Source organism: Sphingobium chungbukense, from assembly GCF_001005725.1.
GTDB classification, from domain to species: Bacteria; Pseudomonadota; Alphaproteobacteria; order Sphingomonadales; family Sphingomonadaceae; genus Sphingobium; species Sphingobium chungbukense.
Window position 1 is genome coordinate 334,694 of record NZ_LBIC01000004.1, and the last position, 43,889, is coordinate 378,582.

Consider the following 43,889-nt stretch of genomic DNA (forward strand, 5'->3'; position numbering starts at 1 on the left):
GGCTGCGACGCATGCCACGGCGGGACGGGGACGTTTTCCTCTTGGGGACAGCCATGTCGGCACCTTATTCCATAAATTGATCTGTTAGTGCGACTGACCAGTTCCACATGGATGCTGACGCCAACGGCGCCGCAGACCCATGCGGCCCGGATGATCGCGAAGCCCTGCGCCTATAGCGTTTTTTGGACATGGCGCAAGTCCTTCTTGCCCCGGCATCCTGTCGCCTTATTGTGCCGGCGTCACGATAATGTGGGGGAAATCCGATGTTGCTGCCGATCACGCTGACTCTGGCCGCGGCCTGCGCGCTGCTCAACATGTGGCTGGGGATTCGCTGCGCGCGAATCCGGATGGCGGATAAGGTGCTGCATGGCGACGGCGGCAGCGCATTGCTGGCCAAGCGGATGCGGGCCCATGCCAATTTCATCGAATATGTGCCGGTGACGCTGATTCTCTTCGGGTTGGTGGAATTGGCGGTCGGCGCGTCGATCTGGCTCTGGGGGGCGGCGCTGGTGCTGGTGCTGGCGCGAATCGCCCATGCGTTCGGGATGGATGCGGAAAAGCCGACGGCCTGGCGCGGGGGCGGGGCGATGCTGACCTGGATCGTGATGGTCGGCATGGCGGTGGCGGCGCTCGTCCTCGCTTATGGGGCGACGCGGGAGGTTCCGGCGCCGCCGGCCATGGCGATGATTCGGTAGGATCAGGCCAGCGCGGCATCCCCGACGAAGGGATTGGTGCGGCGTTCATGGGCGAAGTTGCTCATCGGGCCGTGGCCGGGGACGAAGGCCGTGTCGCCGCCCAGCGGCCAGAGCTTGCCGGTGATCGCGTCGATCAGATGCTGATGATTGCCCCTGGGGAAGTCGGTGCGACCGATCGACCCCTGGAACAGCACGTCGCCGACGATGGCAAGCTTGCTGGGGGCGTGATGGAACACGACATGGCCCGGCGTATGGCCGGGGCAATGATAGACATCGAGCGTCAGATTGCCGACCGTCACCCGGTCGCCATCCTTGAGCCAGCGGTCGGGTTCGAAGCTCTCGCCATTGATGCCATATTTGGCGCCGTCTTCGCCCAGCCGGTCGATCCAGAAGCGATCGTCCTCATGCGGACCTTCGATGGGCACGCCAAGATCGCGGGCCAGGATGCCCGCCTGGCCGCAATGGTCGATATGGCCGTGGGTGACGAGGATCTTCTCGATGGTGACGCCATGCTGTTCCGCCGCCTTCTTCAGCACCGGCAGGTCGCCGCCCGGATCGACGAAAGCGCCGCGATTGGTCGCCGTGCACCAGAAGAGCGTGCAATTCTGCTGGAGCGGGGTGACGGGGATCAGGGCGGCTTTGAGAGGCGGAGTCGTCATGCCGTTGATGTGGCGAAGCTGTGGGCCGGGTGCAAGGCTTTGGGGGAGGCGCAGGCCGTTTTGCGATTGGGTTGAAGGGGGATCGGGTGGCGAGCGGACGTTCTGGTCGCGGTAGTTGCATCAGGCATACCATACTCCTGCGAAGGCGCTCGAACGAGACGAGTGGCTCGCGAGAGCCTAGAGCGATTTCCAGTCAGATGGCATCATCTGACGGTTAAGAAATAGCGGCAAATAAAAGACTTAGAGCGCGCTGCGTTAAATCGTACGCAAGTCGCGCGCTCTCAGCTTTTGTTGTCGCATCGCTTTAAGCGCAAAACCGGTTCCCACTTTTGCGCACGATGCTCTAGTTCAAACGGTGCGATGATCCGCCAAGGGCAGGACTGCGTTCCTGCCTTCGCAGGAACACGGCGCGCTCAGGGGCAATTGATGGCCAAAAGGCCGCCCCCTTACCCCAATTCCTCGGTCGCGAAGGGTTCGGCGAGGCTGATGCCGTCCAGAACCTTGGCCGTTTCGTCGCGCACGCGGAGCATCACCCTATGCAACCGGCATTCCGATTCGGGCAGGCAGTTGGTGCAGGTCTCATGCGCGAAACGGCTGGCGCAGGGCGTGAGCGCGAGCGAGCCGCGGGTCAGCCGGACGATGTCGCCATAGCTGATGTCGACCGGGGCCAGCGCCAGCCAATAGCCGCCGTCGCGTCCCCGCTGCGTCGCCACCAGCCCCTCCCGCGCCAGTTCCGACAGGATCACCGTCAGGAATTTGGACGGAATATTCTGGCGCGTGGCGATCTCGTTCAGGGGCACCGGGCCTTGCCGGTAGCGGTCTGCGAGATGCTGGAGGGCACGGATGGCGTAACGGGTCTTCTGCGAAAGCATAAGGCTGTTATTCGCTCCCGCCGAAGATTTGACAAGTCATCAGGGCGCGGGATTCAACGCCTGGCGCGCCTGTTTCGGAAAATCGCTGAACAGGGCGTCGACGCCCGTGCCGGCGACCGCCCGGACATAGCCGGCAAAGTCCCCCCTCCCCTGCGGATCGTCGGGGCGCTGGAAGGCGGTGGGCAGGAAGCTGTTTTCCATGCGCAGCGTCCAGACATGGACTTGCAGTCCCGCATCATGGGCGCGCCCGACCAGCCCCGTCGGGCCTTCGGGCGCGAGTACCATCGCGGTGGCGGGGCCGATGCCGTCGGCATAATCCGCGATCTGCTTCAGCCCCTGCGTCGTCATCATGTCGGCATAGGTGGTGCCCGGCGCGTCGGCGGGGCCGCCCTCGCCCTCGACAAGCTGGATCAGGCGCAGGCGGGACGCGGCGCGCAGGGCCTTCAGATTGCCGACCTCGAAGGACTGGATGAAGACCGGATCAGCCTCCGTCTGATAGCCATATCGGCTGAGCAGCGCGAGGAGCGGCGCCTGATGCGGCAAGCCGATGCCGGCGAAATAGCTCGGATGCTTGGTTTCGGGATAAAGGCCGATGCGGCGGCCGGTTTCCGCCTCCTTGGCGCGGACCAGCTTCAATATCTCCTCGAAGGTCGGGATCGGGTAGAGATCGTTGAAGCGGCTGTTGGCGGGGCGAAGTTCGGCCAGGCGCTCGCGGGCGCGCAGGGTGCGCAGCTCGGCCAGGGTGAAATCCTCCGTGAACCAGCCGGTGATGGACTGGCCGTCGATGGTCTTGGTCGTCCTGCGGGCGGCGAATTCGGGGTGATCCGCGACATCGGTGGTGCCGCTTATCTCATTTTCATGCCGGGCGACGAGCACGCCGTCCCGGGTCAGCACCAGATCGGGCTCGATATAGTCGGCGCCCTGGTCGATCGCCCGTTCATAGGCGGCGAGCGTCTGTTCGGGCCGCTCGCCGCTGGCGCCGCGATGGGCGATGATGAAGGGTTCGGCCATCAGGGGCGCCACCGTCACGAAGCTGAGGAGGAGGATGGCGAAGCTTCGGAACATCCTCCCCGGGGTCATGCCTTCACGCCCTCCAGAGCGTCCTCATAGGTGGTCGCCTTGAAGCCGACGATGGTGCGGCCGCCCAGGTCCAGGATCGGGCGCTTGATCATCGAGGGATTGCTCATCATCAGCAGCACCGCCTTGTCCGCGTCGATATGCGCCTTGTCCCCGGCATCCAGTGCCTTGAAGGTCGTGCCGGACCGGTTGAGGATGGTTTCCCACCCATGTTCCTCGACCCAGCCGCGCAGGGCGGTTTCATCGACGCCCGACACCTTGTAATCGTGGAAGCTGTAGGACTTGCCGCTATTGTCGAGGAAATTGCGCGCCTTCTTGATCGTGTCGCAATTCTTGATGCCGTACATGGTGAGCATGGCTGTCATCCCTTGAACGCGGTGACTTCGATCTCGATCTTCATCTCCGGCTTGATGAGGCCGGCGACGACGCAGGTGGCGGCAGGGCGGATTTCCCCGAAGACCGGCGCGGTCGCTTCGCCCAGAACGTCCCAATAGGCCGGGTCGCTGATATAATAGGTCACGCGGACCACGTCGGCGAAGGAGAAGCCGGCCTCCTCCAGCGCCTTGCCGATGACCTTCAGCGCATTCCTGCCCTGGTCGACCACGGATTCGGGCATCGCCTTGGTTTCAGGGTCGGTGCCGGTGGTGCCGGCGACGAAGCACCAGTCGCCCTGGACGACGGCGCGCGAATAGCCGACCTGCGCCTCGAAAGGCGAGCCGGAGGAAATAAGCTGGCGGGGCATGGAAGTTCCTTGAGCAGAAGGAGCGAAAAGGATCGAGGCGGCTCTTGCCCGGTCGGCAGGATGCTGTCCAGAGGCTTTTGCGCGCGCGGCACGGCCGGAGGAACAGGCGGACGGCTGGGCCGTTTCCAGGCAGAAGGAGACATGCCATGGATCAGCCCGACAAGAACCGCCTGCCCGATATGGACGAGGAGAATAGCGAACAGGCCGATGCCGGGTCACAGGCGCAGGATGTGGCCGAGGATGCCCGGCTGCGCTCGACCGACCGGGCGGAGGACAGCGAGCGGGGCGGCCGCCCCAATCCGGCGCAGATCATCCCCGACGACACGCCCGACCTGGTCGAGAAGATGGAGGAGATGAACCGTTCGGGGCGGATCGACACCGACGCCTTTGCCGGCGAGCCGCAGATGGACGATGAGGAGGACAGCCTCGGCCCGACCGAGGATGAGGATTAGGGCGATTTCCAGTCAGATGGCATCATCGGACGGTTAAGAAATCGCGTTAAACAAAAGACTTGGAGCAGCCGATCTAGGCGGCGTCCTGGTCCAGCGACAGGTTGATCATGGCATGGGCCATGTGATCGAGCGCCTTGGCCAGGGCCGATGCGAGGTCGGGATCGAGGCCGGGCTGGGCGTCGATGGCGCGGGTCATGGCGGCGGACCACTGATCCGCCAGAGCGGGCGTGATCGGGAAAGCGCGGTGCAGCGTCATGATGCACTGGCCGCGTTCGAACCAGTCGCGGGGGCCACCCGCCCAGCCGGTCAGGAAGCGGACAAGGCCATGGCGCACGGCACTCAAATCCGCGGCGTGGATGGCGCGCAGATCGGCATAGGCCGGGTCCCGCTCGATCAGATCGTAGAAGCGGTTGGCGATGGCGGCGATGGTCGGTTCGCCGCCGATGCGGGTGTAAGGGGTGGTCATGGCTGGCTCCTGCTGGCGGTTCCAGGGTGGCCGATGGGAGCGGACTGTCATTGATCCGGGTCAAAATGACGGCTTTGGCGCGAGACGGGGCGGGCAAGTTTCGTTAAGGCCGCGTCATGAAGCGGCGATCGGGGACAAATGGGGCGGACAGGAAGCGCAGCGAGACGGCATGGCGTCGTGAAGCGCGGCGGTCGGGGGTGGTGCGGCTGAAGCGGCGGCGGACGAACGCGCCTTCCTTTGCGGTGCTGGTGGTCGCCGGGGTGCTGATCGGGGCGGGAATGGGATGGTTCGGGCCCGATCTGATGCAGCGCCTCCAGAGCCGCCGGGAGGCGGTGATGCCGGTGTCCGGCGACAGCTTGTCGGCCCAGTTCGGATTTTGCCACACGGGCGGCGGAACCAACTGCGTGGTCGATGGCGACACTTTCTGGTTTCGCGGGGAGCGGGTGCGGGTGATGGACATAGACGCGCCGGAGACGCATCCGCCACGCTGTCCGGAGGAGGCCGCGCTGGGCGCGCGGGCGACGCAGCGTTTGCAGGAAATGTTGAACGCCGGGCCTTTTTCGCTGGAGAGCGGGGATCGGGATACGGATCGTTACGGGCGCGCTTTGCGGGTGGTGACGCGGGGCGGTCAATCGCTGGGCGAGGCGCTGGTCGCCGAGGGGCTGGCGCGGGAATGGGATGGGGCGCGGCGGCCCTGGTGTTAGGAAATGGGGAAGGGGTGCCCCCCTTCCCCGCTTTTCGTTCAACGGCAGTTGAGGCTGCCGCGGTCGATTTCGCGGCCGAGCAGCGCGCCTGCGCCGCCGCCGATCAATATGCCCGCGGTGTTGGAGCGGCCGCGATCGATCTGGCTGCCGATCAGGCCGCCCAGCGCCGCGCCGACGATGAGGCCGGTGGTGCCGTCCGAGCGGCGGCAATAATAGCGGTCGTCATAGCCGCGATAGATGCGCGTGCCACGGGTGACGCGGATCGGTTCATAGCCGCCGCGATAATAGCGGTCGGGGCGATAGTAACGGCCGTAGCGCGGATCGGGGCGGTTCCAGTCATAGCTGTAGATGACGCGGCCGGGACGGTTGTAGCCGCGGTCGTGCTTGCCGCCATGTTTCCAGTCGTCGCGGCCATGGCCGGGATTGCCATGATTGCCGTGCCCCGCCCAGGGCGGCGGATCGGCGGCGGCGGGGGCCGCGCTCAAGGCGACGGCGCCAAGCGACAGGGCGGCGATGGCGGCTTTCAGGGTGAACTTCATCTTTGGCTCCCTTGGCAATGTCTTCTCGAAGCACAACAACCCAAGGCGCCTAAACGTTGCATGAACGGAACAAAACGAGGCGTTCATGCGGCGGTCAGGCTGCGCTGTGGGATCGGGGTGACATAGGTGACACCATCGGCGGAGCGGCGGGGGGTCAGAGGACGCTGTTGATCGCGGCCTTCTGCTGATCGGTGAGGGTGTCGGTCGGGGCGCCCTGCCCTGCCTGCGCTGCGTTGTCGTCCGAGGCGCCGACGAACTGGATCGCCGTCAGGATCACCAGCACCGCCCAAAGCAGCGCCATCCAGCGGCTGGTGAAGAGGGAGGAGAGGCGGACGCCGAACATGGGTGTGAGGGTAAGGCGTTGGTGGTTAAGGAAACGTGCCGATCCATTCCGGCGGGAGATTGGTCCGAAACGGCGCGGTCGCCTTGCAATCGCCGGACGCAAGAGGCATTCTTCGGTTCATGAAAACGCGCAACGATCTGCGAGACAAATTGGCCGAGCATGGCGGTGCGATAGAGTGCGGCCATGAGGCGTGGAAACGCGCCAAGGTCGAGCGCGGGCTGGCGCAGGCGCAGGATCGGTCGAGCCTGATCCCGATGGACAAGATTTTACGCGACTTCGGGCTTGAACGTTAATTTTACGCCGCAAGCGCGGGATGATCTGGCAGCAATCCGGGATTGGATTGCGCAGGATGATGAGCGGGCGGCAGATCGCGTGGTCGCTCGGATCGTGCAGACGGCGATGATGTTTGGGCAGTTTCCGTTGCTGGGACGTGCCGGACTGGTGGAAGACACACGTGAGTTTTCGGTAGTTGGGCTGCCTTATTTGATCGTCTATCGGATCGCATCAGATACCGAGGTTGATGTGCTGACGATCATTCATGCGCGGCGGAAATATCCATCCTAGCTGCAACCCTCAGCTAGACTTGAATGCTGGAAGCACAATTTCACGAAAAATTGCCAATGGCTTTAAGCCATAGGAAGCAAGAGGCCTGCCGAACGATACCGAAGTACCCCAGATAAGTTGAGCCAAATGGGTAATCATATTAGGGATGTGCGGGCTTGCTCCAGCATCGTAAAGATGATCCAATGAAAATTGATCATTAGGCAAAGCATCAATGATCCCCAAAATCTGCCACTTCCCACTTATCGTTATCGGATATTTAAGCGGAATATCCGTTTCATGCAGATAAAGATAATCTCTATTTATATTGAACCAGAACCCCGTTTGCAATGTACATAATACAAACTGTATACTTAAGCCGAGAGTTTCTATATATTTCTGTATAACTTCGGCTTCTTTCATTTTATCCCGAATTTTCTTCTGAGCAGATTTTTTCTGATCATCATCTTCCTTGATACCAGATGCGATGAAATCTCGCATCGAGGTTGCCGCCATTAGCTTGGAAAGTACGGATTGGTCGAACGCGATTAGGTCACCTTCCATGACGCACATTTGGCCAATCAGCAGCTCTGGCTTCTGGCTAGTTCTCCCAATATATTCGATCAGTTTCCGTGAATTTCGCCACAGTGGATCGTAAGTTTGACGAACTTCATATTGATGGCCTCGATTCGTACCGATCTCACCCCCCAGACCACCTACCTTGGCTGAAAAGCCAGTCTTGTGATCCTTACCTTTTTGAGCACGGACGGCGGTTTCCTTAAGAGCGCCATCCTCCTCAATCTGTGACAGGATAGAAGCAACTTTCTCGTGATCGGCATATAGAAAGTCATATACTTTCGAGGCGGCCACTCATTTTTACTCCGCTGCGATGCCCGCTGCCTTGAACATGTCCGGGTCGGCGGTTTCGTCGGCGTTGGCGGCGGGGGTGCCCTTGAGCTTGGAGCGGCGGTCGAACGCATCCCACACATCGTTCCACTGGCCGCGGGTCGCCGCCTTCGAATATTCCGTGGCGCGGGTTTCGAAGAAGTTGGCGTGCTCCACGCCGTTCAGCAGCGGGGTCAGCCAGGGCAGCGGATGCTCGTCGATCATGTAGATCGGCTTCAGGCCCAACTGTCCCAGGCGCCAGTCGGCGATGTAACGGACATATTTCTTGATGTCCTTGGGCGTCATGCCGGGCACGGGCCCCATTTCGAAGACGAGATCGACGAAGGCGTCCTCGATCCGGACCGTCTTCTGACACATGTCCATGATGTCGTCCTTGACGGACGGGGTCAGGCAGTCGCGTTCCTTCACGAAGGCGTGGAACAGGCGGATGATGCCTTCGCAATGCAGCGTCTCGTCGCGGACCGACCAGCTCACGATCTGGCCCATGCCCTTCATCTTGTTGAAGCGCGGGAAGTTCATCAGCATGGCGAAGGAGGCGAAAAGCTGTAGCCCTTCGGTGAAGCCGCCGAACATGGCCAGCGTCTTGGCGATGTCCTCGTCCGTGTCGACGCCGAACTGCTGGAGATAGTCGTGTTTGTCCTTCATCTCCTTATATTGCATGAAGGCGCTATATTCGCTCTCGGGCATGCCGATGGTGTCGAGCAGGTGCGAGTAGGCGGCGATATGGACCGTTTCCATGTTGCTGAAGGCGGTCAGCATCATCTTGATTTCGGTCGGCTTGAACACGCGGCCATATTTTTCGTGGTAGCAGTCCTGCACCTCCACGTCCGCCTGGGTGAAGAAGCGGAAAATCTGGGTCAGGAGGTTGCGTTCATGGTCGCTGAGCTTCTGCGCCCAGTCGCGGCAATCCTCGCCCAGCGGCACTTCCTCCGGCAGCCAGTGGAGCTGCTGCTGGCGCTTCCAGAATTCATAGGCCCAGGGATATTCGAAGGGCTTGTAGACCTTGCTGGCTTGAAGAAGAGGCATGGTGGTTACTCCGCGAACATTTTACCAGACCCTCTCCCCTTGTGGGAGAGGGAAGGGCCCATCGCGCCAGCGATGGGAGGGTGAGGGGTGAAGGCAGCGATGGAGGCCAGTACGCCTTCAGGATTTTCTACCAGTTCATGGTTCCAGAAGCGGATCACGCGATAGCCTTCGCTTTCGAGGAAGGCGGTGCGGGGCGCGTCTGTCGCTTCTTCATGCTGGCCGCCGTCCAGTTCGATGATCAGGCGGGCGGCATGAGAGGCTAAATCTGCGAAATAGGGGCCGATGGGAACCTGGCGGCGGAACTTCGCTGCGGGCAGTTTTTCGCGAAGGAGAGCCCATAGGCATTTCTCGGCGTCGGTTGCGTTGCGGCGGAGTTCTCTTGCGCGGATGATCGTCGGGTTTGGGGCCTTACCCCTCACCTTCCCACGCGGCTTTGCCGCGCGGGCCCCTTCCTCTCCCACAAGGGGAGAGGAGATTATCGGATCACTGGCAGGCGAGGCACTCGTCATAGTCGGTGGTCTCGCCGATTTCGAATTTCGGGGCGTCGATCGTGTTGTCGGCCTCCACGCCGCCTGCGAAGCCAGCGCGCTGGACCGATTTCGAGCGGAGATAATAGAGCGACTTGATGCCCAGTTCCCACGCCCGATAGTGGAGCATGAGCAGATCCCATTTTTCCACGTCGGCCGGGATGAACAGGTTCAGCGACTGGGCCTGGTCGATATAGGGCGTGCGGTCGGCGGCCAGTTCGAGCAGCCAGCGCTGGTCGATCTCGAAGCTGGTCTTGAACGTGTCCTTTTCTTCCTGGCTGAGGAAGTCGAGATGCTGGACCGAGCCGCCCTTTTCGAGGATCGAGTTCCAGACGGCGGTGCTGTCCTTGGCTTTCTCGACCAGCAGTTTTTCCAGATAGGGGTTCTTGACCGCGAAGCTGCCGGACAGCGTCTTGTGGGTGTAGATGTTCGCCGGGATCGGTTCGATGCACGCCGAGGCGCCGCCGCAGATGATGCTGATCGACGCGGTGGGCGCGATCGCCATCTTGCAGGAGAAGCGCTCCATCACGCCCATATCCTCGGCATCGGGGCAGGCACCGCGTTCATTGGCGAGCAGCATCGAGGCCTCGTCCACCTTGGCGCGGATATGCTTGAAGATGCGCAGGTTCCATGACTTGGCCATCGCGCCTTCGAAGGGGAGTCCGCGGGCCTGGAGGAAGGAGTGGAACCCCATGACCCCCAGGCCCACCGACCGTTCACGGCTCGCACTATATTTCGCCCGCGCCATTTCCGGCGGCGCGCGGTCGATATAGTCCTGCAGCACATTGTCGAGGAAACGCATGACATCCTCGACAAACTGCTTGTCGTCCTTCCACTCATCCCATGTTTCGAGATTGAGCGACGAGAGACAGCAGACGGCCGTGCGGTCATTGCCGAGATGGTCGCGACCCGTCGGCAAAGTGATTTCGGAACAGAGGTTGGAGGTCGACACCTTGAGCCCGAGATCGCGGTGATGCTTGGGCATCGTGCGGTTCACGGTGTCGTTGAAGACGATGTAAGGCTCGCCGGTGGCGAGGCGGACTTCCACCAGCTTCTGGAACAGGGCGCGGGCGTTGACGCTGCCGCGTACCGAGCCGTCCTTGGGGCTGCGCAGGGCAAATTCCTTGCCGTCGCGCATCGCCTCCATGAACTCGTCGGTGAGGAGGACGCCATGGTGCAGGTTCAGCGCCTTGCGGTTGAAGTCGCCCGACGTCTTGCGGATTTCCAGGAACTCCTCGATCTCCGGGTGGGAGATGTCGAGATAGCAGGCGGCCGAGCCGCGGCGCAGGCTGCCCTGGCTGATCGCGAGGGTGAGCGAGTCCATCACGCGGACGAAGGGGATGATGCCGCTGGTCTTGCCGTTCAAACCGACCGGCTCGCCAATGCCGCGCACATTGCCCCAATAGGTGCCGATGCCGCCGCCGCGCGAGGCGAGCCAGACATTCTCGTTCCAGGTATTGACGATGCCTTCCAGGCTGTCGTCGACGCTGTTGAGATAGCAACTGATGGGAAGGCCCCGACCGGTGCCACCGTTCGACAGGACCGGCGTGGCGGGCATGAACCAGAGGCGCGAAATATAGTCATAGACGCGCTGGGCATGATCGGCATCGTCGGCATAGGCGGCGGCGACGCGGGCGAACAGGTCCTGATAGCTTTCGCCGGGCAGCAGATAGCGGTCCTGGAGCGTGTCCTTGCCGAAATCGGTCAGCAGCGCGTCGCGGCTGGCATCGGTCGTGACATGGAAGCGGCGGTCCAGCACGCTGGACGAGGAAATCGGCGCAACACCGGACACGGCATCCGCCTGGGGTGCCTTCTCGACCTGGGTCGGGGCCTTCTTCTTTTCCGCCACGGTTTCGACCACTTCGTCAATCACGGTTGCCACGTCGCTTGCACTCACCTGTTCGCTGTCTCGAAAATCCATGACCAGCTCCCCGAATGTTCTCGTTCCGTTCGATTCGGTCAAGCCGCTGCCGGCCGGGCCGAAAGAAACTCGCATTTTCGTCCCGGTCAGGCACGGAGATGGGGCTGGCAGACGGGATCACAAGGGCAAAAACACCCCCCTCCCGGGAATCAGCCCGGTCGGCGCGATCACAATCTGTAGGGTAACCCCCGTTAACCTGATACAAGGGATAGTGCCACAGCTTCATTTGCTTGCAAGGGGGTAAATGACAGTTCCGGGACTCGGTTCGTCGACGCTGCGACTCATTTCATCGACAGCTCGGCACGTCGCATCGCAGCGACGCACGGACTTTCCTGAGGTGCGGAAAAGGCAAGGGGAACAATTTGGATCAGAAAATAAATTTGGCTTGCCACCTATTTATGGGGAACAACCGATTCATCCCAGGCCGGATGTGACCGGACAATGACGCCATGTGGGTGGTGGAACAAGAGCGGGTGCCGAAACGCCACCCAAAGGACCGACGATATGATTCTCTATTATCATCCGCTTTCATCCTATTGCTGGAAGGTGCTGATCGCCCTGTATGAAAACGGCACCGCCTTCGTGCCGAAGATGCTGGAGGCGCCCGAGGTCGCGGAGGAATGGCTGGCGCTCTGGCCGCTGGGCAAATTCCCGGTGCTGCGCGATGGCGACAGGGTGGTGGCGGAAACCAGCGTGATCGTCGAATATCTGGGCCAGCATTGTCCGGGGCCATTCCGCGCGATCCCGGCGGATGCCGATGTCGCGCTGGAGGTGCGGCTTATGGACCGGCTGTTCGACAATTATGTGATGACGCCGGTGCAGACCTGCGTCGGGGACCGCATCCGGCCCGAAGGCGTGGCGGGCGATCCCCACGCGGTCGAACAGGCGAAGTTGCTGCTGGGCAGGGCCTATGCGCTGCTGGAGGCGCGGATGGCCGGGCGACGCTGGGCGGCGGGGGACGACTTCACGCTGGCGGACTGTTCGGCGGCGCCTGCGCTCTTCTACGCGGACCGGATCGTGCCGCTGCGCGAGGATTTTCCGGGGCTGGGCGCCTATCTCGACCGGCTGGAGGCGCGGGAGAGCTTTGCGCGGGTGCTCAAGGAGAAGGAGCCGTGGTGGCATCTCTTCCCCTACGCCCATGGTTGAGCCGACCATCTGGACTCAGGCGGCCAAAGGCCTATAGCCGCGCCTGCATGGACCCGCCGTGCAGGGCGGGCCTTAGACTAGACTAGGGACCAGGGTAGATGACCGTCATCAAGACCGCCGATCTGATCGAGAGCGTCGCCGACGCGCTCCAGTTCATCAGTTACTATCATCCGATGGATTATATCCGCGCGCTGGGCAAAGCCTATGACGCCGAAGCCAATCCGGCGGCCAAGGACGCCATCGCCCAGATCCTGACCAACAGCCGCATGTGCGCCGAAGGGCATCGCCCGATCTGCCAGGACACCGGCATCGTCAACGTCTTCATCAAATGGGGCATGGATTGCCGGCTGGACGACAACAGCCGCTCCATGCAGGAGGTCGTCGACGAGGGCGTGCGCAAGGCCTATCTGAACCCGGAAAACCGCCTGCGCGCGTCGATCCTGAAGGACCCGGCGTTCAGCCGCGTCAATACGAAGGACAACACGCCCTGCGTGCTGAATGTCGAGCTGGTGCCGGGCGACAAGGTGATCGTGGACGTCGCGGCCAAGGGTGGCGGGTCGGAGAACAAGACCAAGTTCAAGATGATGAATCCGAGCGACTCCATCGTCGACTGGGTGCTGGAGATGATCCCGCAAATGGGCGCGGGCTGGTGCCCGCCCGGCATGCTGGGCATCGGCATTGGCGGCACGGCGGAAAAGGCCGTGGCGCTGGCCAAGGAATCGCTGATGGAGCCCATCGACATGGGCGAGCTGAAGGCGCGCGGACCGCAGAACGATATTGAACGCCTGCGGATCGAGATTTTCGACAAGGTCAATGCGCTCGGCATCGGCGCGCAGGGTCTGGGCGGGCTTTCGACCATCCTCGACGTCAAGATCTACGACTATCCCTGCCATGCGGCGGGCAAGCCGGTGGCGATGATTCCGAACTGCGCGGCCACCCGCCATGCGCATTTCACGCTGGACGGATCGGGCCCGGCCTATCTGGAGGCGCCGAAGATTTCCGAATGGCCGCAGGTCGACTGGAAGCCGAGCAAGGAAGCTATCCGCGTCGATCTCGACACGCTGACGCCCGAAGTCGTGCAGAGCTGGAAGCATGGCGACCGCCTGCTGCTCAATGGCAAGATGCTGACCGGCCGCGACGCGGCGCACAAGCGCATCCAGGACATGCTGGCCAAGGGCGAGGAGCTGCCGGTCGATTTCAAGGGCCGCGTCATCTATTATGTCGGCCCGGTCGATCCGGTGCGCGACGAGGTGGTCGGCCCGGCCGGTCCGACGACCGCGACCCGCATGGACAAGTTCATGGACATGATGCTGGAACAGGGCCTGGCCGCCTGCGTCGGCAAGGCCGAGCGCGGTCCGGCGGCGACGGATTCGATCGCCAGGCACAAGAGCGCTTACCTTATGGCAGTCGGCGGCGCGGCCTATCTGGTGGCGCGCGCGATCAAGGAAGCCAAGGTCGTGGGCTTCGAGGATCTGGGCATGGAAGCGATCTACGAATTCACGGTGCAGGACATGCCCGTGACCGTCGCGGTCGACAGCGAAGGCCAGAATGTCCACCGCCTCGCCCCGCTGGTGTGGCAGGAGAAGATCAGGAAGGAGCATCTGCTCGAAGGCGCATGAGCCGGGGCTCTGCCGGCTGACCTGGCAATTCCGGTCAAGGCGGCGCGCGAGCGGGAACTCCCGTTCACGCGCCGCATTTCTTTTCGGCACCTTCTTTGTCGGAGCCGCCATGTCCTTCACCCAGCTCGAACCGCCCCTGCCCGTCCATGTCGAGGGCAAGGGCAAGGGATTTGCCTTTGCCGTCATCGATTATGGTCAGGAGCATAATCTGATCTGGGTGACGGGGCTGTCGGATTCGGGGGAAATCTGGTGCGCGCCCAACCCGCTGGTGCGGTTGCAGGCCAACTGGACCATGGGGCGCGATGGGCGCCAGCAGCCGGAATGGCAGGATGTGGCGCTGGCGGCGGTGAAGCCGAGTTGAGCATGGCATCCCGTTCCTTCCCATGCGGACCATGGGAAGGAACGGGATCTGGTTTTGGAGCGCGCTTCAGAGCTTTCCGCTCAGCGACACGCCGATGATGCGGGGTTCGTTGAAGACCGCCGCCATATAATTTTCGATCACGCCCTTGAGGTTCTTCTCGTTCGTGATGTTGCGGGCGAAGGCCGCTATCTCATATCGGCCGCCCGGCGCGGTGTAGCCGATCTTCAGCCCGCCTTCGAAATCGCCCTTCGAGTAGAACTCCTTCGTCTTGTAGAGGACGAAATTGGTGTAACCCTGGATGTTCCAGTCGGTCGCGATGAAGGCCTTGCCGCCATTGCCGAGCGGAAGGTCGTAGCGGGCCGCGATATTGGCCGTGTATTTCGGTGCGTTGGGCAGCGGGTTGCCGTCGATCTTCGCCAGATAGACCGGACCGAAGGCCGTCGACACGGTGCGCAGCGAATTCTCGACCGTGCAGACCACCGCGCCGTTGAGGGCGCAGACCTGCGCTTCGGCATTGGCGTCGTCGATTTCCGTGTGCAGCAGGCTGAGGCCCGCCGACAGGGTCAGGTTCTCGAACGGACGCGCTTCCAGATCGGCTTCCAGGCCATAGGCCTTCGCCGCCTTCGCGTTGAACAGGACGCCGTTGCCGTTGATGTCATTGCCGTTGAGCTGGATGTCCTTCACCTTCCAGGCGAAGCCGGTCAGGTTGAAGCGGACCCGGTTGTCCAGCAGGCTGGTCTTGATGCCGCCTTCATAGGACATGATCGTTTCCGAATCCGCCGTGGTGAAGTCGCTGTTGAACACCGCCGAGCGGCCCTGGATGGTCGGGCCGCGGAAACCGCGCGCGACACGGGCATAGAGGCTGACCTCGGGGCTGAGCGCGTAGAGCAGGCTGACGTCCCAGCTCGGCTCGTCGCCCTTCAGCTTCACGTAGCGGCGGCCCCCATAGGTGGAGAGGCCCGCAGCATTGGCGGTGGCGCGGACGAGACGGGTGGACTTCTTGTCTTCCGTATAGCGTCCGCCCGCCGTCAGCGTCAGGCCGGGCACGATCTCATAGCTTGCCTGGCCGAAGAATGCCCAGCTCGTGTTGACGTTGCGCAGGCGCACCCAGTTGTTGGGATTATGCGCAGCGGTGGTCAGGAAATAGGCGCGCTGGTAGAAATCGGTCACGTCGCGGCTGTCGAAAACCATGCCGCCGACCTGCCATTTGAAGGCGCTGTTGCCGTTGCTGGCCAGGCGGACCTCCTGCGTCAACTGGTCGAGGTCGCGGACATTGCCCTGGCTCTGGCCGAAGCCGTTGGGAACGCCGCCGACCGGGAAATTGGCCGCCGCGCCGCCATCGGTGTCGCCCCGGCTGTAACCCTTCGTCGTCTCATAGGCGGTGATCGAGGTCAGCGTGACCGGGCCGAAGTCCAGCGCGATGTTTTCCGACGCGCCATAGGTCTTGTAAGCCTGCGGATTGTTGTGCGCCTCGTCGAGGGCGATCCTGGTGCGCGGCTCGGCGGAAACGCTGTTCGACCCCTTCACCAGCGCACCGCGATGGAAGATGGTCGAGGTGCCGTCATAGTCGCGATAGTGGAAGCTGGTGAGCATCGACAGCGTGTCGTTGGGCGTCATCAGCAACTGGACGCGGACGTCCTTTTCGTTGAAGCCGCCCATGGCGTCCTTCTTGGGCGAGACGGTGCCGTCGGCGCTGGCGCCGCTATAGACATTGTCGACCCAGTCGTCGCGATGCTGGTAGAGTGCCGAGACGCGGAAGGCGAGCTTGTCGGCGACGATCGGACCGCCGATGCCGCCGTCGAAGGTCACGGTGTTGTAGCTGCCGTAGCTGGCCGATGCCCGGCCCTGCCAGTCCATCGTCGGGCGGATCGTGTCGAACTTGATGATGCCGGCCGTGGTGTTGCGGCCGAACAGCGAACCCTGCGGGCCGCGCAGCACCTCCACCTGGTTGACGTCGAAGACCGGGTTCGACTTCAGCACGACATGTTCAAGGACGACATCGTCCTGGATGATCGACACCGGCTGCGAGGCGCCGAGATAGAAGTCGATATTGCCGAGCCCGCGAATGTAGAAGCGCGGGAAGATGCGGCCAGTGGTGGTTTCGGCATAGAGGCCGGGCACGCGGGCGGCGAGTTCGAGAATGTCGCCGCCGCCGGAGGTCAGGTTGCGCAGCGCATCCCCCTGCACCACACCCACCGATACCGGGACATTCTGGAGATTTTCCGAGCGGCGTTCCGCGGTGACGACGATCTCGTCCAGCGCGCCGCCGGCGGCGGCATCCTGTGCATGGGCTGCGCCGGTCGACGCGAGCGCGCCCAGAGCCGTGGACAGCAGCAGGGCGGACCGCCCGAAATGGAATTTGGCCAAGATGACTTCCCCCAAATATCTGGTGCGTCTTCCACCGAGACGGCCGCAATCGGCCTGCTGGCGGAACCGGATCGGCCGCTAGAGCCGGATTGTGGCGGCTTGGTGACGAGGAGCAGCCTTCGCCGGACGAGTGTATAATTATGTCCGACTGTTGCAGCACAGCAACATTGAGGGCGGGATTCCATCCTTTTGTTTTCTGCGAAATGCTCTAGTGACCCGAATCTGAAGTTCGTCACATTGTTGGGCAGGCGTTGAACGAACTTCAGATTCATCAGGGTCACTAGCAAATATATGTTTTTAGTGTGGTTTATGGATTTGAAATACGCTCCCCACCTGGCCGCTATGATGAGGCGTATTTCAAATCCACCACACTAGCGCGCTCGCATGATGAGCTTTCCGATCTGGTTGCCCGCGACATTGATGGCTGGCGCGTTGCAGGCCTGGCGGACCGCCATCCAGCGACGGGTGAGCAAGGAGCTGTCGGTCAATGCCGCGGGCCTGGTGCGCTATCTTTACGGCCTGCCCTTCACCATGTTGCTGCTGGGCGGATACCGGATGCTGTTCGCCACGCCCCTGCCCTCTCCCGATCCTTTGTTCCTGCTCTTCTGTCTGGGCGGGGGGCTGGCGCAGATCATTGCCACCAATTTGCTGATCATGGCCTTTGCCTATCGCAATTTCGTGGTCGGCACCGCCTATGCCAAGACCGAGGCGGTGCAAGGCGCGATCCTGTCCTTCCTGCTGATGGGGGAGCGGTTGCATCCGCTCGCCTGGGCAGGCATCGGTTGCGGCGTCATGGGGGTCATGCTGCTGTCCACGGGCGGCAAGCGCATGGGACCGATGGATTTTGCCAGGGCCCTTGGCCAGCCGGCGGCGCTGACCGGCATCGCGTCGGGCTTTTTCTTCGCTCTGACCGCGATCGGCATCCGCCGTGCGACGCAGGAGGTCGGTGGGAACGACCCGGTCCTCGCCGCGCTGATCGTACTCGCCGTGACGGTGGCGATGCAGACGGCGATGCAGGGCGGTTTCCTGCTGCTGCGCGAACCGGGGCAGATGGGGAGGGTGTTTCGCAACTGGCGGGTGTCGGGGCAGGTCGGGCTGCTCTCCTCCCTGGGATCGGCCTGCTGGTTCACTGGCTTTGCCACGGCGCCGGTCGCGCTGGTGCGGATCGTCGGGCAGATCGAGGTCGCCTTCACCCTGGGTTTCGGCCATTTCTACCTGGGCGAACGGATGCGGCGCAGCGAGGTCGTGGGACTGATATTGGTGGCGGGCGGCGTGGTGCTGGCACTGATGGGCTCATTATAGCGGGCGAGCAACGGCCCGCCGCATCGCTAACGGATATTTTACCATCGTCCGATAGCCCCTGAAACCGTGGAAAATCAGGCAAGAAACCGGAACGTCGAACAGGCGGTGATGAAGGTGGCCAAGCTGTCTGGCGACCTGGGCATCCGCACGCTCGACCTGCAGGCGGACATCAGCGAACTGGCGGACCGCGTCACCCATCAGGCCCGCACCATCGAGACCATCGGCGGCGCGGCGGCGCAACTGTCGCGCGACGGGGAAAGCGTGTCGCTGGCCGGGCAGGACGCGCGGGAAAAGGCGATCGCGGCGCGGGGCATCATCGATGATTCCGGACGGCAGCTATCGGACGCCAACGCCAATTTCGTCGACCTGATCGAGCGGGTGAGCAGCCTGCATGAACGGCTGGACGGTTTCCGCAATGCGCTCAAGACCGTGGCCCATGTGACCAGCGTGATCAGCGGCATTGCCAGCCAGACCAATTTGCTGGCCCTCAACGCCACTATCGAAGCGGCACGGGCCGGCGATGCCGGACGCGGCTTTGCCGTGGTGGCGGCGGAGGTCAAGAAGCTGGCGCAGGAAACAGCGACGGCAACCCAGACCATCGACCAGTCGATCGGCGCGTTGACCGGCGAGGCGGGCAAGATGCTGGAAGGGATCGTCCATGGCGCCGAAACCGCGCGCACGGCCCTGTCCGACACCAAGAATATCGAGCAACTGGTCGAACGGCTGGGCAATCTGATGGAGGATCTGTCCAGCAACAGCGACGCGGTGGCGCAGCGCATCGCCTCCATGGTCGGATCGGCGGGCGAAATCCGCAGCGGGCTGGAGGCGCTGGCCAGCACCTCGACCGACAATGCGGGCGGGCTGCACCGGCTGTCCGGGCGGATCACCATCGCCAGCGACGACACCAACCAGTTGCTGCAATTGGTGGCGGAGAGCGGCGTCGAGATTCCCGATTCCCCCTATATCGACTTCTGCCTGAACGCGGCGAAGGCGGTGAGCGGGGAATTGGAGCAGGCGCTCGCCGATGGGCGGCTGACCGAAAGCGTGCTGTTCAGCGAATATTATGCGCCCATTCCCGGCACCCATCCGACGCAATATAGCCATCCCGTCCAGCCGGTGCTGATCCCCGCGGCCAGGGTGCAGCAGGATAGGGCGCGCGCGTTCAGGGGCCTGTTCGGCATGACCTTCACCGATCGCAACAGTTTCGGCGCGGTCGCCATGCCGGAGCGGTCGTTGCCCCAGCGGCCTGGCGACGATAATTGGAACATGGAATATTCGCGCGAAGGCGTGATCTTCGATTTTCCCGATACGCGCGAGCAGAGCAAGATCACCCAGCCCTTCTACCTCAAGGCCTATCGTCGCCTGACCGCGGAGGGAAATGTCATCCTGCTCAAGCAGGTGATCGCCTCCATCCATGTGCGGGGCAGGCATTGGGGGATTTTGCAAATGGCCTATCAGGATCAGGGGTGAGGCCGGTGGCCATGGATGGCCTGTTGCCGACATCGCCACCCTCGTTACGCTTGTTACCCTGGTGGGCTTGACCCAAAGGCTCCCCGCATTGTCAGGGTGGGCGCTCAAAAGAAAAGCGGGACCCCAGGTCAAGTCCGGGGTGACGTGCCATGAAAGTGTCCGCTCTTGCCCGCGCTCCGATCCGCGCTATGTCGCTTCCGGTCATCATTGCGGGAGACGGCATGGGCCGCATCGTCGGGCAAATCGCCAAGGGTCTGGGCATCACGCTGCTGTTTGCGGTCATCGCGCTGTGTCTGGCGGTGACCATCGTTCCGCTCTTTCTCGACCAGATCTATTATCGGGGGCCGGTCAGCCGCCATTATGATGGTGCCCGTTTCTTCAATCCCGATGGGGAGATCGGATTGCCGGTGCCGCCGGGGAGCAACCCCCGCGGCTTCGTCGCGCGCTGGCTGACGGGGCAGGACGACCGACCCGCATGGCCCGACGCTGTCGCGGTCAAGCCCTCGCGCCCGCCCGCCTTCGCCGCGCCCAGGGGCATGGTGGCGACATGGGTGGGCCATGCGACGGTGCTGGTACAGGCGGCGGGCCTCAATATCCTGACCGATCCGATCTGGTCGGACCATGCCGGCCCCTTCCCGCCGCTGGGGCCGAAGCGGGTGGCACAGCCGGGGGTGCGCTTTGACGATCTGCCGAAGATCGACCTCATCCTCGTCAGCCACAATCATTATGACCATATGGACATTCCCACGCTGAAAAGGCTGTGGGAGCGGGACCGGCCGAAGATCGTCACCAGCCTGGGCAATGACGCGATCCTGAAGGCCAACGGCATCCCGTCGACCGCGCTGGACTGGGGCCAGTCGGTGAGCGGCGCGGCGCTTCGCGGCCTGGGCGACGACACGGTGATCCAGTGCGAAAATTACGAACATTGTCCCGATTATCGCGTCCATGTGCTGCGCAGCCATCATTGGAGCAGCCGCTGGAACACGGACCGCAGCCGGGCTTTATGGTCCAGTTTCGTCATCGAGACGCGGGCGGGCAACATCTTCTTCGCGGGCGATACCGGGGCTGGCGACATGGCTTGGCCGGAAGAAGCGGCGCGGTTGGGGCCGATCAGGCTGGCGATGATCCCGATCGGCGCCTTCCGCTTCTATCCCGGGCAGATGCAGTCGGACGCGCATATCGGGCCGGAACAGGCTGTGCAGGTGTTCGAGAAACTCAGGGCCTCGACCGCGATCCCCATCCATTGGGGAACGTTCCGCCTGTCCTACGAGAAATGGGGGACGCCGCCCAGGATGCTGGAGCTTGCCCTGCGCTGCGAAGGGATAGAGCGGAAACGCTTCGCACCGCTCAGGGCCGGGCAGTCGATCCTGGTGCCGGGCTATGCGCCAGTCCCGCGTGGCACCAAGCATTGCGACCGGCGGGCGATCGCGGCGCTGGAATAAGCGTCAGCAGTCGCCGATGCGCGTGATTTCGCGGCGGCCGGAAACGACGACGACATAATTGCCGCCGGTCTTTTCGGTTAGGCGTGCGATCCCATCCACATCGAGCAACAAATGTTCCGCACCAGTACGGCCATCCACGCGGACGGTCATCTGAATATCCTGTCCCGTGTCGTGCGGCCTGCATCTGGCAAGCGCTGAAAGGGTGGATCCATCGGTATCGAACGTCTCCATGGCGCAGTCGTCGAATTTTTCATCGAGCATGGCCTGAATCTCCGACTTCTCCCGCAGGCGCGGTTCGCCGCAGACACTCTTTTCCTTGTTGAAGCCATCGATCACCCCGCGCAGTTCAGACGGGATTTCCTCATCCTTGAGCGCGCGGTCGTTGAGACGCACGCCGGTCAGGATTGTACGGTCATGCCATTGGCCCAGCCGTGGCGGATTGGACGGATCATCCTGCCGGGGCGCACAGCCGACCAGCATCAGCATGCCCCATGCCGCCGAACCTGCCATCGCAAATCGCATATATGCCCCCAGCCCCGTCGGCTCAGGCAGATAGGCGTTCCAAGACCTTAAAACAGGGGAAGCCATCCATTTCGGACATGATAATCTTCCGTCGCGCGCCAATGGGAAAGATTTGGGGGCTTTATCCGTCGCCGCTCATCCCCCTCATCATGGCGCGGAAATTGTCGATCGTCGCGGAGGCCAGATATTCGGCCTGCATCTCCTGCGTCAGCAGTTCGACCATCTGCCGGCCCTCGATCCAAAGTTCGATGACGCCGAAGGTGCCGCCCCGCTTGCGATATTTGGCGGGCCAGCCTTCGCGCGACGCGATCGCCATCACCTCCGCCTGGCTGAGCGTGGTGGCAAGGGCGGCATGGGTGGCGGTATAGCCGTTCTGCTGCGTAGCCTCGCCGAAGCTGTCGGCGTCGCCCTCCGCCTCGCGCAGCACTGTGCCCAGTGGATAGACTTCTATCGCCGTGCCGCGCTCGTCCCCCGCCACGGCGATCCAGCTTCCCTGTGCGACCGGCGGAAAGGGAAAGGCCTCCCCCCGCCAGAATTCGGCCAGGACCTGCGCGACATGGCGGGGATTGCGGGCTGCGATCGACAGATGGAACAGCATGGAACGACTCCCCTTCCCAAGAGATGGATGCCGTTCGGGACCATCGCATGAATCGCAGCCCAGCGCATTTTCGATCTTCCGTCGCGAATCCGCGGCTTAGGCCTTCGAACATTCCCCCGTGCGCTTGCCGGTGACGTCATGGGTCGTACGCAGCACGGGGCTGCCGCCCTCCGTCCGGGTCATGGTGCTGCCCAGGGTCAGCGTATCGGCGGTGAAATTGCCCTCCAGCACGATTTCCGACGTGCCCTTGCCCGACGTGCAGGCGAGCGTCGCGATCAACCGGCCCTTGCGGACCAGCTTGTCCTTGTAGGTGCAGGCCTTGCCCTCCGCTCCCGCAAGCGCATTGGCGTCGGGCACGCCAGCGGCATCGACGGCGATGCAGGCCTTGTCCTCGCTCGTCTGCTTCAGGGCGGCCTGATATTCGGCCGGGGTGACGGTGGGCGTATTGTAGCCCGTGGTCTTGCGCGTCAGCGTCCATTCGCCGGCCTTCATCAGGACCGGTGCTTCGGTGGTTTCAGGTGCGGGTTCCGGCTTGCTACCGCAGCCGGCCAAGCCAAGAGCGAGCAAAAGCGGCCATGCCGCCAGTGCAACTTTCTGCATATCCTCTCCCCTGTTCTCGCTGGTTCACGCATTTTGCGAGCCATCGGCCGTACCTGCCGACTTCAAAATGCTTGGGCGGAACGGCGTGAGGCTCGCGCCAAGTCGCGCAAAGCGCAAGAGGAATTTGCTGGAGCCTGTTTCCCGCATTTTGCGAGCCGTCGGCCATGCTGGCCGACTGCAAAATGCTCTATCGCTTCTTATAAGTGGGTGCGTGGAAGTCGGGTGGCTTGGTCGCGATCCAGGCGAGAAAGCGGGCGAGTCCGGGATGGGCGCGCAAAGCGTCGGCATCGCCATAGGCACGGGCGAGTTCCGCATTGCCGAAATGGGCGTGGATGGCGCGATGGCAGATCGGGTGGACGGGCACCCTGTCCCGCCCGCCTTTGCTTTTGGGCATCGGATGATGCCATTCGACGCGATGCCCCAGCGCGCGGCCGCAAAGCCAGCACGCCGGGGCCTGGTTCATTTCGCTGCGCAGGTTGTGCCGATCCACTTGCCGCTGGTCTTGGCCTTCATGCTCATGTTCATGCCGTTGGGCGCGCCGGTCATCTTCATGTCCATGCGCATCGCATAGCTTTCGGGCGCGTAATCGCCGGACATGACGGCGTTCATCGTGCCGCCCTGCGACTTGCAGCTTATCTCGCCCTTCACGGAGCCGCCGCTGGCGTCGAAGCCCTTGTACGTACAATCCTTATTCTCCTGGCCGGAGAACATCTTGCCGCTGGGGTTGGCCGCTTCTTCGGGCGAGACGCAATATTTGATCGAGGTGCGGCTCATCATCTTCTTCATCTGCTCTTTCATCTGGGCGCCGCCGCCGGGCATGTTCGGCATGTCGATGTCTTCCAGCTCATAAGTGCCCTCCCACTGGCCCGGCTTGAGCTGGACCTTCTGGACCTCCTGTTTCACCTCTTCCTTGGTCTGGGGCTCGCCGGACGGTTTTTCGCCGCAGGCCGCCAGCAGGGCCGTCGCCCCCATCAGGCCCAGTACAGTTTTGCGCATGGATCATCCTCCCTGTTGCACCCCGCTTGGGCCGGGACCATATCAAGGCGCGATGACAATTCAAATCCGCACCACGCTGGACGAGCCGGAGACCGGCGAAGGCTTCGTCCCCCACCGCCCCGCGCGCCCCGAAAAGAGCGAGGGCGGGCGGGCGTTCAAGCTGGTTTCCGATTATGAGCCGTCGGGCGACCAGCCGACCGCCATTGCCGAACTGGTGGAAACCGCGCTGACGGGCGAGAAGGATCAGGTGCTGCTGGGCGTGACCGGCTCCGGCAAGACCTTCACCATGGCGAAGGTGATCGAGGCGTTGCAGCGACCCGCGCTGGTGCTGGCGCCGAACAAGATTTTGGCGGCGCAGCTTTATGGGGAGTTCAAGAGCTTCTTTCCGGAAAATGCCGTCGAATATTTCGTCAGTTACTATGATTATTATCAGCCCGAAGCCTATGTGGCGCGGTCGGACACCTATATCGAGAAGGAGTCCAGCGTAAACGAGGCGATCGACCGGATGCGCCATTCGGCCACCCGCGCCCTGATGGAGCGGGACGATGTGCTGATCGTGGCGTCGGTGTCCTGTCTTTACGGCATCGGGTCGGTCGAGACCTATTCGGCCATGACCTTCGCGATGAAGAAGGGGCAGATCGAGGACCAGCGCGAGATCATCCGCAAGCTGGTGGCGCTCCAGTACAAGCGCAACGATGCGGCCTTTGCGCGCGGCAATTTCCGGGTGAAGGGGGATAATCTGGAGATTTTCCCCTCCCACTATGAGGATACGGCGTGGCGGGTCAGCTTCTTCGGCAATGAAATTGAGGAGATTGTCGAGTTCGATCCGCTGACGGGGAAGAAGATCGCGAGCCTCGATTATGTGAAGGTCTTTCCCAATTCGCACCATGTCACGCCGGGGCCGACGCTCAAGCAGGCGATGGAGGCGATCCGCTTCGAGCTGGCGGAGCGGCTGAAGGAACTGACCGGCGAGGGCAAGCTGCTGGAGGCGCAGCGGCTGGAGCAACGGACGAACTTCGATCTGGAGATGATCGCGGCGACCGGCTCCTGCGCGGGGATCGAGAATTATTCGCGCTTCCTGACCGGACGCCTGCCGGGCGAGCCGCCGCCGACCTTGTTCGAATATCTGCCCGAAAATGCCCTGCTGTTCGTGGACGAGAGCCACCAGACCGTGCCGCAGATCGGGGCGATGGCGCGGGGCGACCATCGGCGCAAGATCACGCTGGCCGAATATGGCTTCCGCCTGCCGAGCTGCATCGACAACCGGCCGCTGCGCTTCAACGAGTGGGACGCGATGCGGCCGCAGACGGTGAGCGTGTCCGCGACGCCGGGGCCGTGGGAGATGGAGCAGACTGGCGGCACCTTCTCCGAACAGGTCATTCGGCCGACCGGCCTCATCGACCCGCCGGTCGAGATCAAGCCGGTCGAGGATCAGGTCGACGACCTGATCAACGAATGCCGCAAGGTCGCCGCGCAGGGCTATCGCACGCTCGTCACCACGCTGACCAAGCGGATGGCGGAGGACCTGACCGAGTTCATGCATGAGGCGGGGATCAAGGTCCGCTACATGCACTCGGACGTCGAGACGCTGGAGCGGATCGAACTGATCCGGGATTTGCGGCTGGGCGTCTATGACGTGCTGATCGGCATCAACCTGCTGCGCGAGGGTCTGGATATTCCCGAATGCGGGCTGGTGGCGATTTTGGATGCCGACAAGGAAGGGTTCCTGCGCTCCGAAACCTCGCTGATCCAGACGATCGGGCGCGCGGCGCGCAATGTCGAGGGGCGGGTGATCCTCTATGCCGACCGGATCACCGGGTCGATGGAGCGGGCGCTCAATGAGACGTCCCGTCGGCGCGAGAAGCAGATGGAATATAATGCCGAACATGGCATCACGCCGCAGACGGTGAAGAAGAATATCAGCGACATCATCGCCCATGTCGCGTCGAAGGATCAGGTGACGGTCGAGACGGGGCTGGAGGACCGGCCGCATCTCGTGGGCCACAATCTGCGCGCCTATATCGAGGATCTGGAAAAGAAGATGCGCGCGGCGGCGGCGGACCTGGAGTTCGAGGAAGCCGGACGCATCCGCGACGAAATCCGCAAGCTGGAGGCGGAGGAACTGGGCCTGCCCGCCGATCAGCAGGTGGCCGCGCCGCGCGGACGTGCGACGGAGGGGAAGCCGGGGACGCGGAAGCTGCGCTACGGCAAGGTGCAGAAGAAGTTCGGGCGGTAGAGCTTTTTCGAAGCAGGTGGTATCACCCGCTGGCTCCGTCCCCCCCTCAGGACGCCAGCGACCGGGGTGCCGCGCGCAAGGCGGACAGGTTGATCGAATGGGTGAATTCCACACCCATCCGGTCTTCCTTCGACCAGCGCGCAACGGCGTTGACGATCTGGTTTTCGCTCAGTTCGATCGCGAACAGCGTGCCTTCTGGAACAGCCCACACCCCCTCCAACTGCGCGCCGGTGGCGGAAATGTTGCGGATGCGCCCGGTATGGACATGCCCGTCATGATGCACGGTCACGGTGCGGAACATGGTCTTGCGTTCGGGCCGGCTCGACTGGAAACCCTGCGGCGCGATGTGCCCGCCATGGCGATGCTGCTGGACCAGCACCTCCTGCGCGGGAACCGGCCGACCATAGACATAGCCCTGGATGTGGCTGCACCCGAGCTGGCGGATCAGGGCGAGCTCGTCCTGCGTTTCCGCCCCCTCCGCCGTGGTGTCCATACCCAGCGCTTCGGCCAGGCTGACGATCGCCTTGATGATGGCGCTGTTGCGGCTGCCCTTGATCGCGGCGCCGCGCACGAAGCTCTGGTCGATCTTGATCTTGTCGAACGGCGCCTTCTTCAGATAGCCGAGCGAGGAATAGCCGGTGCCGAAATCGTCCAGCGCCAGCCGGACGCCCAGGCCCTTCAGGCGGCTGAACATCGAATCCGTGCCGTCGCCGTCGGTCAGGAACACGCTTTCGGTGATTTCCAGTTCCAGCCGCTGGGGCGCCAGGCCCGATCCGGCCAGTGCATTCATGACGACGGAGGGCAGGCCCGGATTGGCGAACTGGATCGGCGAGACATTGATCGCCACCCGCACATCGTCGGCCCATTGCGCCGCATCGCGGCAGGCGGTGCGCAGCACCCATTCGCCGATCGGGCCGATCAGGCCGCTATCCTCCGCAATCGGCACGAACTGGGTGGGCGAGATCGCGCCACGTACCGGATGCTGCCAGCGCAGCAGCGCTTCATAGCCGGTGATCCGTTCCGTCTTGGACGACACCACGGGTTGATAGACGAGGTGCAGTCCGTCCTCGACCAGGGCCCGGCGCAGATCCTCCTCCAGCTGGCGGCGGTCTTCCGCCTCGGCATGCATTTCGGGCGAGTAGAAGCGGTAGACGCCGCGTCCATCGCCTTTCGCCGCATAGAGCGCGAGGTCGGCATTGCGGATCAGTTCCTCCGCGGTGACGCCATCCTGCGGGCAGAAGGAAATGCCGACCGATACACCGATGACGACCGCCGTCCCCTCCACCGTATAGGGTTGGGAGACATCGGTGATGATCGCCCGCGCCAGATGATCGAGCGTGACCTTGTCCGGGCGGCCGGGCAGCAGGATCTTGAATTCGTCGCCGCCCTGGCGGCCGACCAGCCCCTTGTCCCCGACGACGCGCTGGATGCGCTGGCTGACCTGCCGCAGCAGCGCGTCGCCGGCGGGGTGGCCGAGCGTGTCGTTGACCGTCTTGAACCGGTCGAGGTCGAGCATCATCAACGTGCAGTCGCGGGGCCGGCCGCCCTTGCCCGCCACCGCCTGCTCCAGCGAACGCATCATCTGCACGCGGTTGGCGAGGCCGGTCAGCGAATCAAATTGGGCCAGCCGGTTCACCTCGGCCTGGCTGCGGCGCATTTCGGTCAGGTCCGTGCCGCTGCCGCGGAAGCCGTGAAACTGGCCATATTCGTTGAACACAGGCTGGCCGGAAATCGACCACCATCGCTCGTCCTTCGCCATGGCGGCACGGACCGGAATTTCGGCAAAGCCGGTGCGGGCGGAAAGGTGAAAGCCCAGCGTGCGCTCGCCATCGCCGTCCTGCCGGTCGCCGGGCCGGATGATCTCCGTGATCGGGCGGCCGATCAGCGCCTCGCTGGTCCTGTCCAGCGTGCGCGCCAGCGTGTCGGAAATATAGGCGATGCAGCCGTGGCGATCGGTTTCCCAGAACCAGCCGCGACCTGACTGCTCATATTCATGCAGCAACCGGTCGGATCGCTGCGCCCGCAGATCGCGCTGATGGAAGAGGATGGCGCGGTTCATGTCGGCATTCGCCTGGCGCAGGGCGGCGACCATCATCACCGCGATGCAACTGATCAACAGGCCTATCTGGGTGAAATCCGCCCGATGGACGATCGCCGCGACCAGCAGTCCGGTGAAATAGCCCACCCCCAGCAGCCGCCGGTCGCCGAAGATCGACACCGCCATCAGCGCGACCGCCATTTCCGCCACCAGATTGCGCGACGGCGCATCCGTAAGGAGCGACGAACCCAGCATCACACTGAAGGTCAGGCCCGACAGCATCACCATCGGCAGCATCAGCCATTTCTGGTGATGCGGGCGCAACCGCTGGAACGCGGCGCCGCGCGGCGCGACGATCGCGACACCGTCCACCAGCAGCATGGCCGACAGCGCCAGCGCATGACCGATATTGTCCGCTTCGTAAAAGGGCACGTGCAGCAAGGCGGTGATGCAGAGTTTCCCCAGCAATATCAGCGGCCACAGCCGGGCGATATGGACGAAGGTCCCGGAAATCCAGGAGACGTCGACCTCCACCCCGCCCTCGGCCAGACCGAGCGCAGCGACAAGGTCGCCGCGCCGCGCATGCCATTCGGTCAGGTTGGTCCGCAGGGATGCCATGATCCCTGCGTAACAAGGAGTTATTGAAAGAAGCTTACCTGTCCGACGGCGGAATGGCGTTGCGGAAAAAGGTCAGGTGGCAAGGCGGATTTGGCGGGATTCCAGCCGTTCCCCCCTCCCTCGTTCCCCCGATCAAGTCCAAGGTGACGAAGGGCTCATGCCCGCACGACCAAAACCGCCATCCCTTCAGATGCTCCAATGCCAGAGGGCCTGTAAGCCGGGTTCTGTCCCCTCCTTGCGAAGGGTGGCGACCATTCCTCTAGGGGACGGATCGCTCCGTCCCTCAAGCAACCAACCCGGGCGGTCTCAGCCGAAACTGGCCTAGCGGTCAAGCCGCGCGCCGCCCCTATTCGGTCTTGCTCCCGGTGGGGTTTACCGTGCCGCCTTCCGTTGCCGGAGACGCGGTGCGCTCTTACCGCACCCTTTCAATTTCGCTGAGCCGAAGCTGTAGCGACCTGCTTTCTGTTGCACTGTCCCTTGGATCACTCCAGCCGGCCGTTAGCCGGCACCGTCATTTCGTGGAGCCCGGACTTTCCTCGCCGTGGAAGTACCCCTCCACGCCGCGGCCGCCCGGCCCTCTGGCAAGGGCGCCTATACACGGGTCGGGCGCGCTCGTCATCCCCGTTCCATCATCGCGCCGCTTAGTCCTCACCCTGGGGCTTGGGCAGCAGCAACGCCAGCAGGATCGCCCGGCACTCGCCGTCGATGATCCCGTCGATCAGTTCGGGCCGGAAGCGCCGCTGGAACGCCACCACCGCCGCCTGCGGCTCGGCAATGTCATAACCGAAACGCTCCAGCGCCAGCATGAAGCCGCCATCGCTCCAATGCGGGTCCATGAGGTTCTTGGTGGGGCGCGGCAGGGCCAGCCGCAGCCGCGCCAACTGTCCCCAGGGGAAAAGCTCGCCAGGGTCCTGCTTGCGGGCCGGGGCGACGTCGCTATGCCCGACGATATTGCCGCGGGTGATCTTGTGACGCTGGACGATCTGGTGGATGAGCGGGATCAGCGAGCCCATCTGCGTGTCCGGGAAGGGCCGATAGCCCCATTCATGCCCCGGATTGACGATCTCTATGCCGATACTGGCGGAATTGACGTCGTCGATGCCCCGCCAATGCGCCCGCCCGGCATGCCAGGCGCGCTTGTCCTCGTCCACCATGCGGATGACCTGCCCGTCCTCGGTCACGACATAATGGGCGGACACCTTGGATTCCGGGCTGACCAGCCAGTTGATCGCGGTCGCCGCGTCGACCATCCCGGTATAGTGCAACACCAGCATCGATACGGGCAGGCTGCGCTCGTCGAAATTGGGCGACGGCGTGTCGATCATCGGAAAGTCGGTCATCGCGAAGGGCCCGTCACTTGTCCATCATCCGCCGCCATTACCATGGACCGACCATGGCCGACAGCGGCCAGCCAATCAAGCGGGCGGCCCCGCAAAAATCATGATGGGCAAATGACGAGGCGGATCAGAGCGCCCGATGAACCGAGGCCTGCGCCAGCGAAGACGCCTCGATCCGGCGCCCATAGCCACCGCGAAATTCGGGATGGGGTACGAAATCCTCGCTATGGCCGATCACCGTTTCGCCCGCGCCCAGCAACAGGACAGATCGCGCATGGCTGTGCCGCGCCAGCAGACGGAACACGTCCTGGCGGCGCTCCGGCGTGAAATAGAGCAGCACGTTGCGGCAGAGCAGCAGATCATATTCGCCCATCGGTGCCCGGGCATCGAACAGATTGTCGGTGCGGAAATCGATCATCTGCCGCAGCGCGGGATTGGCGCACCAATCGTCGCCCGACGGTTCGAACCATTTGATGAGGTCGCCCACCGCCAGCCCGCGCTGCACGTCCATCTGGGTGAAGATGCCCGCCTTTGCCTGGTCGATCGCGGCGGTGGAAATGTCGGTGGCCAAAATCTCTATGCGCCAGCCGCGCCAGCGCGCCATGGCGTTGGAGATCTGGATCGCGATCGAATAGGCTTCCTGCCCGGTCGAACAGCCCGCGCTCCAGATGCGCAGGGTCCGGTCCGACCGCTGCGCATGGATCTGCGGCAGGATCTGGCGATGGATCATGTCGAAAATCTGGAGATCGCGGAAAAAGCTGCTCTCATTGTTCAGCAGCGCATTGACCACGGCATTTTCCAGCGCCGGGTCCTTGCGGGTCAGCAGCCGGGCGGCCAGGGCATCCATATCCGCCAGCCCATGGGCGCGCAGCACCGGCTTCAGCGCCGTTTCCATCCGCCAGGCACGGTTTTCCGACAATATCTGGCCGGTACGCGCCTCCAGCAGGCCGGACAGGATTCGCGCGGCGCTGCGCGAAGAGGCGCCCGAAGCGGATGCACCGGAGCCGGACGAGGGAGTGCCGGACGAGGGAGTCATTGCCATCAGTTTCTGTTCTTTCCTCGCCGTGCCACGAAATCCATGATCGCATGCGGTTCCAACAGCGCGCAGTTCAGGCCCTCGCCCGCGATCGATCCGGGCATTCCCCAGACCACGCTGCTCGCCTCATCCTGCGCGACGATCCAGCCGCCCGCCGCGACGATGTCGCGCGCGCCGATCGTGCCGTCGCGGCCCATTCCGGTCAGCACGATCCCCGCCGCCCCCGCGCCATAGGCCTGCGCCATGCTGGAGAACATCGGGTCGACGCCGGGCAGATTGCCCGTCGGGGTGCGCTGTGGATCGAGCATGACGGACACCCGTCCGTGCAAGCCCCGCCGCAACTGGAGATTGGCATCGCCCGGCGCGACATAGACGATGTCGGGGGACAGCAATTCCCCCTGCTCGGGCACCTTGACCTTCAGGCTGGTCATACGCCCCAATTGCTGGGCGAAATAATAGGTGAAGCTTGCGGGCAGATGCTGGGTCAGCAGGATCGGCACGCCCAGCGGTTCCGCCAGCCCGGCGAACAGTTGCCCCAGCGCATGGATGCCACCGGTCGACGCGCCGATACCTAGACAGGCGAGCGGCTGCGCCACCTGCCCCGCCTCGACCGGCGCGGCAGGACGGGCGAGAACCGGCGGCTGCCCACCGCTGAACAGGCGTGACAGGCGCTCGATCAGCGACTGGGGGAAATGTTCGCCGAAACTGCCGCTGCCCGGCTTGGCGAAAATGTCGCTCGCCCCCAGCGCCAGCGCCTCGATGGCGGCGGCGCTGCCCTCCTCGCAATTGCCCGACAGGATCACGACCTTGGCGTGGGGCTGCGTCCGCAGGATCGCGGGCAGCGCCGTCAGGCCGCTCTGACCCGGCAACTCTATGTCGAGCAGCACCAGGTCGACTTCATGCTCGTTCAGATAATATAGGGCCTGTTCGGCGCTATTGGTCTTGTGCGTCACGCAAAAGCCCCGGTCCGCATTCAATATCCGCTCGATCACTGTCCGGACCACGACCGAATCGTCGACGATCAGGGTGCGTACCACCCTGTCGTCGCTCCGGTTTCTGGCCATGATCGGCACGTGGACGGTCATTGAAGGGACAACTTTCCTGAAGGAAAAGAAAAGGAGGAAAAGGAGCGGTCAGTTCATCGGCAGACGAGGCATTTCCCGGCGGCCGGCTTGCCCGCGACCGGCCGGGAAAGGCGGTGTCGGAAACTTCAGATCACTCCCACGATGGCCAACTTGCTTTCCAGCGTTTCACGATCGAACGGCTTCATCACATATTCGTCCGCGCCCGCCTCGACGGCGGCCTTGATATGGCTGATGCCGTTTTCGGTGGTGCAGAAGATGATCTTGGGCCGCGCCGCCAGTCCGGCGCCGGGCAGGGCCTGGAGGAATTCCATGCCGCTCATCACCGGCATGTTCCAGTCGAGCAGCACGACGTCGGGCGCGGATGCTTCGCACTGGGTCAGGGCATCGCGGCCGTCGACCGCTTCGCTGACCGACAGGTCCAACGATTCCAATATGTGGCGCGCCACCTTTCTTATGACTTTCGAATCATCGACGACCAGGCAGTTTTTCATAAAGCGTCCCTTGTTTTGCTTCCCGTTTGGACGAGACTTAAATGGCAAAGCCAAGCAATTGGTAAACGTCCGAAAAATTGATCATGCTACGTGCGCCAACGCGCCAGCCTCGATGAAGCCGGCCAGCGACACGAGCAGATGGGGTTGCCCCTCATGCTCGACCAGTCCGCGCGCATGGGGCAGCCAGGCCGGATCGAGCTGGCCGCGCAGCGGCAATTCCCCCTCCGAGACCTGACAGATGTCGTAGACCGCATCGACCATCAGACCATAGCTGTGGCCCGCAATGTCGGCGATGACGGCAAAGCCCCGCCGATCGGGGGGCGTCGGCTCTCCCCGGATCAGTGCGGCGACATCGATCACCGTCAGCACCCGGCTGCGCAGCGCGGACAGGCCCGCGACATGCGCGCCCATCCCCGGCACCGGGGAAATGTCGGTGAGCTTCACCACCGCCTCGACCTCGCTGGTTTCGATGGCGACCCGCGTGCCGGCCAGCAGGGCGAGCAGATAGAGCTTGTTCATGCGCCTTCCCCCTTTTACCCGCGCGATCCGGCCAGGGCCGCCATCAGCGCATCCTGGTCATAGCGGTAGATGCTGCCGTCCTGCGGGCTGCTGGGCCGCGGCGAGGCGCGCAGATGCACCACGCGGCACCCCAGCAATTCGCTTGCCTGCGACAGATCGGCGCCACTGAACAGCACCACATCCTGCGGATCGACCGGCGCATCGGCGGGCAGGCCCAGCACCACCTCATGCCCCGCCTGCCGCAGCAGCGGCGCCAAGATCTCGCGTGTCCAGCCATCCTCGCTGTCCGCCAGCAGGCAGCGGCCACGCCCCTTTTCCCGGATCGGTTCATCGGGCAATGCGGCGAACAGGGCGAAGGGATTGACGACCTCCAGATGCTCGCCGTCGATCACCACCACGCCGCTCAGCGTGCCATGCATCGCGATCATGTCCGGCACGGCGGGCATGTCCACGATGTCGAGCACCGCCGCGACCGGATAGCAGACATCCCGCGTGCCGTCGCGCAGGCGCAGCGCGGCGACCTTCTCGCCAACAAAGCTGTGATGCCCGTTCGCCACCGGCACCAGCCGGTCGTCCAGCCGCACATAGGCACGGCCGCCGGAGCGCCCGAACAGGTGCGCATCGACATCCTCCACCCGCTCGATCAGCGACAGCTTGAGCAGGCGCCGTTCGCCCGAATATTCCTCGAATCGCAGCGCCGGCACCATCTCCACGCCCTGCACGTCCACCGCCTCTTCGGCCTCGCGCGCGGCACGGTCGTCGAGGATGTTGGGCAGGCGCGCCGCATTGGCGAGGCCCGCCGCGTCCAGCAGCAGCATCGGCTTGCCATTGTCGGGCAGCGTCATGCCCGCATAAACCCCCGTCGCCATCACCAGCGGCGAGGCCGGGCGGATCACCAGTTCCTCATGATTGTCGACCGCGGACACGCCCATCGCAAAGGGAACGCCGGTCGCCGATCGCACCACCATGACGGCGCGCGGCCCGGTCTGCGCCGGCTTTTCCATGCCCAGCACATCTTCCAGGTCGATCATCGAATGGCGGATCGACCGGATGGTGGCGATCTTGGCACCGCCCACTTCCGCGATGTGCAACGTCTCATTATTGTCGTGCAGGATTTCGACCACAGCGGCCCGCGGAATGGCGAAATGCAGCCCGCCCGCCCGCACGATCAACCCCGGAATGATGGTCAGCGTCAGCGGCACGCGCAGCATGATGGTGAGGCCGCGCCCCGGCCGGTTGTCGAGCGATATGACCCCGCCGATCCGCTCCACATTGGCGCGGACCACGTCCATGCCGACGCCGCGCCCGGAAATGGCCGTGACCTGATCGGCCGTCGACAGGCCGGGATGGAAGATCAGGTCCAGCTTTTCCGCCTCGCTCATGCGCGCGGCCGATTCCGGCGTCAGCCTCCCCGCCGCGATCGCCTTGCCGACCAGCCGTCCGGTATCGATGCCCTGCCCGTCGTCGGAAATCTCGATGACGATCTGGTTGCCCGACTGGCGCGCCTCCAGCTTCAGCCGGCCGGCCTCGGACTTACCCAGCGCGCGGCGCTTTTCCGGCGTCTCGATACCATGATCGATGCTGTTGCGGACGATATGGGTCAACGGATCGACCACCATCTCGACCATCTCGCGGTCCATCTCGACATCGCCGCCCTCCAGGAGCAGGTCGATGCGCTTCCCCAGTTCCCGGCCCAGATCGCGGACCATGCGCGGGATCGCCGTGAACAGCCGGTCGACGCGCTGCATCCGCGTCTTGGAAATGGCGTCGCGCATGTCCGCGACGCAGGTCGACAGCCGCTCGAAGGCGCTTTCCAGTTCCGGATCGCCGGTCCGCTCGCGCAGCTTGCGGGACAGTTCGTTGCGGGCCAGCACCATGTCCGACACGCCGTTCATCAACTGGTCGATCAGCGACAGCGGCAGGCGGATGGTGCGCGGCGCGGCTTGTCCATTGCCCTGCTGGCGGGCGACGGCGACGGGCGCGCTTTCCGCTTCCGGCAGGACGGCCTCATCCTCTTCCTTCTCGCTCAGCGCGGCGATCAGATAATCGTCATTCTCGTGCGGCAGCGCGGTGCCCAGGGAGACCGCCTCCGCCAGTTCGGCGATGCGGTCCATGATGCCCAGCACGGCACTGACGGTGGCGGGATCGGCGCTACGCCTGTCGGCACGAATCTCGGCCAGCACATCCTCGGCAGCATGGCTCAGCCGCTCGAAACGCGGAAGATTGAGAAAACCGCAGCTTCCCTTCACCGTATGGAAGAAGCGGAAAATGGCATCCAGCCGGTCGCGGTCCGCCGGGTCCGCTTCCCAGGCGACGACCTCTCCGGCCAGCGCCTCCAGCGTTTCCTGCGTTTCGGATATGAATTCCTGAAGTAACTCGTCCATTCCCGCGCCTCGTGGATAGGGTGCGGACCATGGAGCAAGCGTGGTTAAATCCCCGTTAAAGAGGTGGAATGCCGACAAAAAAGGGCGCCGCGACCACTTGTCGCGACACCCTCTTGCGGCTCAGGTGAAAGCCTTCGAATTTTAGCGCTTTTCAGTCTTCTCGACCGCCTCGCCTGCCTTTTCGCCTGCCTCGCGGGTGGCGTCGGCCTTGTTCTCCAGCGCATCGGCGGCATTTTCTGCCGCATTTTCGGCATTGCCGCTCAGATTGTCAGCCAGCGCTTCCATATTGTCCGCCTGGTTGTCGATGGCGTCCGCCTGATTCTCATATGCGTTCTCGACCTTGTTCTCCTGCTTGGAATCGCATGCGGCAAGCGCGATCAGGCTGGCAAGGCCAAGGACTGATACGAAGGTTTTCACGGCGTTTTCTCCTGTTGCACCCCTTTGGGCTGACGTCGTTCGGCGCGGGACCGGCTGTCCGGAACCCTGACGGCGATCAACCGGTCGCGCGCAGGATGGTTCCCGCCGCAAGCTCCTTCCGTCGCAGAAACGACTTATTTTTTCAGGCTGTCCCGGATTTCGCGGAGCAGGACGACCTCTTCCGGCGTGACGGCCGGGCCGTCTTCGGGCTTGGGCATCAGCTTGTTCACCGCCTTGACCAGCAGGAAGATGACGAAGGCGAGAATCAGGAAATTGACGAACACGGTCAGGAATTCGCCCCAGCCGAACATGGCGACGCCGGCCGCCTTCAGGTCCGCATAGCTTTCCGGATTGCCCTTGAACCCGGCGGGCAGGTCCCCCAGCCGGATGAAATAACCGGAAAAATCCGCACCGCCGAACAGATAGCCGACGACCGGCATGATCAGGTCGTCGGTCAGCGACTTGGTGATGGTGGCGAAGGCGCCGCCGATGATCACGCCGACGGCCAGGTCCATGACGTTGCCGCGGTTGATGAACGTCTTGAATTCGGTGATCAGTCCCATGGTAAACCCCTTGTTGGACTTTGATAAACAGAGCATGGGCCGTTGCGAAGGGTTCGACAACCGCCTATTTCCACACACGAAACAATGTCGAGGATGTTCCATGACGATCCTGCGCCACCTGCGTCTTTTCCTGCTGCCGTTGCTGGGCGCCTTCGCGCTCACCGCCTGCGGCATCAACAGCGTCCCCGCCGCCGAGGAGGTCGCGAAGGCCAAATGGGCCGACGTCCAGGCCCAATATCAGCGCCGTTCCAACCTGATCGGTAATCTCGTCGCCACGGTGAAGGCCGCCGGCAAGCAGGAGCAGGACACGCTGGTCAAGGTGACGGAGGCCCGCGCCAAGGCGACCTCGATACAGGTCAGCGCCAATGACCTCTCCGATCCCGCCAAGGTGCAGCAGTTCCAGCAGGCCCAGGCGCAACTGTCGCAGGGCCTCGGCCGCCTGCTCGCCTCGGTGGAGGCCTATCCGGACCTCAAGACCAACCAGAATTTCCTCGACCTGCAATCGCAGCTCGAGGGGACGGAAAACCGCATCGCCGTCGCCATCCGCGACTATAATGAGGCGGTGCGCGCCTATAATACCCGCATCCGCACCTTCCCCGATGCGATCGGCGCCAAGATCATCCATGGCGCCAAGCCGATGACCCCGTTCCAGGCCACCACGCCCGGCGCGGAAGAAGCGCCGAAGGTCGACTTCGGCAACTGAGCGGGACATGCTTCGCCGCCTGTTCCTGATCCTCGCGCTGCTGCTGTCCATTCCGGCAGCAGGGGCCCAGACCTTTCCCAAGCTGACCGGGCGGGTGGTGGATGACGCCGCCCTGCTCTCCCCGCAACAGGAACAGGCGCTGACCGACAAGCTCGCCGCGCTGGAACGACAGAGCGGCCGGCAACTGGTGGTCGCCACGCTGCCCGACCTCCAGGGCTATGATATTTCCGATTACGGCTATCAGCTCGGCCGCGCCTGGGGGATCGGTGACAAGGAAAAGAACAACGGCGCGCTGCTGATCGTCGCGCCCAACGAACGCAAGGTGCGGATCGAGGCCGGCTACGGCCTGGAAGGCATCATGACCGATGCGCTGTCGTCCCAGATCATCCGCAACGACATCACCCCGCATTTCAAGGCCGGCGACATGCCCGGCGGGATCGATGCGGGCGTGGACGCGATCGGCAAGCTGCTGACCCTCCCGCCCGAAGAGGCGAAGGCCCTGGCGGCGCAGGCGGCGGCCAATGCGCGCAACGCATCCGACGATGGCGGCGGCTTCATGGTCGTCTTCTGGTTGATCGTCGTCGCGATCATCGTCATCTCCATGTTTTCCAGCCGCGGCAGGGGACGGCGTTACCGGGGCGGATCGGGCCCGGTGATCCTCTGGGGACCGGGCGATTCCGGCTGGGGCGGCAGCGGGGGCGGATCGGGCTGGGGCGGCGGTGGCTGGGGTGGCGGCGATGGCGGTGGCTTTTCGGGCGGCGGCGGCAGCTTCGGCGGCGGCGGCGCTTCGGGGGATTGGTGATGCACCTGCATTTGAACGAAGCCGACCACGACCGCGTGACCGCCGCGGTCGCGCAAGCGGAAAAGGCCACGGATGGCGAGATCGTCACCATCGTCGCCCGCCGATCGGACTCCTATCATGACGCCGGGCTGCATTGGGCGATCGGCGTGGTGTTCCTCGCCCTCTCGGTGGCTGCCGCCTTCCCGCAACAGTTCCGCGCGCTCTGCTCCTGGCTGCTGCAAAGCTGGGAACATGAGATCGAGGACTGGAAGCTGCTGACGGTCCTGCTGGGCCTGCTGATCGTCAAATTCCTGATCGTCCGCTATGCGCTGGCGTGGATGCCGCTGCGCCTGGCCTTGACCCCCAAGGCCACCAAGGCCCGCCGCGTGCGCCGCCGCGCCATCACCCTGTTCCGCGCCGTTGCCCAGGGCCGCACGCGCGGGCGGACCGGCGTTCTCATCTACCTGTCGCTGGACGAACATCGCGCGGAACTGGTCGCGGATGCCGCCATCAATGAAAGGGTCGCGCCGGAAATCTGGGGCGATGCCATGGCCGCGCTGATCGACGGCGTGCGAGACGGCGACGCCGCCCACGGCATGGCGGAAGCGGTGCGGCAGGTCGGTTTGGTGCTGGCCCGCCATTTCCCGGCAACCGGTGACAATCCCAATGAACTGCCCGACAGGTTGATCGAGTTATGAGTGAACAGGATATGGCCTCCCCCGAAGAGATCATGTGGGAGGGCCGCTTCATCACCGCCAAGCGGCGGGGCAAATGGGAATATGTCGGCCGGGCGAGGGGCATCAAGGCCGCTGTCATCCTGGCCGTGGAAGAGGCCGCGGACGGGCGCCATGTGCTGCTGGTCGACCAATATCGCGTGCCGCTCGGCCGCCGCTGCATCGAATTGCCGGCGGGACTGGTCGGTGACCATGACGAGGGCGAGGAAGCCATGCTCGCTGCGACCCGCGAGCTGGAGGAGGAAACCGGCTATCGCCCCGGACGGATGGAGGTGCTGGGCGAATTTTTCAGTTCGCCGGGCATGGTATCGGAAAGCTTCACGCTCTTTCGCGCCCATGATCTGGTCAAGACCGGCGAAGGCGGCGGCGTCGACGGCGAAGATATCCGGGTCCACCGCGTAGCGCTTGCCGGCATTGCGGAACAGATCGCCGCCTGGCGCGCCGAGGGCTTTGCCATCGACGTGAAACTGCTGTTGCTGCTGGGAGCCGGAATCGTCGGCTGAGGGTGGTTTCCAGTCATTCCCCCTCCCGCCTGCGGGAGGGGAATATCTCCTATTGGCCAACATCACCTCACCCGATACCACCCGGCCACCCGATCCAGCGCCAGCGTCAGCACCAGCTTGCCAGCCCTGCTTGGCCAACCGAGCGCCTTTTCCGCCGCCCCCAGGCCCTCGCCCGCGCAAGCCACCCGCCAGAGCACATCCGCCAGCCCCGGCCCCGCCGCCCGGATCGCGCCGTCGAACCGCTCCCGCGCGGACAGTTGCGCCACTGTCGGCTCGACCCTGCGCCCGGTACGCCCCTGCGGTGGCGCCGCATCCCAGCGCATCGTGACACGCGGCCCCAGCCCGGCCTTTTCCCAATCCGCGCGCAGCATGTCGCCTGCGACATAATGGCGCGCGCTCAAATGCCCCCGCGCATGCAGCCAGGCGAGCGGCGATTCCCCGATATTAACGGCCACCTTGCGCGCCTGGCCAAACGGGTCTTCGATGATCTGCTCGACATGATGCGCCGCCACGGCCTGTCTCCTCGCTGGAATCGGATGCAAGGGGGCTTGCCATGCAGACGCCTTTGTAGGAAAGAATAAAAACCAAATAGGTAAAATAGGACCCATTATGATCACCCGCATCCGGGAAGTGCGCAAGGCAAAGGGATTGACGCTGGAGCAAGTCGGTGCGCTGTGCGATCCTCCGACCACCGCCCAGACCATCGGCCGATTGGAAACCGGCACCCGAACCGTATCGGTCAACTGGCTGAACCGCATAGCCACGGCGCTGGGTGTGTCCTCCTCCGAACTGGTCGCCCTGCCGGGGCAAAGCGTGGTGCCAGTCGCCGCCCTGCTCGGCCCGGACGGCGCCCGCGCGCCGACCCGTCCGCTCTCGCTTCCCCCGCCGGCGCCCGCCGATGCGATGATCGGCGTGCAAGTGTCCGGCAGCATCGGCGATTACCGGAGCGGTGATGAAATCTGGTGCCGCCGCATCCTGCCGGACGAATTCGCCAGCGTCCTCAACCGCGACCTGCTGTTGCCGCGCCATGCCGGGCGATTCCTGTTCGGACGGCTGATCGGGCGGGAGGACGACCGGCTCCAGATATTGCCGCTCGGCAGCGGTTCCCGCCAGCAGGTGATCACTGACCCACCTTGGGGCGCCGTCGCGGTTCAACTGGTAAGACGGCTGTAGCCAAGGCGGCACTTCGTCCTTAACCCGGTCTCAACCATGGTAATGGTAGGAAGGATGCCATGACGCTGAACGTCCTGACGCTCTCGACCCTGTTTCCGGACATGAGCCGTCCCAATTTCGGCGTCTTCGTCGAACGCCAGGCGCGGGAACTGGCGAGCCGAGACGGCGTCAAGGTCACGGTCGTCGCGCCGCTCGGCCTCCCGCCCTGGCCCCTCTCCCGATCGAAACGCTATGCCGCGCTCGCCGCGCTGCCCGCCAAGGAACGGTGGAAGGACCTGACGGTCTATCGCCCCACTTTCCGGATCATCCCCAAATTCGGCGGACGGCTGAACGTCCACGGCATGACCCGCGCGATCCTGCCGCTGGTCAGGCATCTGCACGCCCAGCAGCCCTTCGACGTGATCGACGCCAGCTTCTTCTTCCCCGACGGCCCGGTGGCGCAGCGCCTGTCCCGCGCGCTCGGCATACCCTATTCGGTCAAGGCGCGCGGCGCGGACATCCATTATTGGGGCACGCGCAAGGGCACCCGCAAGATGGTGAAACGCGCCGCCGAGGATGCCGCCGGGCTGCTCGCCGTCTCGGACGCGATGCGCCGGTCGATGACGCGCATGGGCATCGATGCCGACAAGATCCGCGTCCATTATACCGGCGTCGACCTCGACCGCTTCGAGATCATCGACCGCGCCGCCGCGAAGGAAGCGCTGGGTTTCGAAGGACCGGTGGTGCTGTGCGTCGGCGCGCTGATCCCGCGCAAGGGGCAGGAACTGCTGGTGCAAGCGCTGCCGCAACTGCATGGCGTGACGCTGCTGTTCGCGGGGCAAGGGCAATATCGCCGGTCCCTGGAAAATCTGGCGCAGGAACTGGGCGTCGACCGGCGCATCGGCTTTCTCGGCTCCGTGCCGCACGACCGGCTGCCGCGCATCTACGCCGCCGCCGACGTCATGGCACTGCCCTCCTCCTCTGAAGGCCTTGCCAATGCCTGGGTCGAGGCGCTGGCCTGCGGCACGCCGATCGTCATCAGCGATGTCGGCGGCGCGCGCGAACTGCTCGACCGCCCCGAAGCGGGCCAGATCGTCGCGCGGGAACCCGACGCGATCGCCGCCGCCATCAACGCGATTCTCTACAACCCTCCCGAGCGCGAAGCCGTGCGCGAAACCGCGTTGCGCTTCACCTGGGCCGCCAATGGCGACGCGCTGCTGGAACATCTCCGCACGATCGCGGGTCAGCCTGACTGATCCCAAGCCGGCACCAGCCGCGCCTTCCCGTCGGACGCCGGGAAACGCCCCTCGTCGAACGGCACCTCTCCCCAGCGCCATGGCGTCAGCTCGTCATAGGCCGGGTTGGAGATCGGCGCATGCCGCTTGAGGTTCAGCAGCCGCTCGCCCTCATTGCGATAGGCGGTCAGCCGCGCATGCTCGCGATAGATTTCGGCCGGACGCTCATAATGAAAGGCATCGTGCCAACCCATGGCGCGGGCGATCTGGGTAACGATCCACCAATCGGGCTTCGCCTCGCCGGGCAAGGGAAAGAGCCGCCGCTGCCGGCTGATCAGCCGGTCCGCTCCGGTCAGCGTCCCGTCCTTCTCCACCCATACAGGCGAGGGCAGCGCGATCATGCGCAGCCCCGCCAATTCCGGATCGACCCAGGGCGTCATCAGCACAAGCAACGGCACCCGGTCCAGCAGCCTCCGGATCGGATGCCCCGCCGCAGGCAAGCCGCCCAGCATCAGCAGCGCCTTGATCCCCCCTTCCTCGACCGCGCCGGCCAGTTCGGCGCCGCACAGCCCCGCCCGTTCCGCCATGGCCGTCGCGCCCCAGAAACGCCCAACCTGCGCCAGAGCCTGAGGCGAGAAATCCCGATGCGCCGCCAGCTCGCCCGCGCGGCAACCCACTTCGCGCCCGCCCATGCCGTTAGCCGCGCTGGTCACGGCAAAGGGCGCCGCGCCCGGCTTGCCGATCCGCCCGGTCGCCAGATGAAGATTGAGCACGGCGGCCGACAGGCGCCGCGCCTCCGCGCCCTCGCCCGATGGGCTGAACAGCGTCACGAGCCGCGACGCGCCCGCGACCGCATCGTAAAAGCCCCGCACCTCACCCGGCTCAAGGCCGCAGATGCGGGCCACCGACCAAAGGTCATGCCCCTTCCGCAACCCGGCCCAGAAGGCGGGCGGCACCAGGACATGACGCGCCAGAAAGCCCTCATCCAGACCGCCACGATCATGGCAATGCAGCAGCAGGGCCGAAAGCAGCGCCGCCTCGCTGCCGGGTGCGACGGTCAGCCGCAGATCGGCCTCGATCTCCTGCCCCTCATCCCCCCGTGCGATCAGGATCAGCCGGGTCCCCTGATCGGCCCGCGCCGCTTCGATCCGGTCCCGCAACAGCGGATGGCGGCGAAGGGTCGCGCCGCCCACCAGCAACAGCAACTCCGCCCGCCCCACATCCTCGCCGGCGGCGGGCATCACATCCTCGCCCAAGGCCGCGCGATGCGCCGCCGCCACGCCGCCGGCCTCACTCCAGGGCGCGTCGATATGGGCGGAACCGATGAAACCCTTCATCAGCTTGTTGGCGACATAATAATCCTCGGTCAGCAGCGTGCCCGGCACATGCATCGCCACACTGCCGGGTCCATGACGGGCAATGACCTCGCCCAGCCGGCGGGCGGCCTGGCCCAGCGCCCGCTCCCACCCGGCCGCCCGGCCGTCGACCATCGGCCGCAACAGCCGGTCGTCCAGCGGCAGCAGGTCGCTTAGCGCCGCGCTTTTCTCGCACAACAATCCGCCATTGGCCGGATGCACCGGATCGCCCTCGACCGTGACCTGCCGCCCCTCGCCGGTCACGGCGCGGATACCGCATCCCAGGCCGCACTGGCCGCAAAGCGAACGAATGACCGGCACGATGCGATCAGGCCGCCGGCAGGGTCGGGCAGAAAATCATGGCTTCGGCTTAGAGCATTTTCGCGTCGGCTGGAAACAGCAGACGGGCCCAAAAAAATGCGAACCCGGCTGCGCGACGGCGACCCAAGACAAAGGGCCGGCGAACTGGCAAGAAGGACGGATGCCGAAAGTGATTCTCCGTGCCCTCGCGCTGTTCGCTATATTCCTTCATATATCGACATCGCCCGCCATGGCGCAGCAGCGCGGGCCGCTCGTCCTCGCCGCCGCCAGCATGCAGGAGGCGATGAACGCCGCCGCAGACGCCTGGGCGGCGCAGCACCATGCCCGCCCGGTGCTGTCCTTTGCCGCCTCCTCCGCTCTCGCCCGCCAGATCAGGAGCGGCGCCCCGGCCGACCTGTTCGTCTCCGCCGACGAGGATTGGATGGACGATGTGGAAAAGGCCGGGTTCATTCAGCGCGGCACCCGCGCCGATCTCGCGGGCAACCGGCT

Annotated in this window: 49 protein-coding genes and 1 other RNA gene (1 of these 50 cut by a window edge); 19 read left to right on the forward strand and 31 right to left on the reverse strand. The window is 64.1% G+C overall.

Annotated features, from left to right (window positions below):
• Window positions 1–55: the 5' end (the start) of a 50S ribosomal protein L32 gene (rpmF, locus tag YP76_RS10900; RefSeq protein WP_013848214.1), read on the reverse strand. 125 nt of this gene lie to the left of the window's left edge; the window shows 55 of its 180 coding nt (coding positions 1–55); its start codon is at window positions 53–55; its stop codon lies beyond the left edge, outside the window.
• Window positions 56–263: 208 nt separating this feature from the next.
• Here rpmF and YP76_RS10905 point away from each other — a divergent pair, with 208 nt between their 5' ends.
• Window positions 264–695: an MAPEG family protein gene (locus YP76_RS10905; RefSeq protein WP_046763611.1), complete on the forward strand. Its 432-nt coding sequence runs from the start codon at window positions 264–266 to the stop codon at window positions 693–695.
• Between the two features lie 2 nt (window positions 696–697).
• Here YP76_RS10905 and YP76_RS10910 read toward each other — a convergent pair whose 3' ends face one another.
• From YP76_RS10910 to YP76_RS10930, 5 genes are all read right to left on the reverse strand, one after another.
• Window positions 698–1,354, reverse strand: a complete 657-nt coding sequence (locus tag YP76_RS10910) for an MBL fold metallo-hydrolase (protein WP_046763612.1) — start codon at window positions 1,352–1,354, stop codon at window positions 698–700.
• Between the two features lie 446 nt (window positions 1,355–1,800).
• Window positions 1,801–2,226 (reverse strand): RrF2 family transcriptional regulator, encoded by a 426-nt coding sequence (locus tag YP76_RS10915; protein WP_046763613.1) that lies wholly within the window; start codon window positions 2,224–2,226, stop codon window positions 1,801–1,803.
• A 39-nt stretch (window positions 2,227–2,265) separates the two neighbouring features.
• Window positions 2,266–3,291 carry a glycerophosphodiester phosphodiesterase gene (locus tag YP76_RS10920; RefSeq protein WP_408640436.1) on the reverse strand — a complete coding sequence of 342 codons (1,026 nt, stop codon included), beginning with the start codon at window positions 3,289–3,291 and terminating at the stop codon, window positions 2,266–2,268.
• Between the two features lie 11 nt (window positions 3,292–3,302).
• Window positions 3,303–3,659, reverse strand: a complete 357-nt coding sequence (locus YP76_RS10925) for an ArsC family reductase (RefSeq protein WP_046763699.1) — start codon at window positions 3,657–3,659, stop codon at window positions 3,303–3,305.
• 5 nt (window positions 3,660–3,664) lie between these two features.
• A complete protein-coding gene (locus YP76_RS10930; protein WP_046763615.1) occupies window positions 3,665–4,045 on the reverse strand; it encodes a RidA family protein in 381 nt (126 codons plus the stop codon).
• A 146-nt stretch (window positions 4,046–4,191) separates the two neighbouring features.
• On the opposite strand from YP76_RS10930, the gene YP76_RS10935 reads away from it, so the two are divergent.
• Entirely contained in the window at window positions 4,192–4,497 is a 306-nt protein-coding gene (locus YP76_RS10935; protein ID WP_046763616.1) for a hypothetical protein, read from the forward strand.
• A 73-nt stretch (window positions 4,498–4,570) separates the two neighbouring features.
• Here the strand turns inward: YP76_RS10935 and YP76_RS10940 are convergent, their stop codons facing one another.
• Window positions 4,571–4,963: a group II truncated hemoglobin gene (locus tag YP76_RS10940; protein WP_046763617.1), complete on the reverse strand. Its 393-nt coding sequence runs from the start codon at window positions 4,961–4,963 to the stop codon at window positions 4,571–4,573.
• A gap of 116 nt (window positions 4,964–5,079) precedes the next feature.
• Here YP76_RS10940 and YP76_RS10945 point away from each other — a divergent pair, with 116 nt between their 5' ends.
• Complete coding sequence (locus YP76_RS10945; RefSeq protein WP_046763618.1) at window positions 5,080–5,667, forward strand: thermonuclease family protein; 588 nt, start codon at window positions 5,080–5,082, stop codon at window positions 5,665–5,667.
• A gap of 38 nt (window positions 5,668–5,705) precedes the next feature.
• Here the strand turns inward: YP76_RS10945 and YP76_RS10950 are convergent, their stop codons facing one another.
• Both YP76_RS10950 and YP76_RS10955 read right to left on the reverse strand, forming a co-directional pair.
• Complete coding sequence (locus YP76_RS10950) at window positions 5,706–6,206, reverse strand: glycine zipper 2TM domain-containing protein (protein ID WP_046763619.1); 501 nt, start codon at window positions 6,204–6,206, stop codon at window positions 5,706–5,708.
• A 154-nt stretch (window positions 6,207–6,360) separates the two neighbouring features.
• Window positions 6,361–6,549 (reverse strand): hypothetical protein, encoded by a 189-nt coding sequence (locus YP76_RS10955; RefSeq protein WP_046763620.1) that lies wholly within the window; start codon window positions 6,547–6,549, stop codon window positions 6,361–6,363.
• 119 nt (window positions 6,550–6,668) lie between these two features.
• Between YP76_RS10955 and YP76_RS10960 the strand changes: the two genes are divergently transcribed.
• Both YP76_RS10960 and YP76_RS10965 read left to right on the forward strand, forming a co-directional pair.
• Window positions 6,669–6,842, forward strand: a complete 174-nt coding sequence (locus YP76_RS10960; RefSeq protein ID WP_157035750.1) for a hypothetical protein — start codon at window positions 6,669–6,671, stop codon at window positions 6,840–6,842.
• Window positions 6,832–7,113, forward strand: a complete 282-nt coding sequence (locus YP76_RS10965) for a type II toxin-antitoxin system RelE/ParE family toxin (RefSeq protein ID WP_046763622.1) — start codon at window positions 6,832–6,834, stop codon at window positions 7,111–7,113. The genes YP76_RS10960 and YP76_RS10965 overlap by 11 nt, the downstream gene beginning before the upstream one ends.
• A 9-nt stretch (window positions 7,114–7,122) precedes the next feature.
• Here the strand turns inward: YP76_RS10965 and YP76_RS10970 are convergent, their stop codons facing one another.
• The 4 genes from YP76_RS10970 to YP76_RS10985 all read right to left on the reverse strand — a co-directional run bounded on the left by YP76_RS10970 (window position 7,123) and on the right by YP76_RS10985 (window position 11,469).
• Complete coding sequence (locus YP76_RS10970) at window positions 7,123–7,959, reverse strand: DUF6414 family protein (RefSeq protein WP_046763623.1); 837 nt, start codon at window positions 7,957–7,959, stop codon at window positions 7,123–7,125.
• A gap of 6 nt (window positions 7,960–7,965) precedes the next feature.
• Entirely contained in the window at window positions 7,966–9,021 is a 1,056-nt protein-coding gene (locus YP76_RS10975; RefSeq protein WP_046763624.1) for a ribonucleotide-diphosphate reductase subunit beta, read from the reverse strand.
• Window positions 9,022–9,026: 5 nt separating this feature from the next.
• On the reverse strand, window positions 9,027–9,440 hold the full coding sequence (locus YP76_RS26990) for an endonuclease domain-containing protein (protein WP_232307511.1): 414 nt from the start codon (window positions 9,438–9,440) through the stop codon (window positions 9,027–9,029).
• 64 nt (window positions 9,441–9,504) lie between these two features.
• Window positions 9,505–11,469, reverse strand: coding sequence for a ribonucleoside-diphosphate reductase subunit alpha (locus tag YP76_RS10985; protein WP_046763626.1), 1,965 nt, complete (start codon window positions 11,467–11,469; stop codon window positions 9,505–9,507).
• A gap of 504 nt (window positions 11,470–11,973) precedes the next feature.
• Here YP76_RS10985 and YP76_RS10990 point away from each other — a divergent pair.
• The 3 genes from YP76_RS10990 (at window position 11,974) to YP76_RS11000 (ending at window position 14,595) form a co-directional block, all read left to right on the forward strand.
• Window positions 11,974–12,615, forward strand: a complete 642-nt coding sequence (locus tag YP76_RS10990; RefSeq protein ID WP_046763627.1) for a glutathione S-transferase family protein — start codon at window positions 11,974–11,976, stop codon at window positions 12,613–12,615.
• A 98-nt stretch (window positions 12,616–12,713) separates the two neighbouring features.
• Window positions 12,714–14,234, forward strand: coding sequence for a fumarate hydratase (locus YP76_RS10995; RefSeq protein ID WP_046763628.1), 1,521 nt, complete (start codon window positions 12,714–12,716; stop codon window positions 14,232–14,234).
• Between the two features lie 109 nt (window positions 14,235–14,343).
• Window positions 14,344–14,595, forward strand: coding sequence for a hypothetical protein (locus YP76_RS11000; RefSeq protein ID WP_046763629.1), 252 nt, complete (start codon window positions 14,344–14,346; stop codon window positions 14,593–14,595).
• Window positions 14,596–14,661: 66 nt separating this feature from the next.
• Here the strand turns inward: YP76_RS11000 and YP76_RS11005 are convergent, their stop codons facing one another.
• Window positions 14,662–16,962 (reverse strand): TonB-dependent receptor, encoded by a 2,301-nt coding sequence (locus YP76_RS11005; protein WP_046763700.1) that lies wholly within the window; start codon window positions 16,960–16,962, stop codon window positions 14,662–14,664.
• A gap of 384 nt (window positions 16,963–17,346) precedes the next feature.
• On the opposite strand from YP76_RS11005, the gene YP76_RS11010 reads away from it, so the two are divergent.
• The 3 genes from YP76_RS11010 to YP76_RS11020 all read left to right on the forward strand — a co-directional run bounded on the left by YP76_RS11010 (window position 17,347) and on the right by YP76_RS11020 (window position 21,176).
• The gene (locus YP76_RS11010) at window positions 17,347–18,264 is read left to right on the forward strand and encodes a DMT family transporter (protein WP_046763630.1); all 918 of its coding nucleotides are present in this window, start codon (window positions 17,347–17,349) and stop codon (window positions 18,262–18,264) included.
• Window positions 18,265–18,372: 108 nt separating this feature from the next.
• Window positions 18,373–19,734, forward strand: a complete 1,362-nt coding sequence (locus YP76_RS11015; RefSeq protein WP_046763631.1) for a methyl-accepting chemotaxis protein — start codon at window positions 18,373–18,375, stop codon at window positions 19,732–19,734.
• A 221-nt stretch (window positions 19,735–19,955) separates the two neighbouring features.
• Entirely contained in the window at window positions 19,956–21,176 is a 1,221-nt protein-coding gene (locus tag YP76_RS11020; protein WP_046763701.1) for an MBL fold metallo-hydrolase, read from the forward strand.
• Window positions 21,177–21,179: 3 nt separating this feature from the next.
• Here the strand turns inward: YP76_RS11020 and YP76_RS11025 are convergent, their stop codons facing one another.
• The 5 genes from YP76_RS11025 to YP76_RS11045 form a co-directional block, all read right to left on the reverse strand.
• Window positions 21,180–21,698 (reverse strand): DUF3617 domain-containing protein, encoded by a 519-nt coding sequence (locus YP76_RS11025; RefSeq protein WP_198147465.1) that lies wholly within the window; start codon window positions 21,696–21,698, stop codon window positions 21,180–21,182.
• Between the two features lie 121 nt (window positions 21,699–21,819).
• Window positions 21,820–22,296: a hypothetical protein gene (locus YP76_RS11030; RefSeq protein WP_046763633.1), complete on the reverse strand. Its 477-nt coding sequence runs from the start codon at window positions 22,294–22,296 to the stop codon at window positions 21,820–21,822.
• A 96-nt stretch (window positions 22,297–22,392) separates the two neighbouring features.
• Entirely contained in the window at window positions 22,393–22,896 is a 504-nt protein-coding gene (locus YP76_RS11035; protein ID WP_046763634.1) for a DUF3617 domain-containing protein, read from the reverse strand.
• 187 nt (window positions 22,897–23,083) lie between these two features.
• Window positions 23,084–23,359: an HNH endonuclease gene (locus YP76_RS11040; protein WP_046763635.1), complete on the reverse strand. Its 276-nt coding sequence runs from the start codon at window positions 23,357–23,359 to the stop codon at window positions 23,084–23,086.
• Window positions 23,356–23,892: a DUF3617 domain-containing protein gene (locus YP76_RS11045; RefSeq protein ID WP_046763636.1), complete on the reverse strand. Its 537-nt coding sequence runs from the start codon at window positions 23,890–23,892 to the stop codon at window positions 23,356–23,358. The genes YP76_RS11040 and YP76_RS11045 overlap by 4 nt, the downstream gene beginning before the upstream one ends.
• Before the next feature lie 52 nt (window positions 23,893–23,944).
• Here YP76_RS11045 and uvrB point away from each other — a divergent pair, with 52 nt between their 5' ends.
• Complete coding sequence (gene uvrB / locus YP76_RS11050) at window positions 23,945–26,128, forward strand: excinuclease ABC subunit UvrB (protein WP_046763637.1); 2,184 nt, start codon at window positions 23,945–23,947, stop codon at window positions 26,126–26,128.
• 46 nt (window positions 26,129–26,174) lie between these two features.
• Here uvrB and YP76_RS11055 read toward each other — a convergent pair whose 3' ends face one another.
• The 10 genes from YP76_RS11055 to mscL form a co-directional block, all read right to left on the reverse strand.
• A complete protein-coding gene (locus YP76_RS11055) occupies window positions 26,175–28,784 on the reverse strand; it encodes an EAL domain-containing protein (RefSeq protein WP_046763638.1) in 2,610 nt (869 codons plus the stop codon).
• Window positions 28,785–28,981: 197 nt separating this feature from the next.
• Window positions 28,982–29,366, reverse strand: an RNA gene (rnpB, locus tag YP76_RS26615) — RNase P RNA component class A.
• 59 nt (window positions 29,367–29,425) lie between these two features.
• Entirely contained in the window at window positions 29,426–30,124 is a 699-nt protein-coding gene (locus YP76_RS11060; protein WP_046763639.1) for an N-acetylmuramoyl-L-alanine amidase, read from the reverse strand.
• A gap of 124 nt (window positions 30,125–30,248) precedes the next feature.
• On the reverse strand, window positions 30,249–31,163 hold the full coding sequence (locus tag YP76_RS11065) for a CheR family methyltransferase (RefSeq protein WP_046763640.1): 915 nt from the start codon (window positions 31,161–31,163) through the stop codon (window positions 30,249–30,251).
• Window positions 31,163–32,242, reverse strand: a complete 1,080-nt coding sequence (locus tag YP76_RS11070) for a chemotaxis protein CheB (RefSeq protein WP_046763641.1) — start codon at window positions 32,240–32,242, stop codon at window positions 31,163–31,165. Before YP76_RS11070 ends, YP76_RS11065 begins: the two co-directional genes overlap by 1 nt.
• A 125-nt stretch (window positions 32,243–32,367) precedes the next feature.
• On the reverse strand, window positions 32,368–32,733 hold the full coding sequence (locus YP76_RS11075) for a response regulator (protein ID WP_046763642.1): 366 nt from the start codon (window positions 32,731–32,733) through the stop codon (window positions 32,368–32,370).
• An 81-nt stretch (window positions 32,734–32,814) separates the two neighbouring features.
• Window positions 32,815–33,252, reverse strand: a complete 438-nt coding sequence (locus YP76_RS11080; protein ID WP_046763643.1) for a chemotaxis protein CheW — start codon at window positions 33,250–33,252, stop codon at window positions 32,815–32,817.
• 14 nt (window positions 33,253–33,266) lie between these two features.
• A complete protein-coding gene (locus tag YP76_RS11085) occupies window positions 33,267–35,636 on the reverse strand; it encodes a chemotaxis protein CheA (protein ID WP_046763644.1) in 2,370 nt (789 codons plus the stop codon).
• 141 nt (window positions 35,637–35,777) lie between these two features.
• Window positions 35,778–36,053 carry a hypothetical protein gene (locus YP76_RS11090; RefSeq protein ID WP_046763645.1) on the reverse strand — a complete coding sequence of 92 codons (276 nt, stop codon included), beginning with the start codon at window positions 36,051–36,053 and terminating at the stop codon, window positions 35,778–35,780.
• A gap of 134 nt (window positions 36,054–36,187) precedes the next feature.
• The gene (gene mscL / locus YP76_RS11095) at window positions 36,188–36,616 is read right to left on the reverse strand and encodes a large conductance mechanosensitive channel protein MscL (protein WP_046763646.1); all 429 of its coding nucleotides are present in this window, start codon (window positions 36,614–36,616) and stop codon (window positions 36,188–36,190) included.
• Between the two features lie 100 nt (window positions 36,617–36,716).
• Between mscL and YP76_RS11100 the strand changes: the two genes are divergently transcribed.
• The 4 genes from YP76_RS11100 to YP76_RS11115 are packed head-to-tail and all read left to right on the forward strand — an operon-like array spanning window position 36,717 to window position 39,337.
• Window positions 36,717–37,319: a LemA family protein gene (locus YP76_RS11100; RefSeq protein WP_046763647.1), complete on the forward strand. Its 603-nt coding sequence runs from the start codon at window positions 36,717–36,719 to the stop codon at window positions 37,317–37,319.
• Between the two features lie 7 nt (window positions 37,320–37,326).
• Window positions 37,327–38,121 (forward strand): TPM domain-containing protein, encoded by a 795-nt coding sequence (locus YP76_RS11105; protein WP_046763648.1) that lies wholly within the window; start codon window positions 37,327–37,329, stop codon window positions 38,119–38,121.
• A complete protein-coding gene (locus YP76_RS11110; protein WP_046763649.1) occupies window positions 38,121–38,798 on the forward strand; it encodes a TPM domain-containing protein in 678 nt (225 codons plus the stop codon). Before YP76_RS11105 ends, YP76_RS11110 begins: the two co-directional genes overlap by 1 nt.
• Window positions 38,795–39,337 (forward strand): NUDIX hydrolase, encoded by a 543-nt coding sequence (locus YP76_RS11115; RefSeq protein WP_046763650.1) that lies wholly within the window; start codon window positions 38,795–38,797, stop codon window positions 39,335–39,337. Before YP76_RS11110 ends, YP76_RS11115 begins: the two co-directional genes overlap by 4 nt.
• A 62-nt stretch (window positions 39,338–39,399) precedes the next feature.
• Here YP76_RS11115 and YP76_RS11120 read toward each other — a convergent pair whose 3' ends face one another.
• A complete protein-coding gene (locus YP76_RS11120) occupies window positions 39,400–39,849 on the reverse strand; it encodes a DUF6456 domain-containing protein (RefSeq protein WP_046763651.1) in 450 nt (149 codons plus the stop codon).
• Between the two features lie 97 nt (window positions 39,850–39,946).
• Between YP76_RS11120 and YP76_RS11125 the strand changes: the two genes are divergently transcribed.
• Both YP76_RS11125 and YP76_RS11130 read left to right on the forward strand, forming a co-directional pair.
• Window positions 39,947–40,510, forward strand: a complete 564-nt coding sequence (locus tag YP76_RS11125) for a helix-turn-helix domain-containing protein (protein ID WP_046763652.1) — start codon at window positions 39,947–39,949, stop codon at window positions 40,508–40,510.
• Window positions 40,511–40,569: 59 nt separating this feature from the next.
• The gene (locus YP76_RS11130; RefSeq protein WP_046763653.1) at window positions 40,570–41,745 is read left to right on the forward strand and encodes a glycosyltransferase; all 1,176 of its coding nucleotides are present in this window, start codon (window positions 40,570–40,572) and stop codon (window positions 41,743–41,745) included.
• On the opposite strand, the gene YP76_RS11135 is transcribed toward YP76_RS11130, so the two are convergent.
• Window positions 41,733–43,400 (reverse strand): molybdopterin oxidoreductase family protein, encoded by a 1,668-nt coding sequence (locus tag YP76_RS11135; RefSeq protein WP_046763654.1) that lies wholly within the window; start codon window positions 43,398–43,400, stop codon window positions 41,733–41,735. The two genes, YP76_RS11130 and YP76_RS11135, sit on opposite strands and share 13 nt — an antisense overlap.
• 160 nt (window positions 43,401–43,560) lie before the next feature.
• Here YP76_RS11135 and modA point away from each other — a divergent pair.
• The coding region (gene modA, locus YP76_RS11140) for a molybdate ABC transporter substrate-binding protein (RefSeq protein WP_046763702.1) at window positions 43,561–43,889 on the forward strand (329 nt) is incomplete at its 3' end.

Coding starts and splice junctions, on each gene's coding strand:
- YP76_RS10910 (WP_046763612.1), bottom strand. CDS start 1,354: ATGACGACTCCGCCTCTCAAAGCCGCCCTGATCCCCGTCACCCCGCTC.
- YP76_RS11000 (WP_046763629.1), top strand. CDS start 14,344: ATGTCCTTCACCCAGCTCGAACCGCCCCTGCCCGTCCATGTCGAGGGC.
- YP76_RS11040 (WP_046763635.1), bottom strand. CDS start 23,359: ATGAACCAGGCCCCGGCGTGCTGGCTTTGCGGCCGCGCGCTGGGGCAT.
- YP76_RS10905 (WP_046763611.1), top strand. CDS start 264: ATGTTGCTGCCGATCACGCTGACTCTGGCCGCGGCCTGCGCGCTGCTC.
- YP76_RS11130 (WP_046763653.1), top strand. CDS start 40,570: ATGACGCTGAACGTCCTGACGCTCTCGACCCTGTTTCCGGACATGAGC.
- YP76_RS10930 (WP_046763615.1), bottom strand. CDS start 4,045: ATGCCCCGCCAGCTTATTTCCTCCGGCTCGCCTTTCGAGGCGCAGGTC.
- YP76_RS11055 (WP_046763638.1), bottom strand. CDS start 28,784: ATGGCATCCCTGCGGACCAACCTGACCGAATGGCATGCGCGGCGCGGC.
- YP76_RS10925 (WP_046763699.1), bottom strand. CDS start 3,659: ATGCTCACCATGTACGGCATCAAGAATTGCGACACGATCAAGAAGGCG.
- YP76_RS11085 (WP_046763644.1), bottom strand. CDS start 35,636: ATGGACGAGTTACTTCAGGAATTCATATCCGAAACGCAGGAAACGCTG.
- YP76_RS10990 (WP_046763627.1), top strand. CDS start 11,974: ATGATTCTCTATTATCATCCGCTTTCATCCTATTGCTGGAAGGTGCTG.
- YP76_RS11115 (WP_046763650.1), top strand. CDS start 38,795: ATGAGTGAACAGGATATGGCCTCCCCCGAAGAGATCATGTGGGAGGGC.
- YP76_RS11010 (WP_046763630.1), top strand. CDS start 17,347: ATGATGAGCTTTCCGATCTGGTTGCCCGCGACATTGATGGCTGGCGCG.
- YP76_RS10975 (WP_046763624.1), bottom strand. CDS start 9,021: ATGCCTCTTCTTCAAGCCAGCAAGGTCTACAAGCCCTTCGAATATCCC.
- YP76_RS10985 (WP_046763626.1), bottom strand. CDS start 11,469: ATGGATTTTCGAGACAGCGAACAGGTGAGTGCAAGCGACGTGGCAACC.
- YP76_RS11060 (WP_046763639.1), bottom strand. CDS start 30,124: ATGACCGACTTTCCGATGATCGACACGCCGTCGCCCAATTTCGACGAG.
- YP76_RS11020 (WP_046763701.1), top strand. CDS start 19,956: ATGGGCCGCATCGTCGGGCAAATCGCCAAGGGTCTGGGCATCACGCTG.
- YP76_RS10935 (WP_046763616.1), top strand. CDS start 4,192: ATGGATCAGCCCGACAAGAACCGCCTGCCCGATATGGACGAGGAGAAT.
- YP76_RS10950 (WP_046763619.1), bottom strand. CDS start 6,206: ATGAAGTTCACCCTGAAAGCCGCCATCGCCGCCCTGTCGCTTGGCGCC.
- YP76_RS11080 (WP_046763643.1), bottom strand. CDS start 33,252: ATGAACAAGCTCTATCTGCTCGCCCTGCTGGCCGGCACGCGGGTCGCC.
- YP76_RS11070 (WP_046763641.1), bottom strand. CDS start 32,242: ATGACCGTCCACGTGCCGATCATGGCCAGAAACCGGAGCGACGACAGG.
- YP76_RS10940 (WP_046763617.1), bottom strand. CDS start 4,963: ATGACCACCCCTTACACCCGCATCGGCGGCGAACCGACCATCGCCGCC.
- YP76_RS11065 (WP_046763640.1), bottom strand. CDS start 31,163: ATGGCAATGACTCCCTCGTCCGGCACTCCCTCGTCCGGCTCCGGTGCA.
- YP76_RS11100 (WP_046763647.1), top strand. CDS start 36,717: ATGACGATCCTGCGCCACCTGCGTCTTTTCCTGCTGCCGTTGCTGGGC.
- YP76_RS10945 (WP_046763618.1), top strand. CDS start 5,080: ATGAAGCGGCGATCGGGGACAAATGGGGCGGACAGGAAGCGCAGCGAG.
- YP76_RS11125 (WP_046763652.1), top strand. CDS start 39,947: ATGATCACCCGCATCCGGGAAGTGCGCAAGGCAAAGGGATTGACGCTG.
- uvrB (WP_046763637.1), top strand. CDS start 23,945: ATGACAATTCAAATCCGCACCACGCTGGACGAGCCGGAGACCGGCGAA.
- YP76_RS11025 (WP_198147465.1), bottom strand. CDS start 21,698: ATGCGATTTGCGATGGCAGGTTCGGCGGCATGGGGCATGCTGATGCTG.
- YP76_RS11110 (WP_046763649.1), top strand. CDS start 38,121: ATGCACCTGCATTTGAACGAAGCCGACCACGACCGCGTGACCGCCGCG.
- YP76_RS11045 (WP_046763636.1), bottom strand. CDS start 23,892: ATGCGCAAAACTGTACTGGGCCTGATGGGGGCGACGGCCCTGCTGGCG.
- YP76_RS11030 (WP_046763633.1), bottom strand. CDS start 22,296: ATGCTGTTCCATCTGTCGATCGCAGCCCGCAATCCCCGCCATGTCGCG.
- YP76_RS10955 (WP_046763620.1), bottom strand. CDS start 6,549: ATGTTCGGCGTCCGCCTCTCCTCCCTCTTCACCAGCCGCTGGATGGCG.
- YP76_RS11035 (WP_046763634.1), bottom strand. CDS start 22,896: ATGCAGAAAGTTGCACTGGCGGCATGGCCGCTTTTGCTCGCTCTTGGC.
- mscL (WP_046763646.1), bottom strand. CDS start 36,616: ATGGGACTGATCACCGAATTCAAGACGTTCATCAACCGCGGCAACGTC.
- YP76_RS10915 (WP_046763613.1), bottom strand. CDS start 2,226: ATGCTTTCGCAGAAGACCCGTTACGCCATCCGTGCCCTCCAGCATCTC.
- YP76_RS10960 (WP_157035750.1), top strand. CDS start 6,669: ATGAAAACGCGCAACGATCTGCGAGACAAATTGGCCGAGCATGGCGGT.
- YP76_RS11075 (WP_046763642.1), bottom strand. CDS start 32,733: ATGAAAAACTGCCTGGTCGTCGATGATTCGAAAGTCATAAGAAAGGTG.
- YP76_RS10995 (WP_046763628.1), top strand. CDS start 12,714: ATGACCGTCATCAAGACCGCCGATCTGATCGAGAGCGTCGCCGACGCG.
- YP76_RS11015 (WP_046763631.1), top strand. CDS start 18,373: ATGAAGGTGGCCAAGCTGTCTGGCGACCTGGGCATCCGCACGCTCGAC.
- YP76_RS11105 (WP_046763648.1), top strand. CDS start 37,327: ATGCTTCGCCGCCTGTTCCTGATCCTCGCGCTGCTGCTGTCCATTCCG.
- YP76_RS10920 (WP_408640436.1), bottom strand. CDS start 3,291: ATGTTCCGAAGCTTCGCCATCCTCCTCCTCAGCTTCGTGACGGTGGCG.